This window comes from Mesorhizobium sp. LMG 17147, from assembly GCF_024297145.1.
In the GTDB taxonomy this organism is placed as follows: Bacteria; Pseudomonadota; Alphaproteobacteria; order Rhizobiales; family Rhizobiaceae; genus Mesorhizobium.
This window is the reverse complement of sequence record NZ_JANCTC010000003.1, coordinates 166266-221266: the sequence shown is the minus strand read 5'-3', so window position 1 is coordinate 221266 and position 55001 is coordinate 166266. Positions and strand designations below refer to the sequence as shown.

Annotated in this window: 58 protein-coding genes, 2 tRNA genes and 4 pseudogenes (2 of these 64 cut by a window edge); 30 read left to right on the top strand and 34 right to left on the bottom strand. The window is 61.2% G+C overall.

Annotation, left to right across the window (positions count from 1 at the left end; genetic code table 11):
- The 4 genes from NMG46_RS08725 to NMG46_RS08710 form a co-directional block, all read left to right on the top strand.
- Positions 1-680 carry the 3' portion of a glycosyltransferase family 4 protein gene (locus tag NMG46_RS08725; protein ID WP_254817272.1) on the top strand. It extends 484 nt beyond the left edge of the window, so the window shows 680 of its 1164 coding nt (coding positions 485-1164); the start codon falls outside the window, past its left edge; it ends in the stop codon at positions 678-680.
- A gap of 112 nt (positions 681-792) precedes the next feature.
- Positions 793-1566, top strand: coding sequence for a glycosyltransferase family 2 protein (locus NMG46_RS08720; RefSeq protein ID WP_254817271.1), 774 nt, complete (start codon positions 793-795; stop codon positions 1564-1566).
- Positions 1567-1674: 108 nt separating this feature from the next.
- On the top strand, positions 1675-2397 hold the full coding sequence (locus NMG46_RS08715; protein WP_254817270.1) for a glycosyltransferase: 723 nt from the start codon (positions 1675-1677) through the stop codon (positions 2395-2397).
- A 227-nt stretch (positions 2398-2624) separates the two neighbouring features.
- Positions 2625-3662 carry a phosphatidylglycerol lysyltransferase domain-containing protein gene (locus NMG46_RS08710; RefSeq protein ID WP_254817269.1) on the top strand — a complete coding sequence of 346 codons (1038 nt, stop codon included), beginning with the start codon at positions 2625-2627 and terminating at the stop codon, positions 3660-3662.
- Positions 3663-4226: 564 nt separating this feature from the next.
- Here NMG46_RS08710 and NMG46_RS08705 read toward each other — a convergent pair.
- A pseudogene (locus NMG46_RS08705) lies at positions 4227-4398 on the bottom strand (ATP-binding cassette domain-containing protein); the annotation flags it as partial.
- Between NMG46_RS08705 and NMG46_RS08700 the strand changes: the two are divergent.
- A pseudogene (locus NMG46_RS08700) lies at positions 4391-4519 on the top strand (GntR family transcriptional regulator); the annotation flags it as partial. The pseudogenes NMG46_RS08705 and NMG46_RS08700 sit on opposite strands and share 8 nt — an antisense overlap.
- A 202-nt stretch (positions 4520-4721) precedes the next feature.
- Positions 4722-5708, top strand: coding sequence for a tRNA dihydrouridine(20/20a) synthase DusA (dusA, locus tag NMG46_RS08695; RefSeq protein WP_254817268.1), 987 nt, complete (start codon positions 4722-4724; stop codon positions 5706-5708).
- Between the two features lie 6 nt (positions 5709-5714).
- On the opposite strand, the gene NMG46_RS08690 is transcribed toward dusA, so the two are convergent.
- Positions 5715-6419 (bottom strand): TIGR02281 family clan AA aspartic protease, encoded by a 705-nt coding sequence (locus NMG46_RS08690; protein ID WP_254817267.1) that lies wholly within the window; start codon positions 6417-6419, stop codon positions 5715-5717.
- Positions 6420-6432: 13 nt separating this feature from the next.
- Positions 6433-6666 (bottom strand): DUF1289 domain-containing protein, encoded by a 234-nt coding sequence (locus tag NMG46_RS08685; protein WP_031193575.1) that lies wholly within the window; start codon positions 6664-6666, stop codon positions 6433-6435.
- Positions 6667-6840: 174 nt separating this feature from the next.
- Here NMG46_RS08685 and NMG46_RS08680 point away from each other — a divergent pair, with 174 nt between their 5' ends.
- On the top strand, positions 6841-7839 hold the full coding sequence (locus tag NMG46_RS08680) for a nicotinate-nucleotide--dimethylbenzimidazole phosphoribosyltransferase (RefSeq protein ID WP_254817266.1): 999 nt from the start codon (positions 6841-6843) through the stop codon (positions 7837-7839).
- Positions 7840-7843: 4 nt separating this feature from the next.
- Here NMG46_RS08680 and NMG46_RS08675 read toward each other — a convergent pair whose 3' ends face one another.
- The gene (locus NMG46_RS08675; protein WP_254817265.1) at positions 7844-9358 is read right to left on the bottom strand and encodes a HAMP domain-containing sensor histidine kinase; all 1515 of its coding nucleotides are present in this window, start codon (positions 9356-9358) and stop codon (positions 7844-7846) included.
- Positions 9359-9433: 75 nt separating this feature from the next.
- On the opposite strand from NMG46_RS08675, the gene NMG46_RS08670 reads away from it, so the two are divergent.
- From NMG46_RS08670 to NMG46_RS08655, 4 genes are all read left to right on the top strand, one after another.
- Positions 9434-10057 (top strand): thermonuclease family protein, encoded by a 624-nt coding sequence (locus NMG46_RS08670; RefSeq protein ID WP_254817264.1) that lies wholly within the window; start codon positions 9434-9436, stop codon positions 10055-10057.
- Between the two features lie 41 nt (positions 10058-10098).
- On the top strand, positions 10099-10710 hold the full coding sequence (locus NMG46_RS08665) for a glutathione S-transferase (protein WP_254817263.1): 612 nt from the start codon (positions 10099-10101) through the stop codon (positions 10708-10710).
- 13 nt (positions 10711-10723) lie between these two features.
- On the top strand, positions 10724-11341 hold the full coding sequence (locus NMG46_RS08660) for a uracil-DNA glycosylase family protein (RefSeq protein WP_254817262.1): 618 nt from the start codon (positions 10724-10726) through the stop codon (positions 11339-11341).
- A 196-nt stretch (positions 11342-11537) separates the two neighbouring features.
- Positions 11538-12029, top strand: coding sequence for an Lrp/AsnC family transcriptional regulator (locus NMG46_RS08655; protein ID WP_006333679.1), 492 nt, complete (start codon positions 11538-11540; stop codon positions 12027-12029).
- A gap of 11 nt (positions 12030-12040) precedes the next feature.
- On the opposite strand, the gene NMG46_RS08650 is transcribed toward NMG46_RS08655, so the two are convergent.
- The 12 genes and pseudogenes from NMG46_RS08650 to NMG46_RS08595 form a co-directional block, all read right to left on the bottom strand.
- Positions 12041-12613 (bottom strand): DUF3299 domain-containing protein, encoded by a 573-nt coding sequence (locus tag NMG46_RS08650; RefSeq protein ID WP_254817261.1) that lies wholly within the window; start codon positions 12611-12613, stop codon positions 12041-12043.
- A 68-nt stretch (positions 12614-12681) separates the two neighbouring features.
- Positions 12682-13263 (bottom strand): GNAT family N-acetyltransferase, encoded by a 582-nt coding sequence (locus tag NMG46_RS08645; protein WP_254817260.1) that lies wholly within the window; start codon positions 13261-13263, stop codon positions 12682-12684.
- Complete coding sequence (locus tag NMG46_RS08640) at positions 13223-13927, bottom strand: DNA alkylation repair protein (RefSeq protein WP_254817259.1); 705 nt, start codon at positions 13925-13927, stop codon at positions 13223-13225. Before NMG46_RS08640 ends, NMG46_RS08645 begins: the two co-directional genes overlap by 41 nt.
- Positions 13928-13936: 9 nt before the next feature.
- Positions 13937-14812, bottom strand: a pseudogene (locus NMG46_RS08635) (NAD(P)-dependent oxidoreductase); the annotation flags it as partial.
- A 58-nt stretch (positions 14813-14870) separates the two neighbouring features.
- Positions 14871-15698 (bottom strand): ABC transporter permease, encoded by an 828-nt coding sequence (locus NMG46_RS08630; RefSeq protein ID WP_254817257.1) that lies wholly within the window; start codon positions 15696-15698, stop codon positions 14871-14873.
- Complete coding sequence (locus tag NMG46_RS08625) at positions 15695-16408, bottom strand: ABC transporter permease (RefSeq protein ID WP_254817256.1); 714 nt, start codon at positions 16406-16408, stop codon at positions 15695-15697. The genes NMG46_RS08630 and NMG46_RS08625 overlap by 4 nt, the downstream gene beginning before the upstream one ends.
- A gap of 116 nt (positions 16409-16524) precedes the next feature.
- Positions 16525-17307 carry an ABC transporter substrate-binding protein gene (locus tag NMG46_RS08620; RefSeq protein WP_254817255.1) on the bottom strand — a complete coding sequence of 261 codons (783 nt, stop codon included), beginning with the start codon at positions 17305-17307 and terminating at the stop codon, positions 16525-16527.
- A 212-nt stretch (positions 17308-17519) separates the two neighbouring features.
- Positions 17520-18029, bottom strand: a complete 510-nt coding sequence (gene mobB / locus NMG46_RS08615) for a molybdopterin-guanine dinucleotide biosynthesis protein B (protein ID WP_254817254.1) — start codon at positions 18027-18029, stop codon at positions 17520-17522.
- On the bottom strand, positions 18026-18655 hold the full coding sequence (gene mobA, locus NMG46_RS08610; protein WP_254817253.1) for a molybdenum cofactor guanylyltransferase MobA: 630 nt from the start codon (positions 18653-18655) through the stop codon (positions 18026-18028). Before mobA ends, mobB begins: the two co-directional genes overlap by 4 nt.
- Before the next feature lie 65 nt (positions 18656-18720).
- On the bottom strand, positions 18721-19641 hold the full coding sequence (locus NMG46_RS08605; protein ID WP_254817252.1) for a DMT family transporter: 921 nt from the start codon (positions 19639-19641) through the stop codon (positions 18721-18723).
- Between the two features lie 123 nt (positions 19642-19764).
- Positions 19765-20121 carry a hypothetical protein gene (locus NMG46_RS08600; protein ID WP_254817251.1) on the bottom strand — a complete coding sequence of 119 codons (357 nt, stop codon included), beginning with the start codon at positions 20119-20121 and terminating at the stop codon, positions 19765-19767.
- 155 nt (positions 20122-20276) lie between these two features.
- Entirely contained in the window at positions 20277-20480 is a 204-nt protein-coding gene (locus NMG46_RS08595; protein ID WP_254817250.1) for a hypothetical protein, read from the bottom strand.
- Between NMG46_RS08595 and NMG46_RS08590 the strand changes: the two genes are divergently transcribed.
- Positions 20479-21045, top strand: a complete 567-nt coding sequence (locus NMG46_RS08590; RefSeq protein WP_254817249.1) for a DUF1579 domain-containing protein — start codon at positions 20479-20481, stop codon at positions 21043-21045. The genes NMG46_RS08595 and NMG46_RS08590 overlap by 2 nt on opposite strands.
- 51 nt (positions 21046-21096) lie before the next feature.
- Here the strand turns inward: NMG46_RS08590 and NMG46_RS08585 are convergent, their stop codons facing one another.
- Both NMG46_RS08585 and moaA read right to left on the bottom strand, forming a co-directional pair.
- Positions 21097-21570 carry a hypothetical protein gene (locus NMG46_RS08585; protein ID WP_254817248.1) on the bottom strand — a complete coding sequence of 158 codons (474 nt, stop codon included), beginning with the start codon at positions 21568-21570 and terminating at the stop codon, positions 21097-21099.
- Positions 21571-21625: 55 nt separating this feature from the next.
- On the bottom strand, positions 21626-22621 hold the full coding sequence (moaA, locus tag NMG46_RS08580; protein WP_254817247.1) for a GTP 3',8-cyclase MoaA: 996 nt from the start codon (positions 22619-22621) through the stop codon (positions 21626-21628).
- 199 nt (positions 22622-22820) lie between these two features.
- On the opposite strand from moaA, the gene NMG46_RS08575 reads away from it, so the two are divergent.
- Entirely contained in the window at positions 22821-23174 is a 354-nt protein-coding gene (locus NMG46_RS08575) for a gamma-butyrobetaine hydroxylase-like domain-containing protein (protein ID WP_254817246.1), read from the top strand.
- A 17-nt stretch (positions 23175-23191) separates the two neighbouring features.
- Here the strand turns inward: NMG46_RS08575 and NMG46_RS08570 are convergent, their stop codons facing one another.
- Positions 23192-23620 (bottom strand): nuclear transport factor 2 family protein, encoded by a 429-nt coding sequence (locus NMG46_RS08570; RefSeq protein WP_254817245.1) that lies wholly within the window; start codon positions 23618-23620, stop codon positions 23192-23194.
- A gap of 161 nt (positions 23621-23781) precedes the next feature.
- Between NMG46_RS08570 and NMG46_RS08565 the strand changes: the two genes are divergently transcribed.
- Complete coding sequence (locus tag NMG46_RS08565) at positions 23782-24393, top strand: pyridoxamine 5'-phosphate oxidase family protein (protein ID WP_254817244.1); 612 nt, start codon at positions 23782-23784, stop codon at positions 24391-24393.
- Between the two features lie 27 nt (positions 24394-24420).
- On the opposite strand, the gene NMG46_RS08560 is transcribed toward NMG46_RS08565, so the two are convergent.
- Complete coding sequence (locus NMG46_RS08560) at positions 24421-24873, bottom strand: MarR family winged helix-turn-helix transcriptional regulator (RefSeq protein ID WP_254817243.1); 453 nt, start codon at positions 24871-24873, stop codon at positions 24421-24423.
- Positions 24874-24921: 48 nt separating this feature from the next.
- On the opposite strand from NMG46_RS08560, the gene NMG46_RS08555 reads away from it, so the two are divergent.
- From NMG46_RS08555 to NMG46_RS08545, 3 genes and pseudogenes are all read left to right on the top strand, one after another.
- Positions 24922-25830, top strand: a complete 909-nt coding sequence (locus NMG46_RS08555) for an alpha/beta hydrolase (RefSeq protein WP_254817242.1) — start codon at positions 24922-24924, stop codon at positions 25828-25830.
- 128 nt (positions 25831-25958) lie between these two features.
- Positions 25959-26268, top strand: a pseudogene (locus NMG46_RS08550) (SDR family oxidoreductase); the annotation flags it as partial.
- 189 nt (positions 26269-26457) lie between these two features.
- Positions 26458-28350: a murein L,D-transpeptidase gene (locus NMG46_RS08545; protein WP_254817241.1), complete on the top strand. Its 1893-nt coding sequence runs from the start codon at positions 26458-26460 to the stop codon at positions 28348-28350.
- Between the two features lie 11 nt (positions 28351-28361).
- Here the strand turns inward: NMG46_RS08545 and NMG46_RS08540 are convergent, their stop codons facing one another.
- The 4 genes from NMG46_RS08540 to NMG46_RS08525 form a co-directional block, all read right to left on the bottom strand.
- Complete coding sequence (locus NMG46_RS08540) at positions 28362-28838, bottom strand: hypothetical protein (protein WP_254817402.1); 477 nt, start codon at positions 28836-28838, stop codon at positions 28362-28364.
- Between the two features lie 127 nt (positions 28839-28965).
- Positions 28966-29217 (bottom strand): PepSY domain-containing protein, encoded by a 252-nt coding sequence (locus NMG46_RS08535; protein WP_254817240.1) that lies wholly within the window; start codon positions 29215-29217, stop codon positions 28966-28968.
- A gap of 219 nt (positions 29218-29436) precedes the next feature.
- Positions 29437-29511 (bottom strand) — tRNA-Val (locus NMG46_RS08530).
- A gap of 102 nt (positions 29512-29613) precedes the next feature.
- Positions 29614-30297 (bottom strand): phosphoglycolate phosphatase, encoded by a 684-nt coding sequence (locus NMG46_RS08525; protein WP_254817239.1) that lies wholly within the window; start codon positions 30295-30297, stop codon positions 29614-29616.
- A 144-nt stretch (positions 30298-30441) separates the two neighbouring features.
- On the opposite strand from NMG46_RS08525, the gene rpiA reads away from it, so the two are divergent.
- The 3 genes from rpiA (at position 30442) to gor (ending at position 33245) form a co-directional block, all read left to right on the top strand.
- Positions 30442-31173: a ribose-5-phosphate isomerase RpiA gene (gene rpiA / locus NMG46_RS08520; protein WP_254817238.1), complete on the top strand. Its 732-nt coding sequence runs from the start codon at positions 30442-30444 to the stop codon at positions 31171-31173.
- Positions 31160-31738: a DUF2059 domain-containing protein gene (locus NMG46_RS08515; protein WP_254817237.1), complete on the top strand. Its 579-nt coding sequence runs from the start codon at positions 31160-31162 to the stop codon at positions 31736-31738. The genes rpiA and NMG46_RS08515 overlap by 14 nt, the downstream gene beginning before the upstream one ends.
- Before the next feature lie 118 nt (positions 31739-31856).
- Positions 31857-33245, top strand: a complete 1389-nt coding sequence (gor, locus tag NMG46_RS08510) for a glutathione-disulfide reductase (protein ID WP_254817236.1) — start codon at positions 31857-31859, stop codon at positions 33243-33245.
- 57 nt (positions 33246-33302) lie between these two features.
- Here gor and mgtE read toward each other — a convergent pair whose 3' ends face one another.
- From mgtE to NMG46_RS08490, 4 genes are all read right to left on the bottom strand, one after another.
- Positions 33303-34667: a magnesium transporter gene (gene mgtE / locus NMG46_RS08505; protein ID WP_254817235.1), complete on the bottom strand. Its 1365-nt coding sequence runs from the start codon at positions 34665-34667 to the stop codon at positions 33303-33305.
- Positions 34668-34938: 271 nt separating this feature from the next.
- Positions 34939-36828: an ABC transporter ATP-binding protein/permease gene (locus NMG46_RS08500; protein ID WP_254817234.1), complete on the bottom strand. Its 1890-nt coding sequence runs from the start codon at positions 36826-36828 to the stop codon at positions 34939-34941.
- Positions 36829-37537: 709 nt separating this feature from the next.
- Complete coding sequence (locus NMG46_RS08495) at positions 37538-38215, bottom strand: DsbA family oxidoreductase (protein ID WP_254817233.1); 678 nt, start codon at positions 38213-38215, stop codon at positions 37538-37540.
- 23 nt (positions 38216-38238) lie between these two features.
- Positions 38239-40059, bottom strand: a complete 1821-nt coding sequence (locus NMG46_RS08490; RefSeq protein WP_254817232.1) for an extracellular solute-binding protein — start codon at positions 40057-40059, stop codon at positions 38239-38241.
- Between the two features lie 231 nt (positions 40060-40290).
- Between NMG46_RS08490 and NMG46_RS08485 the strand changes: the two genes are divergently transcribed.
- On the top strand, positions 40291-40920 hold the full coding sequence (locus NMG46_RS08485; RefSeq protein ID WP_254817231.1) for an invasion associated locus B family protein: 630 nt from the start codon (positions 40291-40293) through the stop codon (positions 40918-40920).
- A gap of 121 nt (positions 40921-41041) precedes the next feature.
- Here NMG46_RS08485 and hspQ read toward each other — a convergent pair whose 3' ends face one another.
- Together hspQ and NMG46_RS08475 are read right to left on the bottom strand one after the other, a co-directional pair.
- Entirely contained in the window at positions 41042-41365 is a 324-nt protein-coding gene (gene hspQ / locus NMG46_RS08480; protein WP_023675043.1) for a heat shock protein HspQ, read from the bottom strand.
- 221 nt (positions 41366-41586) lie between these two features.
- Complete coding sequence (locus NMG46_RS08475) at positions 41587-42795, bottom strand: UbiH/UbiF family hydroxylase (protein WP_254817230.1); 1209 nt, start codon at positions 42793-42795, stop codon at positions 41587-41589.
- A 103-nt stretch (positions 42796-42898) separates the two neighbouring features.
- On the opposite strand from NMG46_RS08475, the gene NMG46_RS08470 reads away from it, so the two are divergent.
- The 8 genes from NMG46_RS08470 (at position 42899) to NMG46_RS08435 (ending at position 51120) form a co-directional block, all read left to right on the top strand.
- A complete protein-coding gene (locus NMG46_RS08470) occupies positions 42899-43795 on the top strand; it encodes a DUF2182 domain-containing protein (RefSeq protein WP_254817229.1) in 897 nt (298 codons plus the stop codon).
- 13 nt (positions 43796-43808) lie between these two features.
- Positions 43809-44423 (top strand): DUF1326 domain-containing protein, encoded by a 615-nt coding sequence (locus NMG46_RS08465; protein WP_254817228.1) that lies wholly within the window; start codon positions 43809-43811, stop codon positions 44421-44423.
- Positions 44420-45235, top strand: a complete 816-nt coding sequence (pcsA, locus tag NMG46_RS08460) for a phosphatidylcholine synthase (protein WP_254817227.1) — start codon at positions 44420-44422, stop codon at positions 45233-45235. Before NMG46_RS08465 ends, pcsA begins: the two co-directional genes overlap by 4 nt.
- Positions 45236-45253: 18 nt before the next feature.
- Positions 45254-46231: a quinone oxidoreductase gene (locus NMG46_RS08455; RefSeq protein WP_254817226.1), complete on the top strand. Its 978-nt coding sequence runs from the start codon at positions 45254-45256 to the stop codon at positions 46229-46231.
- Between the two features lie 179 nt (positions 46232-46410).
- Positions 46411-47976, top strand: coding sequence for an ABC transporter ATP-binding protein (locus NMG46_RS08450; protein WP_254817225.1), 1566 nt, complete (start codon positions 46411-46413; stop codon positions 47974-47976).
- Complete coding sequence (locus tag NMG46_RS08445; protein ID WP_254817224.1) at positions 47973-49085, top strand: ABC transporter permease; 1113 nt, start codon at positions 47973-47975, stop codon at positions 49083-49085. Before NMG46_RS08450 ends, NMG46_RS08445 begins: the two co-directional genes overlap by 4 nt.
- Entirely contained in the window at positions 49085-50005 is a 921-nt protein-coding gene (locus NMG46_RS08440) for an ABC transporter permease (RefSeq protein WP_254817223.1), read from the top strand. The genes NMG46_RS08445 and NMG46_RS08440 overlap by 1 nt, the downstream gene beginning before the upstream one ends.
- A gap of 47 nt (positions 50006-50052) precedes the next feature.
- Positions 50053-51120, top strand: a complete 1068-nt coding sequence (locus NMG46_RS08435; protein ID WP_254817222.1) for a BMP family ABC transporter substrate-binding protein — start codon at positions 50053-50055, stop codon at positions 51118-51120.
- Positions 51121-51185: 65 nt separating this feature from the next.
- Here NMG46_RS08435 and rimO read toward each other — a convergent pair whose 3' ends face one another.
- The 4 genes from rimO to NMG46_RS08415 form a co-directional block, all read right to left on the bottom strand.
- Entirely contained in the window at positions 51186-52499 is a 1314-nt protein-coding gene (gene rimO / locus NMG46_RS08430) for a 30S ribosomal protein S12 methylthiotransferase RimO (RefSeq protein WP_254817221.1), read from the bottom strand.
- Positions 52500-52648: 149 nt separating this feature from the next.
- Positions 52649-53308: a TerC family protein gene (locus tag NMG46_RS08425; RefSeq protein WP_254817220.1), complete on the bottom strand. Its 660-nt coding sequence runs from the start codon at positions 53306-53308 to the stop codon at positions 52649-52651.
- 171 nt (positions 53309-53479) lie between these two features.
- The gene (locus NMG46_RS08420; RefSeq protein ID WP_254817219.1) at positions 53480-53887 is read right to left on the bottom strand and encodes a DUF930 domain-containing protein; all 408 of its coding nucleotides are present in this window, start codon (positions 53885-53887) and stop codon (positions 53480-53482) included.
- 96 nt (positions 53888-53983) lie between these two features.
- Positions 53984-54073: transfer RNA gene (locus NMG46_RS08415), tRNA-Ser, on the bottom strand.
- A gap of 307 nt (positions 54074-54380) precedes the next feature.
- Here NMG46_RS08415 and NMG46_RS08410 point away from each other — a divergent pair.
- Positions 54381-55001, top strand: partial view of a hypothetical protein gene (locus NMG46_RS08410; RefSeq protein ID WP_254817218.1) — the 5' portion only. The gene runs 264 nt beyond the window's last position; only the first 621 of its 885 coding nucleotides appear in the window; its start codon is at positions 54381-54383; the stop codon falls past the right edge of the window.

Genomic DNA, 55001 nt, shown 5'->3' with positions numbered 1-55001 from the left:
CGAAGATGGTCGCCGAGGACATTGTCCGTCACTATGATTATCCGGCCGAAAATGTGCACCATATTCCCAACGGGGTGGACCTCGACCGCTTCAATCCGCGACTGCGCCAACAGCATCGGGCCGCGGTCCGCGCGCGGCTCGACGTCGACGAAAACAGGCCGGTCGTCCTGTTTGTCGGCTCGGGCTTTGCGCGAAAAGGACTGCTTGCACTGATGAAGGCTGTCGCCAGGCTCGATGGCGAGCCGGAATTGTGGGTCATCGGCCATGATTCGCGCGCCAACGCCTTCAGGCAGGCCGGTAACAGGCTCGGTCTCGGCGCACGGCTCAAGATGCTGGGGCCGCAGAAAGACATGCTGCCGTGGTACGGCGCGGCCGATATTGCCGTGCTGCCTTCCATCTATGATCCTTTCGGCACAGTGGTCATCGAAGCGATGGCCAGCGGCTTGCCCGCCGTGGTAAGCATCGGCTGTGGAGCGCGCGAGCTTGTCGAGCGGTTCGAGCCGACGCTCGTTTGCGATGCGGCCAGCGAAAGTGACCTCGCAGCAGCGCTCGCCCACGCGCTGCAGTTGGCGTCACGACCTGAAACCGGAACCCGGGTGAGAGCGGCGGCCGAACACTATGATTTCAATGTCATGATCAAGCGAATGATGGCGCTGTATGAAAGCCTTGATCTGAAATGATCTTCGACTTTGTTGAATTAGGTTAGTACCTCAGTGTGCTAACGGGCCGGGAGCCGATGCTGCAGATGCATTCGAATGACAGTGGCAGCTTTGATGCCGGAACCTTCTGACCGTGCCGGTGCTCTCGGTCATTATCATCACCCGCAACGAGGAGGCGTCCATCGCGCGCTGCCTTCGCTCGGTGGATTTTGCAGACGAAATCATCGTTCTCGACAATGACAGCAGCGACAGCACCAGGGAGATTGCCGGTGACTTGGGGGCCAAGGTTTTGATGACCCTTGATTGGCCCGGTTTCGGCGCGCAAAAAAACCGTGCGCTGGCCGCGGCAACGGGGGATTGGATCCTCTCGCTGGATGCCGATGAGTGGGTTGAGGCGCCGCTCGGCGAGGAAATCAGGGCCGCAATCGCCGACCCAAAAGCCTATGACGGCTTCGAAATACCGAGAAGATCGCGCTTTTGCGGGCACATTGTCCGCCATAGTGGCTGGTCGCCCGATCTGGTGCTCAGGCTCTTCCGTCGCCGCTCCGGGCGCTTCAGCGACGACACCGTGCACGAGAAAGTAGTGCTGAACGGAAAGGTCGGGCGATTGTCCCAGCCGATCGAGCACGACTCGATCACCGACCTGGCAGATGCCCACGACAAGATCGGCCGGTACGCAGAAGCATCCGCCGCGCAGCTGCTTGCCGAGGGCAAAAAAAGCTCGATAGGCAAGGCAGTTTTGCGTTCCGTCTGGGCCTATGTGCGCAGCTATATTTTCCGGCTGGGATTTCTGGACGGTTCCATTGGTGCGATGGTGGCCGCGTATTCGGCCAGCTACACCTATCAGAAATGGGCGCGTGTCGCATTGGGAATGCGAGGCCAGGTCCACCCAAAAAAGCAAGGCTGAGGCCAGGACAAATCTGTGAGAAACCGGCTCGGTTGACCGCAATTGTTGCCGAGCCATCGCCAACTAGTTAGTGTACGACCGTTAAAATCGAAAGCCAGGGTAGTGAATATGACTGATGCGTTTAGGGTATTTATCGGATGGGACAGCCGTGAGCCGATCGCGTACGACGTCGCGCGACACTCGCTGCTCAAACATGCGTCGGCGCCTGTCTCCGTCATTCCGATCAAACAAGACGAGATGCGTGCCCGCCGGCTGTATTGGCGGGAAAAAGATCCACTCGCCTCGACGGAGTTCACTTACACGCGCTTCCTCACGCCTTTTCTCGCCGACTACACGGGTTGGGCCCTGTTTTGTGATTGCGATTTCCTGTGGCTTGGTGACGTCGCAGGCCTGCTGAAATATACGGACTCGGACAAGGCGGTCTATTGCGTCCAGCATGACTATACGCCGAAGGCCACAACCAAGATGGATGGCGTGGTCCAGACATCCTATCCTCGGAAAAACTGGTCGTCGCTGATGCTGTTCAATTGCGCGCATCCTTCGGTCAAATCGCTCACGCCAGAGGTCGTGAATCAGGAAAGTGGCGCCTATCTTCACCGAATGCAGTGGGTTGCCGACAAAGATTTGGGTTCATTGCCGGTAGAGTGGAATTGGCTCGAAGGCTGGAACGAAAAGCCTGCTGTCGGCACACCTAAGGCGGTCCACTATACGAGTGGCGGCCCGTGGTTTGCCGAGTGGCAGAATGTCGACTATGCCGACTTGTGGATAGCAGAACGTGACGAGTTCCTGGCTTCCGATCAGGCAGAATCTTCTCAGAGCGCAGTTCGATAAGAGCATCGTGTTTGGCAGGTGACCTGGGCGCTTCCGAAGTGGCATCGGCGTCGGCAACAACGCGTGGTGCCGCCTCGGGGCGGGACCGGGGCAGATTGCGCCTAGGAATCTGGCGGTTCCGGCTGGGGAAGCATGACGCGCTGAGATAAGGATCAGCTCGCGGCAATATGATCGGTTTGGGGTCCGTCAGCTCTTTCATCGGCCTAGCCGGCACGCGAAAGTCGACCATGTCGTCACTGCGAAGACGCCTAGATCGTTTCCTGGAAAACCGCGGGCCTAAAATTCCGCGGCTGCGGCTGAACCATGTCGAGCGCCTGGCGCTGGTCCGTCGCCATGGTGATTTTTCCCTTGCCTATTCGACCGCCGTGCAGAAGGGGCTTCACTACTTCGGCGATGCCCAGGGCTACATCGCTTACGGAACCAAAACGCGACATCACTTCGCGCTCGGCGATCCAATGGCTGCCCCGGCCGATCGGCGCGACTATATCGAACGTTTCATCGAGGTTGCCGGCAGCCCGTGGTTCGTGCAGATCGGCGAACAGACGGCGCGCGTGCTTGCCGGACTTGGCTATCAGGTCAACCGCCTCGGCGTCGACACCAGGCTTGTCCTGCCCGGCCACGACTTTTCCGGAAAGCGCAATGAGACAGTGCGTTATTCCGAACGCTGGCTCTTGAGGAAGGGGTTTTCCTTCGCGGAGGACAACGGGACCGTCTTCCTCGACGAGATTGCCAGGCTCTCCCAGAATTGGCGGGCCGACCGCATCGTCAAGCGCTGGGAGATGAGGTTTCTCAACAGGCCTTTTGCCGATCACCTTGGCGTCGATATGCGCCGTTTCGTCCTGCACGGTCCGGATGGAGAACTGGTGGCCTTGCTGGATTTCGATCCGCTGTTCAGCGACGGCAAGGTCATCGGCTACACCACCTCGTTCAAGCGCAAGCACATCGATGCCTCGGCGCATGCCGAGATCGGCCTGACCAAATTCGCGGTCGACCGCTTTCGCGACGAAGGTGTTTCCGTGGTCACCCTCGGCCTGTCGCCGCTTGTCGAAATCGGACCTAGCGGGTTTGCCGAAAGCGATTTCTGGCGGCGCGCCTTCCAGCATGCCTATGACTCGCCGTGGGTCAATCGCACCCGCTTCAACCTGCAGGGGCAGGCGGCCTTCAAGCGCCGGTTCCATGGTGTCGAAGAACCGACCTATCTCGCCTTTCGCAAAGGGACCTGTTTCGAAGCGCTTTCTTTGCTCCGGCTGATCAGGGCCGTCTAGTGCCTGGTGGATGAGGGCTCGTCATCTCCCAGCATGGTCGACACCACGCCGGCCAGGCTTGGTTGTTTAGGTGGGAAAGGAATGCCGCGGCGGGAGCAAAAAAGACCGGCTGCGAAGCGCCGGACCATTCTGCTGGTCCCCCAGTCCCGCCGGCTACTTTTGGCAGCCCGAGAACGGCTTCGCATCAGCGCGCACCAAGGGGCGGATTCACGGTTGCTGCTGAGTACCGCCAGGAATAACGAGAGTACCCTGGCCCGGCCTTGAGTATCTGAAGCCTATGAAGAACAAAGCAACGATGATCAAACAAATGACGATGACCGCGACGACGCTGCCAGGATGGTGTCCGGTATCTGGCGGTTGGACCATTGCCTTCCCGTATGGCTATCGCCGCTGACCTTCTTCATCTTCCAACCGAGCATGACGACTGTCAATGGATACAGGAGCTACCCCCGCCATCCGATCAGCAGCCGGTAGTGTCGAACACGTTACGCGCTTGCCGACCGAAGCTGATGATGGACCGAACCACAACTTATCCTAAGCACGCCTCCATCGCTGCGAAGCGTCCGGCCGGCGGCGAACCCGCAGCGGAAAAGCGACGTTTTCGGCCACCGTCAGATGCGGAAACAGCGTGTAGCGTTGGAAGACCATGCCGATGTTGCGCTTGTGAAGGCACTACAAGCAGTGATTTTCCTTCCAGCAAGACATCGCCGGAAGTCGGGTCCTGAAAGCCGGCGATCGCCGAAATGACCGAAATCATGGATGCAATCCGGTCGCGCAAGCCGGACGAGGCGGCGGCGGCGCGGCGGCATGTCGAACCCGCGTGGCAGATCGCCCGCAACACGCTTCGCCTTGGCTGACTGGTATGCCGTCGGCGGTGCATCGTTCCACGGCAGGCATCTAACTGGTGCGTACAGTGACATTGTGACATGCCAATTTGCTTTCAGTTGCGGCGGCAAAATCGTATATCGGGTTAGTTAGGTGTTGTATCTCTTGCCAAATTGCTCTGTCATTCGAACGGAGTGTCGGTCGGATTGAGACAGAGAAACTAGAAAAATGAATATGTTACGCCACAAAGTTGCCGTGGCGCCGATGATGGACTGGACGGACCGGCACTGCCGGTTCTTCCATCGCCAGCTGACGCGCGAGGCGCTGCTCTACACCGAGATGGTGGTGGCCGATGCGGTCATCCACGGCGCACGCGAGCGCCTGCTTGGCTTCAACGACAGCGAACATCCGGTGGCGCTGCAACTCGGCGGCGCCGATCCGGGAAAGCTGGCCGAGGCGGCGCGCATCGGCGAAGCCTTCGGCTATGATGAAATCAACCTCAATGTCGGCTGCCCGTCCGACCGCGTCCAGTCGGGCACCTTCGGAGCCTGCCTGATGAAGGCGCCTGTGCTCGTCGCGGATTGCGTCGCGGCGATGAAGGCGGCGGTGAAAATACCGGTCACCGTCAAGTGCCGCATCGGCGTCGATGAGCAGGATCCGGAACCGGCACTCGATGCGTTGGCCGATGGTGTTTTCGCGACCGGCGCCGACGCGCTGTGGGTGCACGCCCGCAAGGCCTGGCTGGAAGGACTGAGCCCAAAGGAAAATCGTGACATCCCCCCGCTCGACTATGACCGCGTCTATCGGCTGAAAGCCAGAAAACAAAATAAATTCATCGGCATCAACGGCGGTATTCAATCTCTCGCACAGGCGCTGACGCATCTCGACCATGTCGATGGCGCCATGCTCGGCCGCGCCGCCTATCACACGCCAGGGATACTGACCGGCATCGATGCCGCGTTTTACGGCAGCACAGCTGAGTCGTTCGATTTTGCCGCGCTGATCGATGCCATGGCGGATTACGCGTCACACCATATCGAGCAGGGCGGACGCCTCGGGCATGTCACCCGGCACATGGTCGGGCTGTTTCACGGCCTGCCCGGTGCACGCCGCTACCGGCAGATCCTCTCCACCGAGGCGACACGGCCGGGCGCCGGACCGGAGGTGCTGAAGTCAGCCTTCGCCGAGGTCGATTTCGGCCGGACCGCAGAGGCGGCCTGAGCAAACTTAATCCCGCAAGACCATGCGATCGCCACGGACGTCGAAACCCGACAGCGAGCTAATGAAATTCATGCCGAGCAGGCTCTGACCGAGGGTGCCGGGTGCGGCGATCATGATGGGCATGTCCTTGCGCACGATGCCGCCGATCGACAGTTCGTCGCTTCGCACCGCCGCTGCGCGCGTCATGCCGTTGGCGGTCGAGATCGGGATGGTGAAGTGGAGAGCCGCCGAATTGAACCCGGCCGCCAGAGCGTCCTCGGCGGTCAGCACTGTGCTGGTCGCGCCGGTATCGACAACAGTCAGGATCGGCGTGCCGTTGATCGTGACGCGCGCTTCGAAATGGCCGCTGCCGGCCTTGTCCAGGGTGACGGTGGCATGGCCTTCTTCCACGCCCAGCGCCAGCGGACTGCCGGGAACAAGGCCGGCGGTGACGCGGCTGGCGAAATCCTGCAACTCATAGCGGTACTGATAGCCGGCTATCAGCCCCAGTACGATGGCGCCCCAGGCGCCGAGGCTGCGGGCCATGGTGCCCAACGGCCTGCCCGATCTGAGCAGGCCGGCGCCGACGAGTGCCGCTAAGGCGCCAAGCCAGATCAACTGGCTGAAATCGTAATTCTCAATGCCGAATGTACTGCCGGCGGAATCGTTGAGCATGAGCAGGAGTACACCTGCCCCGATCGCGACGATCAGAATCCACAGCAGTCGGTTCATCTCTGCGGCCGGTTCACGAGAGGGCGTCGCGTTCGCGTGCCATGCGGCTGCGACGGGTTTCCCGGCGGGGGCGTCGCTCGACCGTTTCCAGCCTTGCCGGGAGCTCGGCCATGACGCTGCGGCGGGTTTGCGGGGTCATGTCGATCCAGGCTGCGATTTCCTCGCGCGTGCGGCCGCAACCGAAGCAGAAGCCGGTTTTCATGTCGATCGAGCAGACCAGGATGCACGGGGATTCAATGGCCGTCATAAGGATTTCCTTGGCTAGCCTCCACATGGTGCAACGACAAAGTCAATGCAAGCCCTCCGGGATGCGCCGCCAACGGGTGCTTTCGCGTCAATACCTCGAAGTTGTGCCGAGGTTGTGCCGGCCCGCCAAGGCGGCTATGCCGCTCACCAATTCACAAGGATGATTGCCATCGACATGACCAGCGCACTGCCTTTCGACGATTTTCGCGACCTCCTGGTGAGCCTGCCGCCGGCAGATATGGCCGCCAACACCCGGGTGCGCCAGTTGTTTGCCAAGGCAGACAAGCCCGAAGGCTCGCTTGGCCGCATCGAGGACATCGCCGCCTGGCTCGCCGGCTGGAGCGGTCGCGCGCCGCCGGCGGTGACGCGACCATTGGTGGCGATCTTTGCCGGCAATCATGGCGTCACCCGCCACGGCATTTCGCCGCGCCCCGCCGCCGCTACGGCAAATGCAGTCGAGCTCTGCGCCGCCGGCGGCGCAGCGATCAACCAGATCTGCATCGCCAACGATCTCGGCTTGAAGGTGTTCGATCTGGCTCTGCACATTCCGACAGCCGACATCACCGAGGATGCGGCACTGGACGAGCGCGGTTGCGCCGCCACCATGGCCTTCGGCATGGAGGCGATTGCCGGCGGCACCGACCTGCTTTGCCTTGGCGATCTCGGCGTTGGCAATTCGACTGTCGCCGCGGCCCTTTGCACGGCACTGTTCGGCGGCACCGGCGCCGACTGGGTCGGCCCCGGATCAGGGGCCGACGCAGCGATGCAAAGGCGCAAGGCGGAGGTGGTCGATGCCGCGGTCGCGTTTCACGGCGCGAGCCTCAAGGACCCGCTGGAAGCGCTGCGCCGGGTCGGTGGACGGGAATTCGCAGCGATCTGCGGCGCCATTCTGGCGGCGCGGATGCAGAAGATCCCGGTGCTGCTCGACGGGTTTGCGGTGACTGCGGCCGCTGGCGTCCTACATACCGCCAACCCCGCCGCGCTCGATCACTGTCTCCTCGCAAGCCTGTCGCCGGAGCCTGGCCATGCCAAGGCCGCCGAGCGCCTCGGCCTTCGCCCGCTACTCGATCTGGGCGTCAGTCAAGGCGAGGGGGTAGGGGCGGCGCTTGCCGCCGGCCTGGTCAAGGCGGCCGCGCTGACCAGCTCCGGCATGGCAGCCGCGGTCGGCGGTTAAGCGCTCAGCGCCGGCGCGAAGCAACCGCCTTGGTCGGCAGCGCCGGCAGTTCCTCCATCACCCGGCTCAGCGGGAAGATGGCGATCGCCTCGGTACCTTCGCGCAGCCTGGAATGGAGCTGGAATTCGCCGCCATGCATAGCCAGCAGGCCTTGCACGATCGGCAGGCCAAGCCCTGTACCCTGTTCGGCGCTCTTGATGGCGATCGAGCCCTGGCCGAAGGCCGAGAGCACGATCGGAATCTCGTCTTCCGGTATGCCCGGCCCATTGTCCTTGACGGAGAGATATTGCCCGCCGCCCGCCGTCCAGCCGACGCGCACGCGGATTTCGCCGCCGGTCGCGGTGAACTTGATGGCATTGGACAAGAGGTTGAGCACAATCTGCCGCACCGCGCGTTCGTCGGCAAACAGGCGCGGCAACGCGTTTTCGAAATCCTGGACGATGCGGATGTCCTTGTTGCGCGCCTTCAACTCCATCATGTGGCAGCAATCCTCGACGACGGAAAGCAGCATCATCGGCTCCTCATTGAGCTGATAACGGCCCGCTTCGATGCGCGACAGGTCGAGGATTTCGTTGATCAGGTCGAGCAGATGCTGTCCGGAGTCGTGCACGTCACGGGCATAGTCGCGATATGTCGGGTTGCTCATCGGGCCGAGCACCTCGTTGGCCATCACTTCGGAAAAGCCGAGAATGGCGTTGAGCGGCGTGCGCAATTCGTGGCTCATCGAGGCCAGGAAACGCGATTTCGCCAGATTGGCGTCTTCCGCCCGCCGCCGTGCCTCGTCCGACATCGATTTCGCCGTCTCCAGTTCGGCGATCAGCGCATCCTTTTCGGAGCGGAACGAAAACAGCATCAGCGAGGAACGGTTGAGCTGGCGCGCCACATAGGCGAAGAACGGCAGCGACGAGATCAGCAACCCGGCCATGATCACTTCGACCGGCATCCATAATTTTGCACTGGCATAGGCATAGATGGCGACCGGAAGCGCGAAGGTCGCCAACAGCGCACCGCGAAGGGACGATGCCAGGATCGCGGTTGCCGACATGGCGAGCAGCAGCACCATCGCCTTGGCGACCTGGAACTGATCGATTTGGCAAGCTTTGCAGCCAAGCCATGCGAACCAGGCCCAGCCAAGCCCGCAAAGAAAATGGCCGATCAGGAAATCCCTGTGCGTCTCCAGCGGGTTGAGCTCGGACGCTTGAGTGACGCGTCTGGCCATGAACGCAACGATGGTATAGCAGATGAATGTGAACAGCGCCCAGACGCCGATCTCCTTGCCGAGGCCCGCGAACAAGCCTGCCGCGGCCGTTGCCAGAACGAGCAGCGGGATAACGATCACGCCGCCGGTCATCGAAAGCGCGTGGAGCTTCAACAGCTCGCGGTCGAAGTCGGGATTTCCGGCTTGCTGCGAAAGACGGTCGCGCGTCTTGCGCACCGCGCGCGCGACATCGCTGTTGCGATGGCGTTTCCTGCGGTCCACAATAAACTTGTCCGCCGTGGTCGAGCGTTGCAGGGGCATGAAGTCTTCAATTTACGCGGGCAGCAATTTCAAATCGTTAAGCTACGTTCGAATGATTAACCAACGGTTTGCCATATGAGCCGTTCGTGGTCGCGATGGCCGCGCCAGCGATACTATGCGCCGCGTCCGCGAAGCCTGTGGCGCCGACTGATGGACTATGGGCTGACACTCATCGTGCTCGGCCTGCTGATCCTCCTGGCGGCGCGCCTCGACCGGGTGGAGACGCGCAAGACGGAGGGCGCGGCCACCGTCAATGATGGCGATAGCATCACGCTCGGCAGCGAGCGCATCCGCATGCGTGGCATCGATGCGCCGGAATATTCGCAAATCTGCCGCAAGGACGGTGCCGACTATCCTTGCGGCAAGCTCGCGCGGCAGTCCCTGGTGCGGTTGATAGCCGGCAAAGCGGTCTCCTGCAGCGGCTGGCAGCGCGACCGCTACGGCAGGCTGCTCGGCGACTGCAAGGCCGGCGGCAAGGATCTCAACCGCGCACAGGTCGAGGCCGGCTGGGCGGTCGCCTTTGGCGATTTCGAGACCGAGGAAGCTGCTGCGCGCGCGGACAAAGCCGGCATCTGGGGCGGAACTTTCGACGAGCCGAAGAACTGGCGCGAGAGCCACGGCCATGAGCTGGTCGAAAGAAAGCACGGCACCTTGGCGTCGATCGGCGATGCCTTGCGTGAAATTTTTCGCTTCTGGTGAGTTGTGCCTATAGTTCGTCGGGACGGACGAGGAGGATAGAGATGAAGCTGTTCGACGGCGGGCGCGCGCCCAATCCACGTCGGGTTCGGATTTTTCTGGCCGAAAAGGGACTTCAGGTTCCGCTGATGCCCGTCGACATGGGCGCGCTGGAGCACAAAGAGCAGCCAGTTAGCTCACGCAATCCGCTGAAGCGTCTGCCGGTGCTCGAGCTCGATGACGGCACCATCATCACCGAATCCGTCGCAATCTGTCGGTACTTCGAGGAACTGCACCCCGAGCCGGCTTTGTTCGGGCATGGGGCGCTCGGCAAGGCAATCGTCGAGATGTGGCAAAGACGTCTGGAGTTCAATTTGTTCGGCTGCGTCGCCGCGGCCTTTCGGCACATCCACCCCGCGATGAGGGAATGGGAGATCCCGCAAATCCCCGAATGGGGCGAGGCCAACAAGCCGAAGGCGATCGAATTCCTGAGATTTCTGGACACTGAGCTCACCGGCAGAGAATTCGTCGCCGGCGGTGCCTATTCGATCGCTGACATCACCGGGCTGGTCGCCATCGACTTCATGAAGCCGGCTCGCATCAAGGTACCGGAAGAGTGTAGCAACGTGCTGCGCTGGCATCGGGAAATCTCCAGCCGGCCGAGTGCCGCCGCCTGATAACGAGTCCAAAATGAGCGAACAGTTGGAAGCCCTGGCGGCGAGGGTGCGTGCCTGCCGCATCTGCGTCGATAAGCCAGCCGGCAGGCCGTTGCCGCACCAGCCGCGTCCGGTGCTCCGGCCATCATCGAGCGCCCGCATCCTGATCGCCAGCCAGGCGCCGGGTACCAAGGTCCATATCACAGGGATGCCGTTCACCGACGCCTCCGGCGACCGGCTGCGAAGCTGGCTGGGCGTCGGCGGCGAGGAATTCTATGACACGGACAAGTTTGCCATCGTGCCGATGGGTTTTTGCTTTCCCGGTCAGGACGCCAGGGGCGCCGACCTGCCGCCGCGCCGCGAATGTGCGCCGGCCTGGCGCGCATTGCTGATGGCGCTGATGCCGCAGGTCGATCTGGTACTGACGATCGGCATCTACGCGCAAAGCTGGCATATGGGCGCGGCGCGCCGTCCCTCGCTGACAGAAACAGTCATGGACTGGCGCGCCATCTGGGCAGCGTCGACTGACCCGAAGATCGTGCCGCTGCCGCACCCGTCCTGGCGCAACACCGGCTGGCTGAAGCGCAATCCATGGTTTGAAATGGATTTGCTGCCCTTTCTGAGATCGGAAATCCGCTATCGCCTCGGCTAAGCGTTCAGCAAGAAATCACTCGCTTTTGCGCTATTCAACAGAATTTCTTTCTTGTAATAGGCTTAAACAAGAGGGAATATGGTAATCTATTCCTCGAAGCGCGTCGCATGACGGGACGCGCGTTAAATTCTTGTTTTCATGCATCTCGTTGTGCCAAAGCCGCGCATTTTGACGATTTGCGTCAGGGGAGCACCCAATGGACCGCCTCGATAGAAAAATTCTCCGCCTCCTTCAGGAGGATGCGACGCTTGCAGTCGCCGACGTCGCCAAGAAGGTCGGCCTATCGACGACGCCGTGCTGGCGGCGCATCCAGAAGCTCGAAGAAGAGGGGGTCATCAAGCGGCGCGTTGCCATCCTCGATCATGAAAAGGTCAATGTGCGGGTGACGGTGTTCGTCTCGATCCGCACCAATTCGCACAGCCATGAATGGCTGCGGCGCTTTTCGGAGGTCATCCAGGAATTCCCGGAAGTGGTGGAATTCTACCGCATGAGCGGCGACGTCGACTATCTCTTGCGCGTCGTGGTGCCCGATATCGCCGCCTACGACGCCTTCTACAAGCGGCTGATCGCCAAGATCGAGATCCGCGACGTGTCGTCTTCCTTCGCCATGGAGCAGATCAAATACACGACCGAGATGCCGCTGGATTACATGGTGCTCGACAAGGAGTCCGGCGCCAACGCCGCCTGAGATTCTTTTGCTTAGTTTTTCTTTTTGTTGAGGAAAGTCCAGGGCGAGTTGACCGGCAGCGTGATCGTGTCCGGCACGGTGCCGACGTCGACCACCTCGGCCTTGCGCACAGTGTAGCCCGACTGGATGACACTTACACCGTCAAGGATAAAAAGCTGACTCTTCTCCATGCCCGGCTGCAAGACGCCGGTCACCGAAACCGGCTGGTAGGCCTCAGACATCCGGTAGGGTTGGGCAGGCGTAACGAGGACGATCTGGTTGGGCGGCGGCGTCGGCATATGGCTGCAGGCCCCCGTCCAGGGCACCAGCAGGAATTGGTAGACGAGATCACCGTCGCGATCGACCGGCAGTGCATAGCCCGCGAGTTGTACGGTCTTGTCCTGCAAGTTGAGTGACAGCGTTTCGCCATGATCCGGCATTTTGGCCGCGATCATCGGCAGCCCGACGCTTTCGGCGGCTGCCTGGCTTGCCGGGCGCAGATCCTTCCAGAAAATATGCATCGTCCCGGCGCGAGCGTGGCCTGCGACAACAGAGGCGAACACTGCGGCTGCAAGCGTCGCGCCTGACTTGAGACGGTTTTTCATTCCTGCTCCACTGCTGAGCCTTGATCTGCGGCCTATGCCAGCAAGTAAAGCTGCCGCTGTCGCCAAGGTCAACGTTCAAGCCGCATGACATGCCGGCGCGAGCCGGTCATGCCGATCTCGCGAAAGCCGCGGGCGACGAACATGTCGCGAAAACCCATGAAGCTGTAGCTCGGCGATGCCTGGTCGACCGGATAAGCCTCGATCGTCGTGGCACCTTTGGCAAAGGCGTGATCGATGGCTGCATCAAGCAATGCGCTTGCCAGCCCGCCACCGCGCAACGCTCTCGGCACAAAGAAGCAGACGATCGACCAGATCCCGGCCTCGCGGTCGTCCTGCTGCCGTGACAACTTGCGGTAGGTCTCGCGCGGCGCGACCGAGCACCAGCCGACGGTCCGGCCATCGAACTGGGCGACAATGCCGACCGGCGTGCCGGCGTCGATCAGCGCCATCATCGCGCGTTTCTTCTCGTCGTTCTCGACATGCTCGCGGTGGTCGAGATTGCGCCAAGCCATACACCAGCAGTATTTCGGCCCGCCGGGTTGCTCGAACAGGTTTTCGAAATCGGCGCGCGTCGATTGCGTCACCTCCGTGAAGCGCACGTCGCTCAGGTCAAGCTTTTCTGGCGGCGAGCCGTTCGAGCGTCTTGGCATCGGAAAGTTCCTTCACGGCATCCTTGCCGATCCAGCGAGCAGTCCTGTCTGTCGAGGCCGCCAGTTTTAGCGCCACGGCAAGGGCAGGGCCGTGCAAATTCATCGATCGCTTGCCGATCGAACGAAGCGCCCAGTTCACGGCCTTCTTCACAAAATTGCGGCCGTCGGTCGCATGCGCTTCGATGATCGGCAGGAATTCGAGGAAGGTCGTCTCGGGTTCCTTCTTCCGGTGGACCACCGACCAGGCCATCATCGCAAAAGCCGTGCGTCGAACAAATTCCCGTTCGTCGACCGCGAATTCGGCGATCAATTCCTTCCAGCAATCCGTATCGACAAAGAGATCGGAGACCCCGTCGACGATATCCCACGAATCGAAAGTCGCCGCCCATCGTCTTGCATCCGCGGCGGAGAACCGCTCCGGATCGGCTGTCACGGAAGCGATGAACTGCGCCTCCATGATGCCTGTCTGCCAAAGCTCAAAGGCACGCTCATGGTTGCGCTTGATTTTCTTGGCAATCTGCCGCTGCACGCCATGCGAGATACCGAGCGCACGTTCGATCTTGATGCCGTAGCGCAGCATGCCAAGTCGATTTTCCTCCGAGGCGATCGAGCGCAGATGAGCGACAATTTCATCGGCGCTGGATTGAGGCGAAAGCTCGGCCACGGCGAAATCCTATTTCTCCAGCCGCGCCAGCAGCGAGGACGTGTCCCAGCGCTTGCCGCCCATCGCCTGCACGTCCTTGTAGAACTGGTCGACGAGTGCCGTCACCGGCAGTTTGGCGCCGTTGCGGTCGGCCTCGGCGAGGCAGATGCCAAGATCCTTGCGCATCCAGTCGACGGCGAAGCCGAAATCATATTTGCCGGCATTCATCGTCTTGTGCCGGTTCTCCATCTGCCAGGAACCGGCCGCACCCTTGGAAATCACCTCTATGACCTTTTCGATGTCGAGCCCAGCCTTCTTGCCGAAATGAATGCCCTCGGCCAGGCCCTGAACGAGGCCGGCGATGCAGATTTGGTTGATCATCTTGGTGAGCTGGCCAGCCCCGGCCGGTCCCATCAATCCGACCATGCGGGCATAAGCATCTATGACAGGCTTCGCCCTGTCGAAGGCGTCGGGCTCGCCGCCGACCATCACGGTCAGCATGCCGTTCTCGGCGCCTGCCTGACCGCCGGAGACCGGGGCGTCGAGGAACGAACAGCCGAGCGCTTGCGCCTGCTGCGCCAGTTCGCGCGCGACCTCGGCCGATGCGGTGGTGTTGTCGATGAAGATGGCGCCTTTCATCATGGAATTGAAGGCGCCTCCGGCGCCGGTCGTCACCGAGCGCAGGTCGTCGTCATTGCCGACGCAGGAAAAGACGAAGTCCTTGCCCTCGGCCGCCTCAGCTGGCGTCGCGGCGAGGCTGCCGCCATACTGGGCAACCCACTGCTCGGCCTTCGCCCTGGTGCGGTTGTAGACGGTGACGTCGTGACCACCCTTGTTCTTGAGATGCCCGGCCATCGGATAGCCCATGACGCCAAGCCCGAGAAATGCCACCGAAGCCATGTTTTCGAATCCCTTAGAAGCCTGCTTTGCGGTCTTCTTACCGGATCAGGCAAGGCGATGGGAGTCAGCGGTGCAGATGGATGGTGATGCGCCGTTCGATCCACTCGACACCGTGGCGCAGTGTTTCAACGATGACCAGATAGATGATCGCCGCCCAGATATACGACTGAAAGTCGAAGGTGCGCGCATAGGTGAGCCGGGTGATCCCCATCAAATCGTAGACCGTGATGATGGCGACGATTGCCGAGCCCTTGATCATCAGGATGATCTCGTTGCCATAGGGGCGCAGCGCCACAATCAGCGCCTGTGGCAGGATGATTTTCCACATCGTCTGTAGTTTATGCAGGCCGAGCGAGGCGGCACCTTCCCATTGGCCCCTCGGCACGCTCTCAATCGCGCCACGCAAGATCTCGGCCTGGTACGCGGCCGTATTCAGCGAAAAGGCGAAGATCGCGCAGTTGAACGCTTCGCGGAAGAAGCCCCATAGTCCGACCATCTCGAGCTCCGGCCGGAAGGAGCCGACCCCGTAGTAGACCAGGAAGGTCTGCGCCAACAGCGGCGTGCCGCGAAAGAAATAGACATAGGCATAGGCGAACCCCGAAAGGATCGGGTTCTTCGACATGCGTGCATAGGCGATCGGTACCGACAGGATCGCGCCAAGCACAATCGAGATGGCAACCAGCAACAGGGTGATGCCGAGGCCGGATATGTAACCGGGTGCATATTTCTGGAAGAACTCCGGGTTCCACGCAGCGACTAGGTAGACGACCATGCCAATGCCGAGAGCGATCCACAGGCCGACCAGGACATGGCCGAGGATGCGTTGGCGCGACCAGCCGCGTGCGGGCGGCGGCGGCCGGTCGACCTTCAGCGCGTCGGTGGCAAGGCTCATCTCTTGACCTCGCTGCCGCCGACCGCTCGTTCGATCGCGTTGATGCCGAAGGAGGAGACGATCGCCAGCAGGAGATAGATCAGGCCGGCAAAACCGTAAAACAGGAACGCGTGCTTGGTGACGCGAGCGGCAACCCCGCTCTGGCGGAGGATCTCGTTGAGGCCGACGGCCGAGACGAGGGCGGTGTCCTTGAGCAGGATAAGCCAGAGATTGGCAAGTCCGGGCAACGCGATGCGGATCAACTGCGGCAGCACGATCAGCCGCATCGTCTGGCCGCTGGACAGGCCAACCGAATAGCCTCCCTCATATTGCCCTTTTGGAATGGCGCGGAACGCGGATAAAAACACCTCGCTGGAATAAGAGGAAAAAATGAAGCACAGCGCGATCATACCGGCGACGAAGCTGTTGACGTCGGCGGACGTTCCGGGGCTCACCAGCCGGACAAAGTACTGCAGGATCAATGGGATGCCGAAGAAGATCAGAAACAGCGTGAGCAGCTCGGGTATTCCGCGAAAAATCGTGGTGTAGATGTTCCCGGCCAGTCTCAGCGACGGCTCTTCCGACTGTTTGGCCAGCGCCACGAAAAAGCCGAGCGTCAGCCCGAAGGGCAGAGTGGCCAGCGCAAGACATACCGTAACAAATACACCCGCAGCGATATCGTCGAGCCAGCCTTCGGGTCCCCAACTGAGAAGCGTCAGTGCGCTCTGCATCCGCCTGCCTGTTCTCCTTTAGGCTGTGAGACCCGTACCGCATCACCCCTGGTGCGCGGCAACCTTATAAGAACGGCGGGAATCTCCCGCCGTTCACGTCTTCCTATGTCGGTCGATCAGGACTCGCCGCCATAAACATCATATTTGAAGTATTTGTCGTTGATTTCCTTGTACTTTCCGTTTGCGCGGATGGCGTCGATCGCCGCATTGAACTTGTTGACGAGGTCGGTCTCGCCCTTGCGCACGGCAATGCCGGCGCCCGGACCGTGGATTTCGATAACCGGCTTGATTGTGCCGACCAGCTTGCAGCAGGCGCCGTCCGGCGAATCCAGCCATTGCTGCAGCACGACGACGTCGTCATTGGCGGCATCGAGCCGACCATTGGCCAGATCGAGCTGGTATTCCTGTGCGGTCGGGTACGGCTTGACGGTGCTTTCGGTATAAGTCTTGGTCGAATAGTTGAAATGCGTGGTGGACGCCTGCACGCCGATCGTCTTGCCGGCCAAATCTTCCTTGGTGACACCCTTGATGTCGGTGTCCTTGGGCGCGGCGATCGCCGGCGGCGTATTGTAATATTTGTGGGTGAAGTCGACCTTCTCGGCGCGTTCCGGCGTGATCGACATCGACGCGACGATGGCGTCGAACTTGCCTGCCTGAAGGGCTGGAATGATGCCGTCCCAGTCCTGCGCGACGAAGGTGCACTTCACCTTCATCTCGTCGCACAGCGCCTTGGCGATGTCGATATCAAAGCCCACGAGTTGGCCGTCGGCGGTGAGATTGTTGAATGGCGGATACGCTCCCTCGGTGCCGATCCTCAAGGTTTTTTCCTGGGCCTGGGCAACGCCAAGCGTCAGCAGCGCAGCCGAAGCGGCGAGCGCGATACGCAGTGCAATACGCATAATGGTCCTCTCTGTTGGTCCCGGCCGTCGTTCCCGAACGGCTCTGTGGGCGGTGCTTTTGACCGCCCGCTGGCGCGATACTCCCATTGTTTCCCAAGAAAAAGCAACTGCAAAAACCGTCGCTTGAGGGAAGGTCATGTTCAGAAAACGGTGACGCTGGGTCAAACGCCTAAATGGAGAGAAAGTGGCCGGAACCCCCTGCGGCCGCGATCTCAGCGCGTCAGGCCGGTGGCGCGCTCGATGAAGTCAGCTATCGAATTCGTGTCGTCGAGATCGAAGGCCGGCAGGTCTTCGCCGACAATGTGGAAGTCGGAGGCGATGGCGACAATGTGTGGATCGGCTGCAGAGAGCGGTGTCCGGTCCTTGGCCTCGAGCCGTCGCGTCTCGATTTTCTTGTGCGCCTCGCGCTTGTAACCCTCGACCAGCACGATATCGGAGGGTGCCAGCCGTGACAGGATCGCGTCCAGCGTCGGCTCGTCCTCGTCGCGCAATTCGTGCATCAGCGCCCAGCGCCTGCCCGACACGACCGCGACCTCCATCGCTCCCGCCTGCCGGTGGCGAAAGCTGTCCGCTCCGGGTTTGTCGATGTCGAAATCATGATGGGCGTGTTTTACCGTCGACACTTTCCAGCCGCGCCGGACGAGCTCGGCCACCAGCTTTTCGGTCAACGTCGTCTTGCCGGAGTTCTTCCAGCCGGTAATGCCAAAGATACGTCTTTTCATCGCTCGATGCTCTGCAACAGATGCGCGGCCTGGGCAAGGTCGTCGGGAGTGTTGATGTTGAAGAACGGATCGATCTCGGCTCCGCCGGATTTCAGGATGGGAAATTCCACCTCGACAAAACCGTGCCGGTCGATGAACGCCGCAACGCGCCGGTTGTCTTCCTCGACGAGAAATTGTCGCAAGGCCTGATCTAACCCTAGCGGCCACAGTGCAAAGGTCGGATGCCGTTTTCCGCCGGAACAGGAGACCGCGATAGAGCCCGGGCGCGCACAGGCTGCCGCGAGCAGCCGCTCGACCATGTCCTTGGGCAGGAAAGGCGTATCGCCGGCAGCCGTGACCAGCGCCTGGCAGGCCGTGTCGGAAGCCCATTCGAGGCCGGTCAGTATCCCGGCAAGCGGCCCGGCATAACCTTTGACGGTGTCGGCAAGCACCGGAAGCCCCGTCGCGGCAAACCGTGTCGGATCGCCATTGGCGTTTAGCGCAAGCGGGCCGACCTGCGGGCCAAGGCGCGAAACGACACGGTCGAGCAGGGTGCCGTCGCCAAGCGCAAGCAGGGTCTTGTCGCCGCCACCCATCCGGCTCGAGCGGCCGCCGGCCAGAATGATCCCTGCGATATGTCGGCCCATCGTTTGCTGCCTAGACCCAATGACCAAAATCCCGTTTTCAAATCGGACAGTCGTCGACAGTCACCCTATATGCCGTCCGGCGCCATGTCCGGTCCAATGCTTTCGGCGGCTGTTTTTCGCCGGCCGACGATCCGTTCGCGATAGAGTGCATAGAGGCCTGAGGCGATGATGATCGTGGCACCGATGATCATCGGCAGATCCGGGACATCGCCGAAGATCGTGAAGCCAAGCAGGATCGACCAGAGCAGGGCGGTGTAGCGGAACGGCGCGATGAAGGAGATATCGCCCACCCGCATCGCCGTGATGATGAAGTGGTAGCCGATGAGCACGAGCACTGCCGCCAGCGCCAGAAACGCCGTGCTTTGTCCTGTCATCGGTGTCCAACCGCCCATCGGTGAAAGCAATGCCGCGCCCAGAAACGTCATGGCAAGGGCGGTGGCGCTCGACACCAGCAATGTCGGAATTGCCTGCGGTATCCGCTTGGTGGCGAGATCGCGCACCGCACAGCATGCCACGCTGGCCAGCGCCAGCAGAGAAAAGACGCTGAACCCTTCGAAGCCCGGCCGCACGATGATCAGCACGCCGGCAAAACCGACGGCAATAGCCAGCCAGCGCCGCCAGCCGACGCCCTCGTTGAACACAAGCGCTGCGCCCATCGTCACCGCCAGCGGCAGCGCCTGCAGCACGGCGGAGACATTGGCGATCGGAAGATGCGCCAGAGCAACCAGGAACGACACCGTGGCGCCGGCCTCGCTGGCAACGCGCAGCGCAACGGTTGGCTGCAGCATCGAGCCTGGCCGGGCAAGCGCGCCGCGTTGCCACGCAAGCAGGCCAACGAAAAGCGAAGCGAAGGCGCCGCGGATCAGCATGACCTGCGCCATGTTCATCGATTGCGACGAGAATTTCGTGATAGCGTCGTTGAGGGTGAAACCAGCCATGGCCACCATCATGAACAACGCGCCGCGCAGGTTTGGCGAAAGAGGCAAGGCAGATTACCGGGTGACTCCTGCAGCAAGCGTCTAGCAGGCACCCGCAAAACAGCAACGTCAAGGGGCTGGGCCACAGCCTTTCTATGGCCCGTAACATCTGTCGCGCAAGAGCGGCAGGGCTTATTTGGACGTCAGTACCTCGGTGCCGTTGCCTTCCTTACCGGCAATCGTCCACAGGCCACGCAGCGAGCCGTCGTCCTGCACCTTGTAGACGACAAGACCGACCGCCTTGCCCATGACATAACCGGCGGAGAAGGCATCGTCGTTGCGCATGCAGATGCCGTCCGAGGACGAGCCGCCCGTCTCCCAATGGATCGTGCAGGTCGTCTCGCTGGTCAGCGTGATCGTCGCGTTGCCACCATAGGACGATCCATCGAAATTGGTGCCGGCCACGGCATAGGTGCCGCCGATCGACTGGGCCGCCGCGGGCAGGGCCGCGAGGCTGAGCAATGCAAGAGAAAGAATGAGTTTGCGCATATCGTATTCCCCCACTGGGCGAAGAACCGCTCCAGAGCAGAGGTTAGGCTCGAATGGGCTTGCGGTAAATCCGGTGACCGTTTGCGGACAAGACCTTTTCTGGGTGTGACCCCGAAAGGTGCCCTTTTAAAGGTTCGGTTCGGATAGCAAATCGATCACACTGCCGCTCGAGGAAAATTCTCGACGAGATCAATTTGCTCGGCAAGAGTCGCCAAATTGGTCATTGTAGGCCTCTGATCTTGTCCGGGGAGGTGGTCCATGACGAATGCACGAGGCAATGCGGCCAGGCTTGGCACAGGCAGCAGGCGGCACGTTTCGTCGGCTTTCCGGTTCTCTTCTGCACTGGCGGTCATCTTCATGGCGATAGCGCCTGCGTTGGCCGAGAACGGCGCTTCGGCGTCGGCAGTCGAACGGATGTCCACGCCGGGTCACGAAGCGAATGAGCTCGCTCGCCGCATCGGGAAATGGAACGTCGTCAACACGATCTGGCCAACCCCCGGTGCGCAGCCGATCGTGATGACCGGGCTGGTGGCCGAACGTACGATGATCGGCCCCTTCATGCAGGAGGTGATGCGCCCGGCGCCCGGGTCGAAAATCCCGGACTTCCAGCGGATAGCCTATTTGAGCCATGACCGGGTGGAGGGCCGCTGGAAGTATGTCTCCATGGACACCCGTTTCCCGGCAGGGATCATGCCCGCCTGGAGTTTTGGTGGCGAGGAGGACGGCAAGATTTCACTGCTTTTCGAGCCGCTTGGTTTCGTCGGCTTCGGGCCCGAGGTCGAAGGGCGATTCACGGCCTCCGATTTCATCATTTCCAGGGACGGCGACAATCACGAAGTGGCCGAGCAACACTTCCTCCAGGCCAATGGCAGCGGCAAACAATGGCTTGCCGTACGATACGACTACACGCGCCAACAACCGTGACTCGCAAGCAAAAACAATAGGCTGCGAATAAGTTCTGACGTTGCCGGATGCTCACGGTCCCTTGAGGCTACCGGCGATCGCATCGATGAGCGGGTCGTATTTCGATTTCAGGGCTCGCGGGTAGTCGATCCAGACCGTGCGGATGACACCGTCTTTTCCGAACAGGCGGCGTTCGTAGAAGATGTTCCCGCCTTTGATGCCCGACAGCACCGCCCAGTCCTTGCCGGTCTTGCTGTAGGTGATCCTGTAGCCAGGTTCCTTGCTGGCCCTTTCGGCGGAGACGAAGGCTGTCGGGGTGTCATCATCGACATTGAGAATGCCTGAACAGATCAGGCTGGCGCCATCAGCAGTGAGCCACTGTTGTCCATCACCATTATCCGGCTCAGGCTGGCGAAGAGTGAAGATTTCATCCGGAAAGGTGCAGACGGTACCGAAGCGCTCGTTCGTATAGGTAAATGACGCGGCAACTGCGACGGTCCCCGCCATCACTCCGAAAAACGTCAGGACTACAAGAAACCGCTGCACGCCTTGCCTCGCGCTGATACCAAGGCGATTGTTCTTGCACGAAATCGGCTAAAAATCAGCCGCCGGTGACGCTCATATGCCGCGACACCGACGGACGGTTGGTGCGGCGATCGATGATGAAGTCATGGCCTTTGGGCTTGCGGTCGATTGCGTCGTCGATGGCATCGGCGACCAGCTCGTTGCCTTCCGACGCACGCAGTGGCGCGCGCAGGTCTGCGGCATCTTCCTGGCCGAGGCACATGTAAAGGGTGCCGGTACAGGTCAGCCGGACCCGGTTGCAGCTTTCGCAGAAATTATGCGTCATCGGCGTGATGAAGCCCAGCCGCCCGCCGGTCTCGGCGACATGGACGTAGCGGGCCGGGCCACCGGTCTTGTAGGGAATATCGCTCAGCGTGAATTGGCGCTCGAGTGCTGCACGCAGCAGCGACAGCGGCAAATACTGATCGGTGCGGTCGGCATCGATCTCGCCCATCGGCATGGTTTCGATGACCGTCAGATCCATGCCGCGGCCATGCGCCCAGCGTAGCATGTCCGGCAATTCGGCGTCATTGAAGTCCTTCAACGCCACAGCGTTGAGCTTTACCTTCAGCCCGGCCGCCTGCGCGGCGTCGATGCCATCCATGACCTTGTCCAGATTGCCCCAGCGGGTGATCTGTCGAAATTTGTCGGCGTCGAGAGTATCGAGCGAGACGTTAATGCGTTTGACGCCGCAGTCGGCGAGCTCGGCGGCAAAGCGGGAAAGCTGCGATCCATTGGTGGTCAGCGTCAGCTCTTCCAGCGCGCCGCTCTCGAGATGCCGGGAAAGCTGGCGCACAAGATGCATGATGTTCTTGCGTACCAGCGGCTCACCGCCGGTGAGGCGGAGCTTGCGCACGCCCTTTTCGATGAAGACCGTGCAGAGCCGGTCGAGCTCTTCCAGCGACAGCAGGTCCTTTTTGGGCAGGAACGTCATGTCCTCGGCCATGCAATAAGTGCAGCGGAAATCGCAGCGGTCGGTGACCGACACGCGCAGGTAGGTGATCGTGCGACCGAAAGGATCGATCATATCCATGCTTATGCGCTTCCCGTGGCCGTGAACGGCTTCGTTATATATGGCTATGTGATACGAGCCAACTTGCCATTCAAGATATCAGCTCGCGATCTTCGGTAACATTCCGACGCCGACAGATCATGTCGGAACTTTCGATGCGGCCTTTTCCCTCGATACGAAGCGGCGTAGGGAAGGGCGGTTCTCCGCAGGATCCACCACCATGACAGCGCCGAAGGAACTCAGGGTCTCGAAAGATCGCAAGCTGCTTTCCGTGACCTTTCCGGGCCGTCAGCCGTTCGAGTTGCCGGCCGAGCTTCTGCGGGTCGCCTCGCCATCGGCCGAGGTGCAGGGCCATTCGCCCGAACAGCGCGTCACCGTTCCCGGCAAGCGCAATGTGGCGATCCTGAAGATCGAGCCGGTCGGCAACTATGCCGTGCGCATCACCTTCGACGATTTCCACGACACCGGTATCTTCACCTGGAACTACCTGCATACGCTGGGTCATGAGAAGGACGCACGCTGGGCCGCCTATCTCGCCGAGCTGGAAGAGAAGGGGCTGAGCCGCGACCGCTGAATGGTTTCGCGGTATGCTCAGCGCAGGATCGCCAGTATCTCGCCGGTGTCATAGTAAAACGGCGTGCCTTCGATCAGTCGGTCATCCTTGAAGCGCAAGACTTCGGCAAACGGCTGTATGATTGTTGCACCAGTGGCTCGCGACGTCAGCGAAAGCATGCAGCTCATGAACACCACGTTATCGTTCTGGGCGGTTTGAAGATCCTCCACCGCCACGTCGCTCCAGATTTCCCGCATGTTGCGGAAAAGAGCGCCAACGCCGTCGAGGCCATTCCAGTCACCGGCATAGGGCAGGGACTGCGGCTCATGCACCACAATCTCGGCATGGAATGCGCTGGCAAGCACATCGAGGCTTTCCGACCCTGATTGCAGGAAACGCATTTCAACATTGAACATGTTTTCAATAAGTTCCATGGCGGTGCGTCGCCGGTCGAGCGGTTTATCCATTTTCGGTCTCCGTATCCGTCGGTGCGATTGTGTAGGTGAAAGCGGTTTGCCCTTCTTCGCGTTGCCTCGACACCCGTTTCCTGATGACCGGCAAGCGGGCACGATGTCGTGAAAACGTCATGCATCTGGAGTAGCGCCGGCAAAGCTTTGGAGACGAAAACATGTCCATGATCACCAGCGTCGAACAGCTCGAAACGCTCTATGGCCTGCCTGGCGAGGCGTCGGTGGTCAAAGAACTCGATCAGCTGATTCCCGAATACGCAGCTATCATCGAGGCTTCGCCGTTCGCCGTGCTCGCAACCTGCGGGCCTGAAGGGCTGGACTGCTCGCCGCGCGGCGATCTCGCCGGCTTCGTCCGCATCCACGATCCGAAAACGGTGATGATGCCGGACCGGCGCGGCAACAACCGTGCCGATTCGCTAAGGAACATCCTTCGCGATCCGCGCGTCGCGCTCCTGTTCCTGGTGCCGGGTTCCGGCACGACGCTGCGCGTCAATGGCCGCGCCCACATCACCATCGATACCGCGCTCTGCGCCTCGTTCGCAGTCGAAGGCAAGCCGGCGCGCTCGGTGACGGTCATCGAGGTCGATGCGGTCTATTTCCAGTGCGCCCGCGCCATCCACCGGTCGGAGTTGTGGAATCCGGCAAGGCATGTCGACCCGAGATCGCTGCCGACTCCCGGCCAAATCCTGGAAATCACCAGCCGCAAGAACATAGACGGCGAAGTCTACGACAAGGAATGGCCGGAGCGCGCGAAAAAATCGATGTGGTGAAGCACTTGTTGGTGGAGCGCTGGGCTGTCAGGCGGTCTTCAAAACCTCGGCAACCCTACGCATCTGTTCGCCGATCATGTCGCATTGTTCCGGCGTCGACTGGCTCATCGCCTTCTCGATCAGCGCCATATGGACCTTCAGCGCCTGCATCAGCAGTGCCTCGCCGGCCTCGGTCAACGTCAGCCGCAGCACGCGCTTGTCCTTCTCGTCGCCCTCGCGGCGCAGCAGGCCGCGCGTCTCCAGCTGCGGCAAAAGCATGGTGATGTTGGAGCGACCGACCAGCAGCCGGCGAGCGAGGTCGTGCTGCGACATGCCGGGATGACGGTAGAGGTTCATCAGCACGTCGAGCTGCGCCGGCTTCAGGTCGAGCGGCGCCAGCTTCACCGCCAGGGTGCGTTCCAGCACGTGGCATGCGCGCGCCACCGCCACCCAGTTGCGAAAGCGCGGGTTGTCCCAGGGCAGGTCTTGCTTAATGTTCATGTTTGAACTATTATGTTCATGCTTGAACCAATGAATTGGATCGCCACTATGGCATCATTTGGACTGAAGGTCATCCGCGGCACGTTCGGAGTGACTGAGCATGTGGCACCGCGACTCACCGGGCGCGCTGCATTCGAGCTGTTCTGCCGCACGCCGCACGAGAAGAGCTTGAGTGAAGGCGAGCGCCGCGCAATCGATCGCGCCGCCGATTTCATGACCCAGGCACGACATCACCGGCTAAAGACCAGAACCGGCTGCGTCATGGTGCATGAATTCCGGCCCGAGCCCGGCAGGGACACTGCCGGCACCGTGCTCGTCATCCATGGTTGGCGTTCGCGCACCGAATACATGCGCACGCTGATCGAGGCCTATCGCGATGCTGGCTATAAGGTCGTCTCGCTCGACCTGCCGGGCCACGGCCAGTCGCAGGGCCGCCGGCTTACCCTGGTCAGTGCGGTCGATGCGGCACGGGTTGCCGGCGAATGGTTTGGGCCGTTTGCCGCGATCGTCGGCCATTCCTTTGGTGGTGCCGTTGCCGCCAATGCAGTTGCCGGTTCAATCAGGAACATCCCGCGATTGGCGGCCGGGCGACTGGTGCTTATCGCTGCGCCGAGCTCCCTGCCGGCAATCTTTGCTGATTTCAGTCGCATGCTGAATGTCGGCTCGCGGTCGCAGGTCGCCATGGCCGACCGGGTCGAGCGTATCGCCGGCCGGCCGTTGCAAGAGTTTACCGGTGATCGCCAGCTGGCAAGCACGCTACTGCCGACGCTGGTGATCCACGCGCCGGACGACCGCGAAGTGTCCGCCGATCATGCAAGGCTCTACGCGCGCGCCGGAGATCATGTGCGGCTGTACTGGGCCGACGGGCTCGGCCACCGCCGCATTCTCGCCGACAAGGGTGTGGTGGAGCGTGCCGTTGGCTTCGTTGACGGCAGGCTGGAGCCGTTTCTGCAGTGATCTGAATGTCGTTCTTGTCTGCCGGGTTCGATCGTCACGCCGCCACCCCGGTGCCGGCCATCGCTATCCAAGCCGCCATTGCCCCGGCCACCGTCGCCAGAAGGGCCGAGCGCGACGCGCCGAGCGCTTATTCGGCCAGCAAGGCTGCCTTGGTTGGCCTGACCAAAGGCCTTTGCCCGCGATCTCGGTCCGCGCGGCATCACCGCCAATGTCGTCCATCCGGGGTCGACCGATACCGACATGAATCCGGCAGCCGGCCCGCACGCCGAGCATCAGCGCCAGAAGATGGCGATGCCTCGCTTCGGAACGGCCGACGAGATCGCCGGCATGGTCGCCTGGCTTGCCGGTCTCGAAGGACGCTTCGTGACAGGCGCGGCATTGACCATCGACGGCGCAACGCGTGAGACTTGGTCACTGGACGGTTGCCGTTCTGGCTGAGCACGGCGACGGATTCGCTTGACCCGTCACGACGTTGTGAAACCGTTCTGCAACAGACGTTCCGAAATTTATGGAAGCTTAACGAAATCAGTATGAATCAGTGTAGTCACGCCTTACATCCGCCATGGGGTGGGCGAGACCGTGAAAGCGGTGCGGAACGGGATCCGGTTCAACCGGAGCGGGTGATCCATGAAACTCCTTGTAAACAAAGCAACCGTGCTGCCGTTCGCGGTTGCCGCAGCAATGCTGGCCTTCGGGACGCCGCAGGTTGAAGCGCAAGGGTTCTTCGACATGCTTTTCGGCGGCGGCGTCAAACACGCACCGCCGAAAGATAACTTTCCGCCGCCACCGTCAAAATACAAGCCCAAGGCGCCAGCCGCTTCCGGTGGGGGTGGTGGTGCGCAAATCAGCAGCCCGTCCTATTACACCTACAAGAGCGATCCGCTGGTGCGCGTCGATTTTTCGGCACTGTCGGCAGCGCCTGAACCGGCAACGCCTCAGGATGCTGCATTCGAGCCGACGGCCACCGGGGCTGCATTCCGCGAAGCCATTGCCGGGCTCGACGGCTATGATCTCTACGCCGAGAAGGACATCGCCAAGGCGCTGATCGCGTACTACTCAGCCAATCCGGATTTCATCTGGGTGACGGGAACCAGTCCCAACAGCCGTGCCGAGGATGCGGTGCGGGTGCTGGGCGAGGCCGCGAGCTACGGCCTGACGCCCGCCGACTACACCGTCGAAGTTCCGGCAGCAGGCGTATCGGCGGGCAATGCCGATGAGCGCCTGAAAGAGCTGGTTCGCTTCGAGATGGCGATGTCGGCCCGTGTCCTGCGCTACGCCCGTGACGCACAAAGCGGCCGCGTCGATCCCAACCGCATCACCGGCTACTACGATTTTCCGCCGAAGCCGCTCGACATGGAAGGGGTACTGAAGACGCTGGCCCATACCCAGCAAGTGCGTACTTATCTCGAATCACGGCATCCACAGAATTCCGAGTATCAGGCGCTGCGCGTCGAACTGGAATCGCTACAGGCCAGCGCCGAGGACGAGATCGTCGTCGATCCCAATCTGCTGTTGAAACCGGGGCAGACCAGCCCCGAGCTGCCGAAGCTTTTGACAAGGATCGCGCGCAGTCTCGATGACGAGATGGGCGGTGCCTATGGCGAGGTGCTGGCGAAGCTCGCCACCAGCGAGGTCTACGATCCGGAACTGGTGCCGGTGATCAAGGCGGTGCAGAAACGGGCCGGCATGAAAGGCGACGGCGTCATCGGCCCGCGTACCGTCGCATCGTTGGCCGGAACGTCCAAGGCCGACAAAATTCAGAAGGTTCGGGTTGCGCTCGAAGAATTGCGCTGGCTGCCTTCCGACCTCGGCAGCCCGCGCGTCTTCATCAACCAGCCGGCTTTCACTGCGAGCTATATCGACGACGGCGAGGAGAAGCTGAAGACCCGCGCCGTGGTCGGCAGGCCCACCAACCAGACTGCTTTCTTCTATGATCAGATCGAGCAGGTCGACTTTCATCCCTATTGGGGCGTGCCGCAGTCGATCCTGGTCAACGAGATGTTGCCGCGGCTGCGGCGGGATCCCGGCTATCTCGACCGCGCCGGCTATGAGGTGGTCAATGCCCGCGGCAAGCGCATTCCCTCATCCTCGGTCAATTGGGGTGCCTATGGCGCAAAGATACCCTACGGCGTGCGCCAGCTGCCGAGCGAGGCCAATGCGCTGGGCGAGCTGAAGATACTGTTTCCCAACAAGCACGCCATCTACATGCACGACACACCACAGAAGTCATTTTTCCAGCGCGACATGCGCGCGCTCAGCCATGGTTGCGTTCGCTTGCAGGATCCGCGCGGCATGGCGGCTGCCGTGCTCGGTACCTCGGTCGACTACATCGAGGACAGACTGAAACACGGACATTCGACCGAGGACGTGACACGCAAGATCCCGGTCTATGTCGCCTATTTCACCGCATGGCCGGACCTGTCCGGTACCGTCGAATATTTCAATGACGTCTACGGCCGCGACACAAGGCTGCAGCAGGCGCTCGACAGCACGGAAGCGGTGCGTTCGCCGGCCAGCTGAGAGATACGGTTCTAGCGCTGAAACAGTGGACGCCGGAAACCCGCATCGCGTCCGGCGATGAGCCAATAGACCAAGCCCGCGACAACGCCTGCGGCGGCAATGATGCCGATATCGGCCCAGCGCTCCGGGTTCGTGTCGTCCGGTACACTGGGCCAGATCAAGGCGAAGCCGCCAACCGCGGCCGCCGCGCCGAAGATCATGTGCAGCCAAAAGCTGCGCAGCGAGAAAAACTCGGCAATCAGTGCGAAGATCAGCGTCTGCAGGCCGGTCATCACAATCGTCAGAAAATAGATGAACATGCCGAGCGGCGGCAACAGCAGCACCGCAACGGGGGTGACACCCATGACGTCGAAATAATTCGGCGCATTTGGCAGCGAACTCAGCCCGCCATAAATTGCCGCCACCGCGATCAGCCCAACCAATACCGCTATGAAATAACCCGCGAGCATCATCAGAAAGCGTTTCAATACGTGCTTTACCGTCGCCATGCCCACCCCCGCGCGCAATGATAGCACCCAGTCAGCCATCAAAGTCATATCTACACAAGGGTGTGCCGAAGGCCGCGGGCCTTCGAGGAGAGGCATTTTTTAGAATCTGGACCGTTGGCGGCCAGCTTCATTTCGGCGCAGCTGTCACCGGATCATAGGTGATTTCAACTTTGGCCTTGTCGTTCGTGTAATAAATGACGGTGTAGGCGCCGCTGTCCCAATCGATTTCCTTGATGTAGCGGAAGTCGTCGCGCTGCTCTACCTTGGCGATGATTTCCGACAGCTTCTTGGCATTCTGCGGCGGCACCGGATTTTCGTCCGCGGCAAAGGCCGATCCGCCGACAAGCAGCACGGCGGCCGCCAAAACAAGTCTGGACATGGCTTTCCCTCACATTTCGATGAGCAGAAACTCATCTACATACGGGTTTGTTCCCGGACTCGGGCTTGCGGATCGTCCAGACCGGCAATTGTGCTAAGCGTAAGTGTGCCTGTCAGTCTTATAGCTTGCGGAAAAGCGCACGGAAAACCAATACGATTATGCGCTGGTTCTCGATCACGGCAGCATTCCCCGTCGGTGATGGCTAAGTGCTTGAAAAGATGGTGGGCGATGCAGGGATTGAACCTGCGACCCCACCCGTGTGAAGGGTGTGCTCTCCCGCTGAGCTAATCGCCCGCTCGTTGCCCGAAGGCCAAGCGCGCCGCGATATAAGGGAGGCCGGCCTGCGAAGTCAACCACTTGTCGGCCGTCATCTGGCCGTCTGGACTATGACCGGCTTCAGCCCTCCGCCGCGGCCATCAGCCCTTGTACCAGATCGAGCGTCAGCGAATCGAAATGCGAGATCACCGCCGACGGCTCGAACTCCCGCACATGACGATCGGTGTAGCCGAAATCGACTGCCACTACCGGAATGCCGGCGGCCTTTGCCGTGTCGATATCAGTCTGCGAATCACCGACCATCAGTGCACGGTGCGGGTCGCCACCGGCGCGCGCGATAGTCTGCGTGAGATGGCGCGGGTCGGGCTTGCGGAACGGAAAACTGTCCTGACCGCAGATCGCCGCGAAATGCCTGGTCATGCCGAGCGCCTCGATGAGTGCCACCGAATTGGCCTCGTATTTATTGGTGCAGATGGCCAGCAGGTAACCGGCTGCCTCGAACCGTGCGATCGCCTCGGGAACGCCCGGGTAGGGGCGCGATTTGCCGGGAATGTTAACGGTGTAATGGTCCAGAAACAGCTTTAGCAGCCGATCGTGCTCCTCCACGGCCAGCGACCTGTGCTGCGCTGCATGGGCGCGCTCGATCATCACGCGGCCGCCATGGCCGACGAAACGCTTGAAGCCGGCTTCGTCGACGGCCGCGAGCTGGCTGGCGGCAAGGCTGTGGTTGAGGCTGTCGAGCAGGTCCGGCGCCGTGTCGATCAGCGTCCCGTCGAGGTCGAACACGATGGTCGGTCGGGTCATGGCCTGTCCTGTGACGATTCGATTGCCGGCAGGCGATAACCGCTGCGGCCCGTTCAGGCAAGCCGGCTTATCCACCGCGGGCAAGGTCCTTTGACCAGCTCGGCAAAAATGCTACGAGCGCCGAAACAAATCTTGGGGCCCGGCATGGATGCGAGGCAATTGAAGGTTGAGGCCGCGCGGACAGCGCTGGCCCATGTCACGGATGGCATGCGGCTCGGCATCGGCACCGGCACGACAGCGGATGAGTTCGTGCGGCTGCTCGCCGACAAGGTCGCCACCGGCCTGACTGTCATCGGCGTGCCGACCTCGGAGCGCACCGCCGTCCTTTGCACGGAGCTTGGTGTGCCGCTGTCGACCCTCGAGGAAACGCCGGAGCTCGACCTCACCATCGACGGCGCCGACGAGATCGATCCGGCGCTGACATTGGTCAAGGGCGGCGGTGGCGCGCTGCTGCGCGAAAAGATTGTCGCGGCGGCCTCCGCCCGCATGATCGTCATTGCCGACAGCTCCAAGATGGTCGAGATGATCGGCCGCTTTCCGCTGCCCATCGAAGTCAACCGGTTTGGCCTGCGCGCCACCGAAATTGCGGTTGGCGCGGCGGCTGCAAACCTGAGCCTTTCCGGCCCTGTTACATTGAGGATGACGGGGAGCCAGCCATTTGTTACAGACGGCGGCCATTTTATCCTCGATGCATCTTTTGGCCGCATTCCGGATACAAGAGCGCTTTCGAATGCTCTCCACGCCATTCCCGGCGTGGTCGAGCATGGTCTTTTCATCGGGCTGGCGACAACGGCCATCATAGCCGGCGGCGACGGCATCCAAACCGTCCATGCCGCCCGAAAACCAAGGAGTTTTACCGATCATGATGTTGCATAACCGGGTTGGCCGCTTTTTTGCCATTCTGGCGGCCTCGGCCGTTTTCGCGTTTTCGTCGCCGGCATTTTCGCAGGACGTCACTGATGCGCATCTGAAGGCGGCGCGTGCCGCGGTCGCGGCGATCCATGCGACGGATACGTTCGACAACATCCTGCCGCAAGCGGCCGCGGCGCTCGAGCAGCAGCTGATCCAGAAGAACCCGGACATGCAGGAACTGATCGCCAAGACGATCAACGAGAAGGCAATGGCCTTGGCGTCGCGCCGCGCCGACCTGGAAAAGGAAGCAGCGCTTGCCTACGCAAAGGTGTTCTCGGAAAAGGAACTCAATGAAATCGCCGCCTTCTACAATTCCGATTCCGGCAAGAAGCTGCTCGACAACGGCCCGATCGTGACGCGCGAACTGGTGAAGGCTGCCGAGATCTGGCAGAACGGCTTGGCTCGCGATCTCGCCCAGCAGGTCGGTGAGACCCTGGGTGCAGCGGCGAATGCCAAGGCGCCGGCTGCCCCTGCCGACGGTACCGCTCCGGCCGATGGCGCAGCTCCCGCGGACGCTACACCGAATTGATTGCGGACTTCCGAGCGGCCTGACCGCCACTGGACCAGAAAGCCCGGCAAGTCCGGGCTTTTCTTTTGATAGTCGGCAGCCTACCTGTCTCGGTGTTTGAGGGGCAAGGAGTTCAGCCATGGCCGGTTACGACTACGATCTTTTCGTCATCGGCGGCGGCTCCGGCGGGGTGAGGGCGGCGCGCGTCGCGGCCGCACTCGGCAAGCGTGTCGGCGTTGCCGAGGAATTCCGCTACGGCGGCACCTGCGTGATCCGCGGCTGCGTGCCGAAGAAGCTTTATGTCTACGCCTCGCAATTCCCCGAGCATTTCGCCGACGCTGCCGCTTTTGGCTGGACGGTGCCTGAAGCGCATTTCGACTGGCAGAAGCTGGTCGCCAACAAGGACCGCGAAATCAGCCGGCTGGAGGCCGTCTACAAGAAGAACGTGCACGGTGCCGGCGGTGAGGTCTTTCATTCGCGCGCCACCCTGGTCGATCCGCATGTGGTGCATCTTCTCGGTGAGGATCGCACCGTTACCGCCGACCAGATCCTGATCGCTACCGGCGGGCGCCCGGCGCCGCATCCGGCATTGCCCGGCCATGAGCACTGCATCTTTTCCAACGAAGCCTTCGACCTCAAGGAGCTGCCGAAGGCAATCATGATCGAGGGCGGCGGCTATATCGCCGTCGAATTCGCCAATATCTTTCACGGGCTGGGCGTCGACACGACTCTGGTTTATCGCGGCAAGGAGATACTCAGCCGCTTCGACATGGACCTCAGACGCATGCTGCACGAGACGATGGAAAAGAAGGGGATAAAAATCCTCTGCCACGCCGTGTCCGAGTGGGTCAGGAAGCGCCCTGACGGCCGGCTCGACGCGCTTGTCACCGGCGGCACCGTGCTGACGGTCGACCAGGTCATGCTCGCCATCGGCCGCATTCCCAATACCGAGAACATGGGGCTGGAAGGCGTCGGCATCGAGATGACCAAAACCGGGGCAATCCAGGTCGACGAATACTCCCGCACGAACATCGACAACATCTGGGCGATCGGTGACGTTACCCACCGCGTGCAATTGACGCCGGTGGCGATCCACGAGGCGATGTGCTTCGTCGAGACCGCCTTCAAGGACAAGCCGACGGCGCCCGACCATGACACGATCGCCACCGCAGTCTTTTCGCAGCCCGAGATCGGCACGGTCGGCCTGTCGGAGGATGAGGCGGCAAAACGCTTTTCGGATCTTGAAATCTACCGCGCCACCTTCCGGCCGATGCGGCACACGCTTTCCGGCCGCGATGAAAAGATGCTGATGAAGCTGGTCGTCGACGGCGCCTCGAAAAAGGTCCTCGGCGCCCATATCCTCGGGCCGGACGCCGGCGAAATGGCGCAGCTTCTCGGCATACCGCTGAAGGCCGGGCTGACCAAGGATGATTTCGATCGCACCATGGCGGTGCATCCGACCGCGGCGGAAGAACTGGTCACCATGTACAAGCCGACTTACCGGGTGAGAGATGGTGAGCGCGTCTGACGCGACAATAACCCATCGCGGCAACGAGATTGCCGCGATGGAAGTGCGTGAGTTTTTTTACAGCAGCGTTCCGCGCAGGATCACCAGCGCCACCGAAAAATAAATCACCAGCCCAGTGACGTCGACCAGCGTGGCGACGAACGGGGCTGATGCGCTGGCCGGGTCGAAGCCGATGCGCTTCAGGACGAACGGCAGCATTGATCCAGACAGCGAGCCGAAGGTGACGATGCCAACCAGCGTGGCGCCGATCGTCATTGCGATCAGCGGCCAGTGCGGGCCGTAGTCGTAGAAGCCGAAATATTGCCAGAGCGCGATGCGGCCGACGCCGACTACGCCAAGGATCGAGCCAAGCACCAGGCCGGTGGGCAGCTCCCGCAGGGCCACCCGCCACCAGTCGCCAAGGCCGATCTCGCGCAGCGCCAGGGCTCGGATGACGAGCGAGGTCGCCTGCGAGCCGGAATTGCCACCGGAGCTCATGATCAATGGAATGAACAGGGTCAGCACGATCGCCTTTTCCAGCTCGCCCTCGTAGCTTTGCATCGCATTGGCGGTCAGCATCTCGCTGATAAACAGCGCACACAGCCACCCGGCGCGCTTCTGGATCATCGCCAGAAAACCCATCTTCATATAGGGCTCGTCGAGAGCCTCCATGCCGCCGAAACGATGCACGTCCTCGGTCGTTTCCGAGATCATCGTATCGATAATGTCGTCGATGGTGACGATGCCGAGGAGCTTGCCGTTGTCCACGACCGGGACGGCGAGCAGATCATATTTGGAGATCAACTGAGCAACCTTTTCACTATCGGTCAGCGGTGAAACAGTGATAGGCGCACGATCCGGCGCTATTGCCATGATCAGCTCGTCGGGTTCGCCAGCAATCAGTCGACGCAGGCTGGTCGAGCGCAACAGGACCTGCGTTTGCGGATCGACGATGTAGATCGCGTAGACGGTTTCGCGCGTCCGCTCCACCTTGCGAACATAATCCAGCGTGCGGGCAACGCTCCAATCCGGCGGCACGCTGACATATTCAGTCGTCATGAGCGAGGCGGCGCTGCCCTCGGGATAGCCGAGAATGGCAAGCAGCGTCGCGCGCAGCGGTGGCGCCAGGCCGGCAAGCAGCTCGGAACGAGCCGGCTCGTTCAGATCGCGCAGTATGTCGGCGGCGCGGTCGACCGACATGGCGGCAAGCAGTCTGCCTGCCTTGATGCGGGGCAGCGCCTCGACCAGTTCGGATGCGCCGTCGAGTTCAGGCTGGTCGAAGATATCGACCAGCCGCTCGAACGGCACTTCGCAAAGCAGCTCCGATGCCGTCTCGCGAGGCTCCTGGTTCAGCGCCTCGACCATGTCGGCGACATGTTCGTTAGCAAGTACGCGGGCGATGGCGATGGCATCGCCGCCCGCAACGGGGGAAAACTCGTTCATGGCTCACTCCTTGCCGTCCGGCAGGACGTGAGCCTGTCAGATCACGTCAAGCGGACGGCGGTTGCGTTCGACTGTGACTGTCGCCAGGCATGGCGCGGTGACCTTTCTGCTCGCGGGTTCGGATTGAGATTCTGCAAGCCGGCGCAACATAGGAGCGCGCCTTGCCGAGTCAATCGCGAGAGCGGGTTAAAACGGCGGCAAATCGACTGGATCGCGAGACTGTGATCGGGCTACGTCGCGGGCTGGCTGGATGCTGGCAATGGTGCCGCAGCTATCTCTGCTTCAGCCGGCGGGGAAAGCGCAGCCACTTGTCCTCGGCCGGCCGCGTCGGTTGCGTGAGGATGGTGGTGAGCTCGACCGGCAAGCTCGGAACCAGCGGCTTCTTGGTGGCGACGCCGTCGGCGATCGCAACGACGCTGTGGTAGAATTCGGTGCCCGCGAGCGATCTCGGCGGCGTCGCCTCATGCATGATCGAGATCACAGTTGCATCAGGGCAATTGTCCTTGATCGCCTGGTGGAAGGCGATCCGTCCATCGGGGTCAAGAGCGCCAGTGGCTTCATCGAGGAACAGCAATCCCGGCTGCTGCAGCACGATACGGGCGACAACCAGCTTCTGTTTCTGCCCACCCGAGAGAACCTGATCCCAGATCTTTCCTTCACGGCTCTCATCGGCCAAATGCTCGATGAAATCGCCGAGGCCGGCCTTGTGCAGGGCGGATGCGACCTGCACGTCGGGATAATCATGCTCGGAACCCGGCAGGCAGACCAATTGCTTCAGCGAAACCTGCTGCAGCTTCACCTCCTGGGCGGCGTAGAAACTCCTGACCCCTTCCGGGAAGACGATGGTGCCGCGGCCATAGGGCCAAAGGCCGTTGATCGCCTTGATCAGCGAGGTCTTGCCGCAACCGGATTCGCCCTTCAGGAAAGTCCATTCGCCACGCCGGAAGCGCAAGTTCGCGGCACTCAGGAAGGGCGTTGCGTCCTCGCCCTGATGCGCCAGCTCTAGTTTCTGGATGGTCAGGCCGAAAACAGGGTTTTGGCGGTCGTAGCGAAAATCGGAGCGGCCGGTCTGCTGATAAAATTCCTGCGGGTGCTGAACGTTTTCGATCGCGTTTGCGAGTTCGGTGACGCGCTGGCTGTTGGCCCGCAGCGCGGCGATGGCAGGCATGACATGGATGAACCACGAGCATTGACTGATCAGCGAGTTGACCATCTCGGAGCCGGTTATGTAGCCCTTGAGATCGAACCCGTTATGGATGAAGGGAACCAAGCCTGGCCCGTAGGCGACAATGCGGGCACCGATGAAATTGTAGATCAGCTCGAACGAATTGTAGCCTGTGTTGACGATGTTCAGCCGCGCCCAAGTGCGGTCGATGTCGACATAGCGCTGGCTGTGCACTGCCTTCTGCACGTTCTCGCCTTGCGATGCGGCGACATGAAAACTGCGGCGCAGAAAGGTGATCAGCTCGCCGCGATAGCTGCCTTCCGCCTGCTGCATCCTGACATTGAGCCGTTCCAGCAGCCTGCCCAGCTTGACGGCGATCCAGGTGTTCAACGGCACGTAGGTGGCGACTGCCAGAAAGGCGAGGACGGCGCTGCCATAGCTGCCGAGGAACTCCAGCCCTTTGACCTCCGCCGAGTGTGCAAGCAGTTGCTGGCCGACGAAATACAATGAAGTAGCAACGGCCAAAACCCCCATCGCGAGGCCGATGGCGCCGCCCGTCATATCCTTGATCGATTCCTGGATGCGCTGGTCGATGTTGTCGGGAGCGGCGGCACCTGACGAGCCATGCTGAGCGTGGAAATGGGTGTGATTGGAATCAAGCAGGGCTTCGTTGAACTGGCTGTCCAGCCAGCCGCGCCACTTGCGATGCAACGTTGCGGATACCAGGCTGCGGATACCGGTAAGACCCGCATCCTTGAGCAAGACCAGGAGGACAAGTATCCCGGCATTGGCCAGCAGTGTCTGAAGGGGGGTGGTGTTCGCGGCGTCATGGAAAAAGGCGATCGAGTTGACCAGCTCTCCGGATGCTACGGCAAACCACACGCCTGACTTGCTGGAGAGCGCGGTGAGCAGGGCGATCACCAGCGTCAAGGTCCAGGCTTCCACCCACTTGTCCGAAAACCAGTAGGCCCGCATCAGGCCCCAGAAGCTGCGCATCGACGATACGGGCGTAAGGGGCGACTGCCTTGCGGCACCGCGGAGCCATTTTTCCGATATTGAATGTCGCGTTGGTCTATCGACCCGAATCACTATCCCGCCCAAACGATTTTTCTTTTATTACGGACAGTAACACCAATTGATCATTTTCCATTAGCTTTTCACCAGCCGCGAGTGGTTTAACTCGCCGGCCGTTGCAGTGGAGCAACAGAGTGGATGATCACGGGGCTGTGCCGTCGGAATTCTAGGCGCTTGATATCAATGCAATTTCAATATGTTACTTGCCTCCGCCGGAGAAAGTAGGGTCCTTCCCTTGGGGAAGGCCCTCACACAGCTTTGTGAACGTAGAAGCGCCGTCCCGCGGTCGATCTTCACAGCCTGAACCGATCTTCAGCGCTCCCTTACGGCCAGGTCCGACCTCGTTGGCGGCCAGAACGCGACCTGTATGATTCGTGGGTGAAGCCGCCTTGTCGGGAGAGCCCGTAATCAGCCAAGCAACGACGTTGGCCCTACGTCCAGGATGCGGACCGACATGGATTCCGACACAGATCACGAACCCGGGCGAGCAAGGCCTACGGCAACAGCTGGAGCAAGGGGCTGTTTTCCTGCCAGTCCTCCACCAAGGGATTGACCTGCACCGGCAAGGATGGCCATGGCTTTTTCGTCAGCAAGGCCAAGGTGACGGTGAAATAGTCGAAAATAGTCCGGCTCAGTTCGCCGTCTCCAGTTCGCCGCGTGCCTTGGCCGCAGCCACCTGGCGCAGCGCATCGGCAAGCGTATCGGCGTCCTGGGCGCCCATCACCGCATATTTGCCTTCAAGCAGAAAGCACGGCACGCCCGATATGCCCATGCGCGAAGCGGTGGCGATTTCGGTGCGCACCGCCTCGACATCGGCGTCCGTCGACAGAAGCGTTTCGACGACGGAGGCATCCATGCCGGCCTCGCGGGCGGCTTCGATCAGCACGGCATGATCGCCGAGATTGGCGCCTTCTTCGAAATTCAGCTGGAACAGCCGGCGCACCAGCCGGTTCTGAACGGCCTCGCCGGCCGTCCCGGCCCAGCGAATGAGCCGGTGCGCATCCAGCGTGTTGGGCGCGACCTTGATGGCGTCGAAGGCAAAGGAAATCCCCTCAGCCTCGCCCAACGGCTCGATCCGGGCATGGATCTCGCGGATGCGTTGCTCGCTGCCGAATTTAGCCACCATGTAGTCGCGCCGGTTCTTGCCTTCGGGCGGAATCGTCGGGTCGAGCTGGAAGGGCCGCCAACGTATGTGAACGTCGATGTCGACGGCGGCAATCGCCTTGTCGAGCCGTTTCTGGCCGATAAAGCACCAGGGGCACACGACATCGGAGACCACATCGACGGTAATCGAGTTCTCGTCGTTCATCTTGATCTCCTGTTCTGAAGAGGTCACTTCGGTTTGCGCCACCAGGTCGGCAACTGATAACCGTATATGGGCGTCTTTTGCGGATGTTCCAGATAGTTCCAATAAGCAAGCCATTGCTGGTTGTTGTGCTGGGTCGGCACCATGTAATTGCCTGAGATCAGCAGCCGGTCGAGGACCCGGACAGCAGCGACATAGTCCTCCTTCGAGCGAGCTCTCAACATCGCCTCGATCGCCGCGTCCACTGCGGGGTCGGCGACACCCGCTAGGTTGAACGAGCCTTCGGCCTTGGCGGCAGCGGATCCCCAGCGCCCGACTTGCTCGATACCGGGCGACAGTGAGTTGTTGAAACCGGTCGAGCCGACCAGCACCTCGAAATCGAAACGCTGCTTGCGCGACTGGATCTGATCGCCGTCGAGGCTGCGGATGCCGACATCGATGCCGAGCTTCTCAAGCGTGCGCTGATAGACAGCGGCAAGTCGCTCTTCGTCCTGCGAGGCGGTCAGGATCTCGAAACCGAACGGCTTTCCCTGGGGATCGAGCATCGCGCCGTCCTGCACAGTATAGCCCGCGCTCTTCAGCAGCTCGAATGCCGCCTTCAGCACCTTGCGGTCCTGGCCGGAGCCGTCGGTAACCGGCGGCCTGTAGGTGCCGTCCATGACATCTGCGGGCACGCGGCCGGGGTAGGGGGCCAGCAGGGCCTTTTCCTTTTCGCTGGCCGGGTGGCCGAGCGCGGACAGCTCGGAATTCTGCCAAAAGCTCATCGTGCGCGTGTATTTGCCGCCGAACAGATTCTTGTTGGCCCATTCGAAATCGTAGAGCATGCCGAGCGCGCGCCGCACGACCGGATTGGAAAATTTCGGCAGCCGCGTGTTGAACAGGAAACCGTTGACCACCGGCGGAATGCCGGTATCGAAAGTTTCGGCGATGACCTCGCCCCTGTGGAAGGCCGGAAAGTCGAGATCGCGCTCGCGTTTGACTGGGTCGCTGTCGTCGTCGATGGCGCAGATGCCTTTCTTGAACGCTTCCTGCTTGGCGTTGGCGTTGAGGAAATACTCGATGGTGATCTGGTCGTAATTGTCGAAGCCGCGCTTGGACGGCACGTCCTTGCCCCAATAGTGCGGATTGCGCTTGAACACGATGCGCTGGCCGGGCACGACTTGCGCCACCGTGTAAGGCCCGCTGCCGATCACCGGCTTTAGCGTCGTCCTGTCGAAAGTGTCCTTGTTGAACGCGTGTTTCGGGATGATCGGCGTCAGCGCAATGATTAGGGGAAATTCGCGGTCCGCCTTTTCGTTGAAAGTGAAGCGCACACTGCGGTCGCCGGTCTTTTCGAGCTTGGCGATCGCTTTCATTCGCTGGCTGTAAGGTGGCCGGCCCTTCTCGGTGAAGACATCATAGGTGAACAACACGTCTTCCGGCGTCACCGGCTCGCCGTCCGACCATTTGGCCCTGGGATCGAGGTGGAATTCGATGCTCTTGCGCTCGGGGTCCATGTCGGCGGTATCGGCGAGCAGGCCGTAGAGACTGAAGGCCTCGTCGTAGTTGCGCTGCATCAACGGCTCGAAGACAAGATTGCCAAAAGCTTGATCCATCATGCCGCGCGCGGTGGTGCGCAGACTTCTCAGGATGAACGGATTGAGATTGTCGAAGCTGCCGACGACACAATAGGTAATGCTGCCGCCTTTCGGCGCGTCGGGATTGACGTAGTTGAAATGATCATAGTCGGCCGGCAGCGCCGGCTCGCCCTGCATGGCAAGCGCGTGCTTCGGTTCCGACAGGGCCGGCTGCAGGGAAAGGCCGACAAACAAGATTGTGGCGATCAGCCAAACGACAACGCGGCCCATGACCGTCTCCTTCCCGATTCGATGCGCAGCATACATGAGCCGGTCGTGCACCGGCCAATCCCTCGACCCAGTCCCTCGGCCAAGATTCGCGCGGCCCGGGCTGGATTCGGCGCTGCTTGCAGTGTAACACGCCGTCCGAAGTCATTCTGTTGCCTCATTTCGGCAACAGGTAGCTGGACCACACGGCATGAAAAAAGCCGGTCCCGGGATCATTTGAGAGGAATGCACGACATGACGAGCCTGAACAGCAACGCGTACCGCCTGTCGGTCATGGCCGCTGGCGTGGCCGGCATTCTGGGCGCCGGCATTCCCGCTGCTGTCGCGCAGCAGCAACAGCAGATTCCGCAAGGCTGGTTCAAGGCCTGCACCAAGCAGGAAGATGTCGACATTTGCAATGTCCAGAACATCACCACCGCCGGTAATGGTCAGCTCATCACCGGCGTCAGCCTGATCGAATTGAAGGGCAAGGTGAACCGCAAGGTGTTCCAGGTGACGGTTCCGACTGGCCGTCTGGTTCCTCCCGGCATCGGCCTCCAGATCGACGCCGGCAAGGCGCAGAAGCTCGAGTACGTGATCTGTTTCCCGGATCGCTGCGTGGCGGAAGTGCCGCTGACCGATCAGCTCGTCGCGTCCTTCAAGAAAGGTTCGAACCTGACACTGACCTCGGTCAATTTCCAGAACCAGCCGAACCCGATCAAGATCGCGCTGACCGGCTTCAGCGGCGCCTTCGACGGCCCGCCGCTGCAGCAGTCGGACATCGAGGACCGACAGAAGAAGCTCCAGGAGTTCGTCGCCAAGAACAATCAGGATTTTGCCAAGAAGCTCAAGGAAGAGCAGGAAAAGGCGAAGGCCGCCAACTGATCGACGGGTTTTCGAACAAAACAAAAAGCGGGGTTCATGCCCCGCTTTTTTATTGAATCGGCTGATTATCGGGTCAAGACTTGTCCCAAGCCTGTCCGAGCCCAGCCAGATCCCGACTAAGTCAATGTCTCAATTGGTGCTTCGGCTCGTAGCGCCCGTCCGGCTTCTTGTCGAACATTTCACCAATCTGCGGATGCCGAACCGGTTCGCCCGACCGGTCCTCGAGTAAATTCTGCTCGGACACATAGGCGATGTATTCCGTCTCCGAATTCTCGGCGAGCAGATGATAGAAGGGCTGGTCCTTGCGCGGCCGCACGTCAGCGGGGATCGCCTCGTACCATTCGTCGGTATTGGCGAATTGCGGATCGACGTCGAAAATGACGCCGCGGAACGGAAACAGCCGGTGGCGAACCACCTGTCCGATCGAGAATTTGGCTGTCTTCATCGCACTCACCACTTGAACTTCTTGAACGCCACGCATCCTGGAACACGCAACGAAACGCTCCAGGACTTTAGATTCTTACACACCGGTCAGGCAAAGATCGGCCCAGGCCTTACGGTCGATATCGTCATTATTTGGCGCAGACGCCGCGTCAATTCAATCCCGATCAACTTGATGCCGGGTTGAGCATCACAAGATGCGGATCAAGGGCGGCGCCACGATCGCTATCGCGCGGCCGCTTTTCGCAATCCGCCAAGAAACGCCGCAAAACCGCTGCCGGGTCGAAGACCCTCGCGCATGAAAAACGCCCGCAACGGCGCATACCCCTCAAGCGCGCCAAGACCAGCGCTGCGCATCAGCTGGGCCGGCAGCATGTCGGAAAGCAACGACATGTTCAGCAGGTTGACCGCGCTGCTGCGCGCCAGAATGTCCGGCCGCCGCTTGAAATCATAGGCTGCAAGCGCCTGGGCGGCGCCCGGGTCCGAGCGGTTTCTGCTTGCGGTACCAATCAGGTCGTCAATGTCCCGGATGCCGAGATTAAGCCCTTGCGCGCCGATTGGGGGAAACACGTGGGCGGCTTCACCGACAAGTGCCACGCGGCGATGCGCAAACCGCCACGGGCTCACCGCTGAAAGTGGGTAGACCTGCCGGCCGGGCTCAACCGACACGCGGCCCAGCATCGATTGCATCCGCTGTTCGACCCGCGTCGAAAGCTCGGCCTCGTCGAGTGCTGCAAGATCCTTGGCGATTTCGGGTTCGAGCACCCAGACAAGGCTGGACCGGTTGCCGGGCAGGGGAACCTGTGTGAACGGACCGGTTTCGGTGTGGAATTCGGTCGAGGTGAAAGCATGGTCGCTGCGGTGACCGAAATTGAGCACCAGCGCCGCCTGCGGAAAGGATCGGACCGAGGTCCGAATGCCGGCTGCCTCGCGGGCCGGCGATTGACGGCCATCGGCGGCAACTGCCAACGATGCCTCAACCTCGCTACCGTCGGCGAGAACGGCATGGGCATGGTCGGCATCGAGGCGCCATGCCTCCACCATCGACTTTCGCCATTCGATACCCGAATGCGTGACAGCCTCGGCTAGCGTGCGGTTGAGAACGCTGTTGGGCAAGTTCAGCCCGAATTGCTCTTCGTTGATCTCGCTGGCGCGAAAGGTCACTGTCGGGCTGCGGATCAGCCGGTTGGTTGCGTCAACGATACGCATCACCTTGAGCGGCGCTGCGTGCGGCCTGATTCCGTCGAAGATCCCTAGCCGTTCGAACATCTCTAGGGCAGGGTTCATCAAGGCTGTCGTCCGGCCGTCGGGGCCGGCTGCGTCGGGTCCGACGAGCGTCACGGGAAAGCCCGCCTCGGCAAAGCCAAGCGCCGCGATCAGCCCCGCAGGACCGCTGCCGGCGACCAGTATCCGTGCTGTTTCCCGATGCTTCAAATTCGGCTTCCGGATTGCGAGGTGAGGCCTGTCCGATCTGCTGGTCCATATAGGTCAGGTGATGCGGCTTGATCAACGCGGCGATTCGGCCCATTCGGTTGCCATGACCGGCCAACAAGACGATTTCAGCCACCTCGACGGTACCGGCCGCGCGATGGCGAGCGTTGCGCGCAGCCCTCGACTGACCGTGAGCGTTGTTGCCGGCATGGGCATCGCCCTTGCCTGGCTCCTTCTCGGCGTAATGGCAGTTCGGGGGGCGGCAAGCCGGCTCCCGGGCGCTGATGTACCGGGCGACGCCGTGCTGGAATACCTGCCGCTACTGCCGTTGCCGGATTTCCTTGCGCGTTTCTTCGCCCTCTGCCTTGCGCCGGCGCCGCTTCGCGCAAGCCTGGGCGCGCAAGGCGGGGCACTCACCGCGATGTGGCTGTTGATGGCCATCGCGACCATGCTGCCCTCCGCGGCGCCGATGATCCGCACCTATTGCGAGATCGCGGATACCGCCCGGATCAAGAGGGAGCCGGCCGTCCATCCGCTGATCCTGGTCGCTGGATATTTGAGCGTCTGGCTTGTCGCCTCGGCAATGTTTGCCGCCCTGACGCTCGCAATCCATGCATTCGCCTCATCCGGGCAGATGCTCGATCCACTGGTTGGAATTGCCGGGGCAGCCGCGCTGTCGATCGCTGGTCTCTATCAGTTCAGCTCGCTGAAGGAAGTCTGTCTGGACAAGTGCAGAAATCCGTTCTCGGTCCTGTTCGCCAACTGGAGCGCCAGGCCCATTCGTATTTTGCGGCTAGGCATGAAGCAGGGCCTGTGGTGCCTTGGATGCTGCTGGGCTCTAATGCTGGTAATGTTTGCCGTCGGTGTGATGAACGTGTTCTGGATGGCGCTGATCGGCTTGTTCAGCCTGGTTGAAAAACAGACGGCAGGCAATCTGCCGACGCGGCTGGCCGGTGCGATACTGCTTGTCTGGGCAGCAGCGCTACTAGTAGTCTCGACATGAGGGGGACAATTCGATGACAGACCAAAGCTGGGCAATGAAGGGAGAACTCGTCCTCTCCTGCAATTGCACGGTTTTTTGCCCTTGCGTTCTGTCGCTCGGCAACCATTCGCCTACGGAAGGCTATTGCCAAACCTGGGCGGGGTTCCGCATCGATGCCGGCCATTTCGGCGAGGTCGACCTGTCCGGTCTCAATCTTGGGCTGATCATGGAAATCCCCGGCTATATGAGCCGCGGCAACTGGACGGCCGGCCTTTTCATCGACAAGCGCGCCTCCGTTTACGCTGTGAAGGGACTGACGAAGATATTCACCGGCAAGGCCGGTGGAACCACATCGCTGCTCTCCATCCTGGTCGGACAGTTCCTCGGCGTCGAGCAGGTGCCGATCACCTACGAGACGCGTGAGAAAACACGCATCTTCCAGATACCGAAGATCATCGATGGTGCGGTGACGCCGATCACCGGCAAGGATCGCGACAAGGATACGGTCATCAGCAATTCGGAATACTGGATTGCGCCGGAAATCATCGTCGCCAAATCCGACAAGAGCAAAATGCGGGCTTTTGGCCGCAACTGGAACTTTGCGGGCCGTTCGGCCGAAATCTGCAAGCTGGACTGGCGGGGCCCGTGAGCAAGAAGACGACGGCCAGGAAAATCGCCGACCGGATTCCGCGGCCGAAGAAGAAAGTCACCTGGCCGCAGGCGCGGGCGTTCTCGGTCCATCTCTTGACCGCGTCGGGCTCATTCCTGGCGTTTCTGTCGCTAGTGGCAGCAAGCGAGCAGCGCTGGACGGCGATGTTCTGGTGGCTGGGGCTGGCGCTTTTCGTCGACGGCATCGACGGGCCGATCGCCAGGAAGCTCGACGTCAAGGAAATCTTGCCGACATGGTCGGGCGAACTGCTCGACAACATCATCGACTACGTGACCTACGTGTTGATTCCGGCCTTCGCGCTCTATCAGCGCGGCTTCATGGGCGAGCGCCTGTCGTTCCTGTCTGCGGCGATAATCGTGGTGTCGAGCGCGATCTACTATGCCGATACCGGCATGAAGACGAAGGAGAATTTCTTCAAAGGCTTTCCGGTCGTCTGGAACATGGTGGTGTTCACGCTGTTCGTCATCGAACCAGGACAATGGGTTTCCTTCGCCGTGGTCGTGGTGGCCGGCATTCTCACCTTCGTGCCGATCAATTTCATCCATCCGGTGCGGGTGAAGCGGCTGCGGCGCGTCAATCTCGGCATGACGCTGCTTTGGTGCGCTTTCGGCGCGCTGGCGCTGGCGCAGGCCGCACTTGCCTCCTTCTACGACCAGATCGGCGTGCTGGGCGAGCAGGTCAGCGACTTCATCAAGATCGGGATCACGGTCACCGGGCTTTACCTCGCCTGCATCGGCGCTATCATGCAGTTCTTTCCAAATCTCGGCGCCAAGCCGGACAAGAAAGCCTGATCCCAAGAGAGCCTGAAAATGTCCAAAGCGATGCGCATCCATGCCCATGGCGGCCCGGAGGTCCTGACCTATGAGGATGCCGATCCCGGGCAGCCAGGCTCGGGACAGATCCTGGTCAAGCACAGCGCGATCGGTCTCAATTTCATCGACGTCTATTATCGCTCGGGCCTTTATCCGCCGCAGGGCGGATTTCCGCTGATCCCCGGCGGTGAGGCGGCCGGCGTGGTCTTTAAGGTCGGCTCGGATGTCGACTGGCTCAAACCCGGCGATCGCGTCGCCTATGCCGTGACCACCGGCGCCTATGCCGAGCAGCGCGTGATCGCTGCCGACCGCGTGGTGAAGGTGCCGGACGGCATCAGCGACGAACAGGCCGCAGCCATGATGCTAAAGGGCATGACGGCCGAGTATCTGTTGCGCCGTACATTCAAGGTGAAAGCCGGCGACACGATCCTGTTTCATGCGGCGGCCGGCGGTGTCGGGCTGATCCTCGGTCAATGGGCCAAGCATCTCGGCGCGACGGTGATCGGCACCGCGAGTTCAACCGACAAGATCGAACTCGCCAGGGCGCATGGCTTCGACCACGTGATCAACTATCGCGAGCAGGATTTCGTCGCCGGCGTTGCCGCCATCACTGGTGGCAAGAAATGCGACGTCGTGTATGATTCGGTTGGCAACGACACATTTCCAGCCTCGCTCGATTGCCTGCGGCCGCTCGGCACGTTCGTCAGCTTCGGTCAATCGTCTGGGCCGATCCCGCCCTTCAGCATCTCGTTGCTGGCGCAGAAGGGCTCGCTGTTCGCAACGCGGCCGACGCTGTTCGTCTACAATGCCAGGCGCGAAGACCTCGAGGCTTCCGCCGCCGCATTGTTCGACGTGGTGCTCAGCGGCGCCGTCAAGATCAAGATCAACCAGCGTTACGCGCTCAGCGAGGCCGGCAAGGCGCATTCCGATCTCGAAGGGCGCAGGACCACCGGGACAACGATACTTATCCCTTGAGCGCCCGCAGTTTCGGCCCGCCGACGCCGCGGTTCTTGCGAACTGCTCTTTACCGCTTGAGTTTCCGCTGAAATTCTTGAAGCTCTTTCAAGTCGTGAGGCGCTTACCGTAGAGAGCAGGGCGCGCATACGATGCTTGCGGGAACACAGAACATGTCTGGCAAACCAGATGGAGGCACCGTGAGTGCAGATCAGGACGGCGCAAACCTGCTTGAGGTTCGCGGCCTCACAAAGATATTCGGCACGCTGACAGCCTGCGACCATGTCGATCTCAACATCGCCAAGGGCGAGATCCATGCGTTGCTTGGCGAGAACGGCGCCGGCAAGTCGACGCTGGTGAAAATGCTGTTTGGATCGCTGGAACCGAATTCTGGCGAGATTTTCTGGAATGGCCAGGCGGTCAGGATCACCAGCCCAGGCACCGCAAAAAAGCTCGGCATCGGCATGGTTTTCCAGCATTTTTCCCTGTTCGAAGCGCTGACGGCGGCGGAGAACATCGCGCTGTCGCTGGATGACGGCTCGCCGATCAGCACGATCGCGGCCAAGGCGAGGGCGCTCTCCTACAGTTACGGCCTGCCTCTCGATCCGCTATCGCTGGTCGGTGATCTGTCGGTCGGCGAGCGCCAGCGTATCGAAATCATCCGCTGCCTGCTGCAGACGCCGCAACTCATCATCCTCGACGAGCCAACGTCGGTGCTGACGCCGCAGGAGGCCGATAAGTTGTTCGAGACGCTCGAACGGCTGCGTTCGGAAGGAAAGTCCATCCTCTACATTTCGCACCGGCTGGAAGAAGTCAAACGCATCTGCGACCGCGCCACCGTGCTGCGTCACGGCAAGGTGGTCGGCCATTGCAATCCGCGCCAAGAAACTGCGTCTTCGTTGGCGCGGATGATGGTCGGCAATGAGGTCCAGGCCGTGGTGCGGGCGCCGGCCGAGGGTATCGAGACCGCGCCGGTGCTGCTTCAAATCCGCGAACTCACCCGCAAGCCGGCGACCCCGTTCTCGATCCCGCTCAGGAACATCAATCTTGAAGTCCGGGCCGGCGAGGTGATCGGCATTGCCGGTGTGGCCGGCAACGGCCAGGGCGAATTCTTCGAGTCCGTTTCCGGCGAGGTGCTGCAGGAGGATACCGGCTCGGTCCGCATCCGCGGCAAGGATGCCGGCGGCCTCGCTATCACCGGCAGGCGCCTGATGGGCGCTGCCTTCGTTCCGGAAGAGCGGCTCGGCCACGGCGCAGCACCGCGCATGAGGCTTTCGGAAAACCTGCTTCTGTCGCGCCACGCCACCGACGGCAAGATGTTTGTCGGCGCCGGTGGAATGGTCAAGAGCGATGCGATCTATACCGCTGCTCAGCGGATCATAAAGGCAATGGACGTGCGCAAGAGCGCGCCGGACCCAGAGGCTGCGGCCCTTTCGGGCGGCAATCTGCAGAAATTCATCGTCGGCCGCGAACTCGACCGCCGGCCAAGCGTCTTGGTGGTCAATCAGCCGACCTGGGGGGTCGACGCGGGTGCGGCGGCCCACATCCGCCAGGCGCTGATCGAACTGGCGCGCAGCGGCTCGGCGGTGCTGGTGATCAGCCAGGACCTCGACGAGCTGTTCGAGATTTCCGATGCGATCACGGTCATGCACAATGGCGAATTGTCGAAGCCGCTGCCGATAGCTGAAGCGACATTCGAGAAAATCGGGCTGCTGATGGGCGGCGCCGAACCCGGTCATGCCGAACATACGCTGGAGACGGCTTGATGCGCCTCGAACTTGTAAAACGCCCGCAGCGCTCGATGCTGTTTTCGGCACTCTCGCCTTTCATCGCTTTCGTTTTGACGATCATAGCCGGTGCCATCATGTTCGCGCTGCTCGGCGTCAACCCGTTGACTGCGTTCCGCATCTACTTCATCGAACCGATCAGCCAGGTCTGGCAGCTGCATGAGCTGGCGATCAAGGCCGCCCCCCTGATCCTGATCGCGGTCGGACTGTCGGTCTGCTACAAAGCCAACATCTGGAACATCGGCGCCGAAGGTCAGTTCATCCTGGGCGGCATTGTCGGCTCGATCTTCCCTGTGCTGTTTCCGCAGTTCGAAGGCCCATTGGTGCTGCCGCTGATGCTTCTTTTCGGCATGGTCGGTGGGGCTGCCTATGCTGCAATCCCGGCACTGCTGAAGACGCGCTTCAACACCAACGAGATCCTGACCAGCCTGATGCTGGTCTATGTCGCCCAGCTCTTCCTCGATTGGCTCGTACGCGGGCCGTGGCGCGATCCGCAGGGCCACGGTTTCCCGCAAACCATCCAGTTCAACGACTCGGCCATACTGCCGGAACTCCTCCCGGAATCCGGCCGGGCAAACTGGGGATTTGTCTTCGCGTTGGTCGCGGCGATGCTGATCTGGATCCTGATGAGCCGTATGCTAAAAGGCTTCGAGGTCCGCGTGCTCGGCTCAAGCCCAAGGGCAGGGCGCTTCGCCGGGTTTGGCCTTAACCGTATGGTCTTCTTTACCTTCCTGCTGTCGGGCGCACTGGCCGGACTTGCCGGGATTTCGGAGATCTCGGGAGCCATCGGACAATTGCAGCCGGTGATCTCGCCCGGCTACGGATTTACCGCTATCATCGTGGCATTCCTCGGCCGGCTCAATCCGCTCGGCATCGTCGCCGCAGGCCTTGTGCTGGCGCTGACCTATCTGGGCGGCGAGGCAGTGCAAAGCGCGCTCGGCATCTCCGACAAGGTGGCGCGCGTGTTCCAGGGCATGCTTTTGTTCTTCGTGCTCGGCTGCGACACGCTCATCCATTACCGCATTCGCCTGACCGGCTTTTCCGCGCCGAAGCTCGAGGCGGCGCCGAAGCTGGAGGGAGCCCGCTGATGGACATCACCGTCAACATCCTCTTGACCATCGCGACGGCGGCGACGCCGCTGCTGATCGCCGCGATCGGCGAACTGGTGGTCGAACGTTCGGGTGTGCTCAATCTCGGCGTCGAAGGAATGATGATCATGGGTGCCGTCGGCGGTTTCGGCGCCGGCTATCTCACCGGCTCGCCTTGGATAGGGCTGTTGGCGGCAATCACCATGGGGGCAGTGTTCTCGCTTCTGTTCGCCGTCATGACGCTGTCGCTGGCCACCAACCAGGTGGCAACCGGCCTGTCGCTGACACTGCTCGGCCTCGGGCTTTCCGGCATGATGGGGGCGAATTTTGTCGGCCAGCCTGGCGAGAGGCTGCCAAACCTCGACGTTCCCGGCCTGACCGCAATCCCGGTCGTCGGCAGGCTGCTGTTCGGCCAGGATCCAATCTTCTACATCTCGATCGCGCTTACCGCTGCCGTGATGTGGTTCCTGTTCAAGACCCGCACCGGGCTCACGCTGCGCTCGATCGGCGACAGCCATGCATCGGCCCATGCGCTTGGTATCCATGTCATCCGCTACCGTTATCTCTCAGTGATTTTCGGCGGCGCTTGTGCCGGCCTTGCCGGCGGCCACCTATCGCTGGTCTACACGCCGCAATGGGTGGAGAACATGACCGCCGGCCGCGGCTGGATCGCGCTGGCTCTGGTCGTCTTCGCTTCCTGGCGGCCGTGGCGGGTGCTGGCCGGCGCCTATATCTTCGGCGCGGTCTGGATCGGCCAGCTACATGCACAGGCATTCGGCATTCCGGTCCCCTCGCAACTGCTTTCTTCGCTGCCCTATCTGGCAACCGTCGTGGTTCTCGTTCTAATCTCGCGCAACAAGCGTTTGACGATGATGAACACGCCGGCCTCCTTGGGCCAGCCATTCGTTCCGGATCGTTGACAACAAAAAGACGGAAGCTCCAAGGCTTAACTCAGAGAGGTAACAAAATGAAAAAACTGCTTATTGCCCTGCTGGCGACGACGGCCGCATTGACCCTGGCGGTCTCAGCCGAGGCGGCGGACAAGCTGAAGGCATGCTGGGTCTATACCGGCCCGATCGGCGATTTCGGCTACTCCTACCAGCACGACCAGGGCCGCCTCGAGGTGGAAAAGGCACTCGGCGACAAGGTCGAGACCGCCTATCTCGAAAACGTCTCCGAAGGCCCCGATGCCGACCGCGCCTTCGAGCGCCTGGCGCGCGAGGGATGCAAGATCATTTTCGGCACATCCTTCGGCTTCATGGACCCGGAAGTGAAGATCGCAAAAAAATTCCCCAAGGTGATGTTCGAGCACGCCACTGGCTACAAGACCGCCAAAAATCTCGGCATATACAATGCGCGTTTCTATGAAGGCCGCTACGTACTTGGCCAGATCGCGGCCAAGCAATCGAAGTCGGGTGTCGCCGGCTACATCGTTTCCTTCCCGATCCCGGAAGTTGTGATGGGTATTAATTCCTTCATGCTAGGCGCACAGTCGATCAATCCGAACTTCAAAGCCAAAATCGTCTGGGTGAACTCCTGGTTCGATCCGGGCAAAGAAGCTGACGCCGCCAAGGCATTGTTCGACCAAGGTGCCGACATCATCGTCCAGCACACCGACTCGACCGCTGCGTTGCAGGTGGCGGAGGAGCGCAAGCTGCACGGCTTCGGCCAGTCCTCCGATATGATCAAGTTCGCACCGCACGCGCAGCTGACCGCACTGACCGACGAATGGGGCCCGTACTACATCAGCCGGGTCCAGGCGGCACTCGACGGCACCTGGAAGCCCGACAATGTCTGGCTCGGCATCAAGGACGGCGCCGTCAAGCTGGCGCCGTTCACCAACATGCCCGATGACGTCAAGGCGATGGCCGAGGCCACCACCAAGAAGATCGCCGACGGCTGGAATCCCTTTACCGGGCCGATCGCCAAGCAGGACGGCACACCTTGGCTGAAGGAGGGCGAGGTCGCCGACGACGCCACGTTGCTCGGCATGAATTTCTACGTGAAGGGCGTCGACGACAAGCTGCCGCAGTAGGCAACCGGAAGCACACCGAACGAAAGAGCGCCGCGAGGCGCCCTTTCATTTCGGACTGAGTGATCTCAGACCGCCGAGCCGTAGAGGTCGTAAGCGTCGGCGCGATCGATCTTGACCGTGACGATGTCGCCCGCGCGCAAGGGCCGCCGCGACTGGATATGGACCGAGCCGTCGATTTCGGGCGCGTCGTATTTGGTCCGGCCCTTGGCCGAATTGCCATGCGCCTCGTCGATCAGGACCGGCAGTCGCTTGCCAATTTTCCTGGTGAGCTGCGTTGCCGAAATCTTCTGCTGGCGCTGCATGAAGCGGTGCCAGCGGGCTTCCTTGATCTCCTGCGGCACCTGCTCGAGGCCGAGCTCGTTGGAGCGGGCGCCTCTGACCGGCTCGTATTTGAAACAGCCGGCGCGGTCGATCTTCGCCTCGTCCAGCCAGTCGAGCAGCATCTCGAAATCGTCGTCCGTCTCGCCGGGGAAACCGACGATGAAGGTGGAGCGGATGGCAAGGTCCGGGCAGACGTCGCGCCAGCTGCGAATGCGCTCGAGCGTCTTTTCGCCATGAGCGGGCCGGCGCATGTTCTTCAGCACCTGCGGCGAGGCATGCTGGAACGGAATGTCGAGATAGGGAAGAATCTTGCCTTCGGCCATCAGGGGGATGACGTCTGCGACATGCGGGTAGGGATAGACATAGTGCATGCGCACCCAGACACCGAGCTTGCCCAGTTCTTCCGATAGATCGAGGAACTTCGCCCGCACTTCGCGGTCGCCGAACATGCTGGTCCGGTATTTGATGTCGATGCCGTAGGCGCTGGTATCCTGCGAGATGACGAGGATCTCCTTGACCCCGGCCTTGGCCAGCTTCTCGGCTTCGCGCAACACGTCGGCGGCCGGCCGCGATACGAGGTCGCCACGCAGCGCCGGGATGATGCAGAAGGTGCAGCGGTTATTGCAGCCTTCCGAAATCTTGAGATACGCATAGTGGCGCGGCGTAAGCTTGACCCCTTGCGGCGGCAAAAGGTCGATGTAGGGATCGTGGCTCGGCGGTGCTGCCTCATGCACAGCCGCCATAACGCTTTCATAGGCTTGTGGACCAGTGATGGCGAGGACGTTGGGGTGTCTTTCACGAATGACGTCCGGCTCGGCGCCGAGGCACCCGGTAACGATAACCCTGCCGTTCTCTGAAAGTGCCGAGCCGATGGCATTGAGCGATTCATCGCGAGCCGAATCGAGGAAGCCACAGGTGTTGACGACGACCAGGTCGGCGCCGTCGTGCTTGCGGGCGATCTCGTAGCCTTCAGCGCGCAGGCGGGTGATAATGCGCTCCGAATCCACAAGGGCTTTCGGGCATCCAAGGCTGACGAAACTGACGCGAGGGGCGGACATCAAGCTTTTCCGGATTCAGGATTGGCGGCGCAGTACCACAGTTGTTGCCGCATTGGTATGGGCAGCGGCTGCGGCGAAACGCAACCGCCGGCATCGCCGAAGGCTCGCCGAAATCGAAGTCGCGGCCGATGCGAATTCGAGTCGATGCGTCAGCTCACCGCACTGCTGACATGCGGCAAGACTTCCACCGCGCCTCGATAGATCATATCGAGTGCGACATAGAAGATGATCAAAAGGCCGATATAGGCGATCCAGCGATGGCGGTGCAGCAGCTTGGCGATGAAGCTCGCGGCAAGGCCCATCAGCGCGATCGACAGGACGAGGCCGATCACCAGCACCTGGAAGTGATCGCGCGCCGCGCCGGCGACCGCCAGCACGTTGTCGAGCGACATCGACACGTCGGCGATGACGATCTGCAATGCCGCCTGACCCAAGGTCTTCTTACGCGCCTTGCCGGCCACCATATCATCGCTGTTGATATCGGAATTGGACAGCGCTTCGGTCGCCTCCACCTCGTCGGCATGCGACGTGCGCAGCTCGCGATACATCTTCCAGCACACCCACAGCAGCAAGATGCCGCCGGCCAGCAGCAGGCCGACAATCTGGAGCAGGGTGACGGTGATCGCGGCAAAACCGATGCGCAGCACCGTTGCCGCCACCACGCCGATGAGAATCGCTCTCTTGCGCTGCTCGACCGGCAAGCCCGCTGCGGCCAGGCCGATGACGATGGCGTTATCGCCTGCAAGCACGAGGTCGATGGCGATGACCTGGAGCAGGGCAGAGAAGCCCGCGGCAGTGAAAATTTCCATCGACTGGAAGTCCCTTGCTGGTTGGCCGACCGTTCGCGTCGAATGCCTCGAGGGCCTAACGTGTATGGTTCCCGCACGTCAAGGGACTGGTTGGAACAAGGTCGGCAATATACAGAGTTTGCGACTATCGGCCCGAAACACCTGCAAAATGCGGCCACAGGTCGCGAATGCCTAGTTATAGAGATTGTATTTGGGCCAGTCGCTTTCCGGAATTTCATCACCGATCCGGTAGCGGAGCTGCAGGACTTCCATATGGTCCGGCGCTGTCTCGCATTTGAATTTCAGCCGGTACCATTGTCCCTTGCTGCGAAACGCAGCACCCGGGCTCCTGATCGCATCGGCGCCCATTTCGGGCGTCGCAAAAGCGTAGGCGACGACACGATCGGCTTTGTATTTGCGGTCGTCGCGGGTAATCCGGTCGAGAATTTCGGCGTCGCATCGCTGCTCCAGCCGGGTTTGCGGATCGAGTTTCAGCAGGCCGGCGCGCAATGCGCTGTCCATCGCGCTGGCCGGCCAAGGCAGCGCCATCCATGCGAGGACCGCAAAAAATAACCTATTCATGGGCGGGAGAAGCACCATATTTCGGCGCAAAAATCAATCCGATCGGGGGCTCGCTCGCGTCCCGGTCATCTCGATGCAAGCCCGGGAGATTGCGTTCGGGACAAAGAGCGTCACTGGCGGAGGGAGTGGGATTCGAACCCACGGTGGGCTTGCACCCACGCCGGTTTTCAAGACCGGTGCCTTAAACCGCTCGGCCATCCCTCCAGGGTGATTTTTCAATCACTTAGGATATCGCGAGAGGAGCGGGTTCGAGCTGTCGGTACCGGATTGGCACCAGGACGGTCCCCGATCGGTTCGCGCTCCATTCCTGTAAAGCCGCATTCAACGCCAAGTCAACCGTGGCGGCCGCACCTTTCGGCGCGATCCAGGACGGTGAGCAGCGTCATGGCGAGCTGTTTGTGCTGAGTGTGGAAAATCGTTTTTAAAACCCGCACGGACTATTAATCGTTGCGCGCTGATATGTTGGGCGCATTAGGCACATGTAAGTAAAATCGTCTTCTGGAGTTGAATTTTGGCCGTACTTGGCGCTCTCCCGCCCGGTCTTCGCTGCAGACCAATTCGTGAAACCGACTGGGAGGGAGTGGTCGATTGTCTGTGCAGGGGCTTTCCGGCGCGTAACCGAAGTTACTGGATCCGGGCTCTGACGCGTTTGTCAAAGCGGCCTGCGGTTGCCGAGTTCCCACAATATGGCTTTGCTTTGGAGCATGCCGATCGGATCGTCGGCGTTGTGCTCACCCTTTATGCGCGCTACCAGGGGTCGGAGAGCGAGGAAATCCGCTGCAATCTTTCGAGCTGGTCAGTCGACGCAGAATTCCGTTCCTATGGCGCCATGTTGGTTGCGGCGGTTCTCAAGCGGAAGGACGTGACCTACACGAACATTTCGCCGGCGCAAGCGACTTTGAAAGCCAACCGGGCGCTCGGCTTTCGGCTCTTCTCCAGCGGACAATTTACCTTCTTGCCGGCTTTAAGTTCGGCGCCGCGGCCATGTCGCGTGGTCGAAGTGCGTCCCGATCTTCCGGAACTGGCAATGCTTCCCGAGAGTGAGAGATACATACTCTCGGAACACGCCGCGCTGGGGTGCCTGTCGTTGATCTGCATCTGCGACGGAGCAGCGTTCCCCTTGGTGTTGATG

Coding starts and splice junctions, on each gene's coding strand:
- NMG46_RS08715 (WP_254817270.1), top strand. CDS start 1,675: ATGACTGATGCGTTTAGGGTATTTATCGGATGGGACAGCCGTGAGCCG.
- NMG46_RS08710 (WP_254817269.1), top strand. CDS start 2,625: ATGTCGTCACTGCGAAGACGCCTAGATCGTTTCCTGGAAAACCGCGGG.
- dusA (WP_254817268.1), top strand. CDS start 4,722: ATGTTACGCCACAAAGTTGCCGTGGCGCCGATGATGGACTGGACGGAC.
- NMG46_RS08690 (WP_254817267.1), bottom strand. CDS start 6,419: ATGAACCGACTGCTGTGGATTCTGATCGTCGCGATCGGGGCAGGTGTA.
- NMG46_RS08685 (WP_031193575.1), bottom strand. CDS start 6,666: ATGACGGCCATTGAATCCCCGTGCATCCTGGTCTGCTCGATCGACATG.
- NMG46_RS08680 (WP_254817266.1), top strand. CDS start 6,841: ATGACCAGCGCACTGCCTTTCGACGATTTTCGCGACCTCCTGGTGAGC.
- NMG46_RS08675 (WP_254817265.1), bottom strand. CDS start 9,358: ATGCCCCTGCAACGCTCGACCACGGCGGACAAGTTTATTGTGGACCGC.
- NMG46_RS08670 (WP_254817264.1), top strand. CDS start 9,434: ATGAGCCGTTCGTGGTCGCGATGGCCGCGCCAGCGATACTATGCGCCG.
- NMG46_RS08665 (WP_254817263.1), top strand. CDS start 10,099: ATGAAGCTGTTCGACGGCGGGCGCGCGCCCAATCCACGTCGGGTTCGG.
- NMG46_RS08660 (WP_254817262.1), top strand. CDS start 10,724: ATGAGCGAACAGTTGGAAGCCCTGGCGGCGAGGGTGCGTGCCTGCCGC.
- NMG46_RS08655 (WP_006333679.1), top strand. CDS start 11,538: ATGGACCGCCTCGATAGAAAAATTCTCCGCCTCCTTCAGGAGGATGCG.
- NMG46_RS08650 (WP_254817261.1), bottom strand. CDS start 12,613: ATGAAAAACCGTCTCAAGTCAGGCGCGACGCTTGCAGCCGCAGTGTTC.
- NMG46_RS08645 (WP_254817260.1), bottom strand. CDS start 13,263: ATGCCAAGACGCTCGAACGGCTCGCCGCCAGAAAAGCTTGACCTGAGC.
- NMG46_RS08630 (WP_254817257.1), bottom strand. CDS start 15,698: ATGAGCCTTGCCACCGACGCGCTGAAGGTCGACCGGCCGCCGCCGCCC.
- NMG46_RS08625 (WP_254817256.1), bottom strand. CDS start 16,408: ATGCAGAGCGCACTGACGCTTCTCAGTTGGGGACCCGAAGGCTGGCTC.
- NMG46_RS08620 (WP_254817255.1), bottom strand. CDS start 17,307: ATGCGTATTGCACTGCGTATCGCGCTCGCCGCTTCGGCTGCGCTGCTG.
- mobB (WP_254817254.1), bottom strand. CDS start 18,029: ATGAAAAGACGTATCTTTGGCATTACCGGCTGGAAGAACTCCGGCAAG.
- mobA (WP_254817253.1), bottom strand. CDS start 18,655: ATGGGCCGACATATCGCAGGGATCATTCTGGCCGGCGGCCGCTCGAGC.
- NMG46_RS08600 (WP_254817251.1), bottom strand. CDS start 20,121: ATGCGCAAACTCATTCTTTCTCTTGCATTGCTCAGCCTCGCGGCCCTG.
- NMG46_RS08590 (WP_254817249.1), top strand. CDS start 20,479: ATGGCGATAGCGCCTGCGTTGGCCGAGAACGGCGCTTCGGCGTCGGCA.
- NMG46_RS08595 (WP_254817250.1), bottom strand. CDS start 20,480: ATGAAGATGACCGCCAGTGCAGAAGAGAACCGGAAAGCCGACGAAACG.
- moaA (WP_254817247.1), bottom strand. CDS start 22,621: ATGGATATGATCGATCCTTTCGGTCGCACGATCACCTACCTGCGCGTG.
- NMG46_RS08575 (WP_254817246.1), top strand. CDS start 22,821: ATGACAGCGCCGAAGGAACTCAGGGTCTCGAAAGATCGCAAGCTGCTT.
- NMG46_RS08570 (WP_254817245.1), bottom strand. CDS start 23,620: ATGGATAAACCGCTCGACCGGCGACGCACCGCCATGGAACTTATTGAA.
- NMG46_RS08565 (WP_254817244.1), top strand. CDS start 23,782: ATGTCCATGATCACCAGCGTCGAACAGCTCGAAACGCTCTATGGCCTG.
- NMG46_RS08560 (WP_254817243.1), bottom strand. CDS start 24,873: ATGAACATTAAGCAAGACCTGCCCTGGGACAACCCGCGCTTTCGCAAC.
- NMG46_RS08555 (WP_254817242.1), top strand. CDS start 24,922: ATGGCATCATTTGGACTGAAGGTCATCCGCGGCACGTTCGGAGTGACT.
- NMG46_RS08545 (WP_254817241.1), top strand. CDS start 26,458: ATGAAACTCCTTGTAAACAAAGCAACCGTGCTGCCGTTCGCGGTTGCC.
- NMG46_RS08540 (WP_254817402.1), bottom strand. CDS start 28,838: ATGGCGACGGTAAAGCACGTATTGAAACGCTTTCTGATGATGCTCGCG.
- NMG46_RS08535 (WP_254817240.1), bottom strand. CDS start 29,217: ATGTCCAGACTTGTTTTGGCGGCCGCCGTGCTGCTTGTCGGCGGATCG.
- NMG46_RS08525 (WP_254817239.1), bottom strand. CDS start 30,297: ATGACCCGACCGACCATCGTGTTCGACCTCGACGGGACGCTGATCGAC.
- rpiA (WP_254817238.1), top strand. CDS start 30,442: ATGGATGCGAGGCAATTGAAGGTTGAGGCCGCGCGGACAGCGCTGGCC.
- NMG46_RS08515 (WP_254817237.1), top strand. CDS start 31,160: ATGATGTTGCATAACCGGGTTGGCCGCTTTTTTGCCATTCTGGCGGCC.
- gor (WP_254817236.1), top strand. CDS start 31,857: ATGGCCGGTTACGACTACGATCTTTTCGTCATCGGCGGCGGCTCCGGC.
- mgtE (WP_254817235.1), bottom strand. CDS start 34,667: ATGAACGAGTTTTCCCCCGTTGCGGGCGGCGATGCCATCGCCATCGCC.
- NMG46_RS08500 (WP_254817234.1), bottom strand. CDS start 36,828: ATGCGCAGCTTCTGGGGCCTGATGCGGGCCTACTGGTTTTCGGACAAG.
- NMG46_RS08495 (WP_254817233.1), bottom strand. CDS start 38,215: ATGAACGACGAGAACTCGATTACCGTCGATGTGGTCTCCGATGTCGTG.
- NMG46_RS08490 (WP_254817232.1), bottom strand. CDS start 40,059: ATGGGCCGCGTTGTCGTTTGGCTGATCGCCACAATCTTGTTTGTCGGC.
- NMG46_RS08485 (WP_254817231.1), top strand. CDS start 40,291: ATGACGAGCCTGAACAGCAACGCGTACCGCCTGTCGGTCATGGCCGCT.
- hspQ (WP_023675043.1), bottom strand. CDS start 41,365: ATGAAGACAGCCAAATTCTCGATCGGACAGGTGGTTCGCCACCGGCTG.
- NMG46_RS08470 (WP_254817229.1), top strand. CDS start 42,899: ATGACCGGCCAACAAGACGATTTCAGCCACCTCGACGGTACCGGCCGC.
- NMG46_RS08465 (WP_254817228.1), top strand. CDS start 43,809: ATGACAGACCAAAGCTGGGCAATGAAGGGAGAACTCGTCCTCTCCTGC.
- NMG46_RS08455 (WP_254817226.1), top strand. CDS start 45,254: ATGTCCAAAGCGATGCGCATCCATGCCCATGGCGGCCCGGAGGTCCTG.
- NMG46_RS08440 (WP_254817223.1), top strand. CDS start 49,085: ATGGACATCACCGTCAACATCCTCTTGACCATCGCGACGGCGGCGACG.
- NMG46_RS08435 (WP_254817222.1), top strand. CDS start 50,053: ATGAAAAAACTGCTTATTGCCCTGCTGGCGACGACGGCCGCATTGACC.
- rimO (WP_254817221.1), bottom strand. CDS start 52,499: ATGTCCGCCCCTCGCGTCAGTTTCGTCAGCCTTGGATGCCCGAAAGCC.
- NMG46_RS08425 (WP_254817220.1), bottom strand. CDS start 53,308: ATGGAAATTTTCACTGCCGCGGGCTTCTCTGCCCTGCTCCAGGTCATC.
- NMG46_RS08420 (WP_254817219.1), bottom strand. CDS start 53,887: ATGGTGCTTCTCCCGCCCATGAATAGGTTATTTTTTGCGGTCCTCGCA.